Origin of the sequence: Oscillibacter sp. PC13 (assembly GCF_900115635.1) — a bacterium.
GTDB lineage: Bacteria > Bacillota > Clostridia > Oscillospirales > Oscillospiraceae > Oscillibacter.
In genome coordinates this window covers 56,356-114,026 of sequence record NZ_FOXE01000008.1, presented here as the reverse complement: position 1 = coordinate 114,026, position 57,671 = coordinate 56,356, and the positions used below count along the sequence as shown (strand labels likewise).

Below are 57,671 nucleotides of genomic sequence, written 5' to 3'. Positions count from 1 at the left end.
CCGTCCGTCAGGGTGAGGTGGTAGAGGTTCGGGCGGAGGGCGGCGCGGTCTCCCAGGTGGTTTTGACCACCGGCGCGGTATTCGATGTACGGGCCGTCATCATCGCCACCGGCACGTATCTGGCCGGCCGCACCATCATCGGTGAGTGTGTGGAGGACTCCGGCCCCGACGGGATGCACCCGGCGCGGCGGCTGACGGAGTCCCTGCTCCGCCTGGGACTGCCTCTGCGGCGCTTTAAAACCGGCACGCCGCCCCGGGTAAACGCCCGCAGTGTGGACTTCGGCGCCATGGAGCTGCAGCCTGGAGATGAACTGCCTGTTCCCTTCTCTTACTCCACCCAGTCTCCGCCGGAAAACCGGGCCGTCTGCTGGCTCACGTGGACTACGGAGGAAACCCGGCGGATTGTGCAGGAGAATCTGGACCGCTCTCCCATTTACTCCGGAGTTATCGAGGGCATCGGCCCCCGGTACTGCCCTTCTTTTGAAACCAAAATCGTCCGCTTTCCGGACAAGCTCCGCCATCAGCTGTTTGTAGAGCCCATGGGGCTGAATACAGAAGAGTTGTACATTCAGGGTTTCTCCTCCTCCATGCCGGAGGAGGTGCAGGTACGGATGCTCCACAGTGTCCCGGGGCTCACCCATGCGGAGATGACCCGCCCCGCCTATGCCATCGAGTATGATTGTATCGATCCCCTGGCCCTGAAGCCCACTCTGGAGACAAAGGCAGTTTCCGGGTTATACGGTGCCGGTCAGTTCAACGGCTCCTCCGGGTACGAGGAGGCAGCGGTGCAGGGCTTTGTTGCGGGCGTGAACGCCGTTCGCAAACTGCGGGGGCAGGATGATTTCGTTCTCTCCCGCAGCGAGAGCTATATCGGCACTCTGGTTGACGATCTGGTGACCAAGGGCACCAACGAGCCTTACCGCATTATGACATCCCGCAGTGAATACCGCCTCTTGCTGCGACAGGACAACGCCGATGCGCGGCTGACCCGGAAGGGCCACGAAATTGGTCTGGTATCTGCGGAGCGGCTGCGGGCAGTGGAGGACAAATACGAGGCTGTCCGGCGGGAGATCTACCGTCTGACCCATACGGGCGCTTCTCCCTCTCCCGCCCTCTCCGCCTTTCTGGCGGAAAAAGAGACAGCGGATGTCACTGACGGTTGTCCCCTGATTTCCCTGCTGCGGCGGCCTCAGCTCCATTATGGGGAGCTGGCTCCCTTTGACCCCACCCGTCCAAGCCTGCCGGAAGATGTGGCAGAGCAGGTGGAGATCTCCGTCAAGTACGAGGGATATATCCAGCGGCAGCAGAAGCAGGTGGCGGATTTTCAGAAGATGGAATCCCATAAACTCCCACCCGATCTGGACTACAGCGGCATCCAGGGCCTGCGGCTGGAAGCCCGGGAGAAGCTGGATGCTGTGCGCCCTCTGGATCTGGGACAGGCCTCCCGCATCTCCGGCGTCAGCCCGGCAGACATTGCGGCTTTGATGATCCATCTGGAAAAATAGCCGTTTTTTGTCCGGGAACGCGTCCTCCGATAGATTTCAGCGGCAGGACGTTCCGCAGCTTTTTGATTTGTTGGATTTTCGGGACAGGCGGCCGCAGCCTCTGTCCCCGGTATTTGAGAGAGAAAAACTGTCTATACTGCAAAGGAAGGAAGCTTTCCATGATTATTGATCTGACACACACCATTACGCCGGAAACTTTCGTCTATCCCGGCACTCCCGCCCCCTCCTTCTCCGTCACGCGCTCCATCACCCGGGACGGCGCCCGGGAAACACTGTTGCAGGTTGGATCTCACACAGGAACCCACATGGATGCTCCCCGGCATATTCTGCCGGATGGCTTTGGCTTGGATCAGCTGCCCGCCTCCCAATTCTGCGGACGGGCCGCTGTGATTAACGTTTCCCACTTGGCTCCCGGCAGTGTCATCACCGCTGATTTTCTGCGGGAGCAAAACGGCTATCTTCGCTCCGCCGACTTCGCGCTTTTCTATACAGGCTGGGAGAAAAAGTGGGATACGCCTGCCTTTTTGGATGACCCCTTTCCCATTTTGGATGCGGAAGCCGCCCAGTATCTGGTGTGCTGTGGACTCAAAGGCGTGGGGACTGACGCCATCAGCGTGGACGCGCTGTCCGATGCAGGGTTTACCGCTCATCACGTTCTGCTGAACGGCGGCCTCGTCATCGTGGAAAACCTGTGCCTGAAAAAGCTGGTAGGTCGGCGGGACATCATGTTCTTCGCCCTTCCGCTGAAATTTGAAGATGCCGACGGCGCGCCGGTTCGTGCCATTGCGGAGTTTCGTGATTTTCCGGAGCCGGAGGAAAAGGAGATGCTGGAGAAATGAGGAAATTTCTCGCCATCCTGGTGTGCAAAATGGGCCGGGCAGTTGGAAAGCTGGTGGGCAAGGGCAGTTCCATGCCCGGAAAATTTGCCCTGAAGATCTGTCCGGATATTTTGCGGCAGGTGGAGCTTCCCCAGCATGTCATTGCCGTCACCGGCAGCAACGGAAAGACCTCCACTGTGGAAATGATAGCTGCGATTCTCCGGGCGGGCGGCAAAACAGTGGTTTACAACGAGGAGGGCGCCAACCAGATTGAAGGCGTCACCACGATGGTGCTAACACACGCCACCTTTGGCGGCCGGGTCAACGCAGATGTGCTGCTGATTGAGTCTGATGAGCGGTATGCCGCGCACAGTTTCCAGTTTTTCCACCCCACGGAGTTTGTCATTACCAATCTGTATCGGGACCAGATGACCCGGAACGGTCATCCAGAGTGGGTATACGATGCCATTCTCCCCGCTATCGCTCCGGAGACAGAGCTTATCCTCAACGCGGACGATCCCCTGTCCAGCTGCTTTGCAGACGGCCATGAGCGGGTACAGTGGTTCGGTTTGGACCGCTGCAGCACGGATACGGATGCTCCCACCGGCGTGTATCATGACGGTGCTTATTGCCCTGTTTGCCATGCCCCCATGGAGTATGACTATGTCCACTATAATCACATCGGCGCCTACCGGTGCACCAAGTGCAGCCACTGCAAACCAAAAACGGACTATACTGCCACCAGCCTGGATCTGGAGCGGGGCTCTCTGACCATCGATGGCACCGTCACCATTCAGCTGGCTTTCCGCAGCATTTACAATGTCTATAACATTCTGGCTGCCTATGCGGCCTGCCGCCGGGTAGGTATCGCTCAGGACACCATTGCCGGTGTTATCAACAACTATATTCTGAAAAATGGGCGGATGCAGAAGTTTATCCTGGGAAATCACCATGGCGTGCTGCTGACCTCCAAGCACGAAAACAGCATTGCCTACGACACCAACTTGCGTTATATTGCCTCCACCAGATCCGATTGCGTGGTGTTGGTCATTGTGGACGCCGTGAGCCGCAAGTACTTCACCAGTGAGACCAGCTGGCTGTGGGACATTGATTTTGACCAATTGAATGTCCCACACGTCAAAAAGATTTTGTTGGCCGGACAGTACTGCAATGACTTGGCAGAGCGGTTTTCCTTTACCGGCATTCCGGAGGAAAAACTGGAAGTGCAGCCAAGCATTCCGAAGACTGCCGCCCGTTTGCAGGACGGTGCAGAGCAAGCCCTGGCCGGCAGGGAGGATCTGTATGTGGTCACCTGTTTTTCAGATCGGGACAAGCTGCTGACCCTGCCGGGTGTGAAAAAGGAGGCGTAAGGCGATGGAATTTCGATTCATCCATTTCTATCCCGATCTGATGAGCCTGTACGGCAGTTACGCCAATCTCTCCGTTTTGAAGCGGTATTTGGAGGAACTCGGAAACACTGTGGTAGTGGAATCCGTGCTTCCCGGCCAGGAGATTGATTTGGCTGGAGCGGACTTCCTTTTTATGGGGGCCGGCACGGAGCGTGCGCAGAAAGCAGCGCTGGCAGATTTTATGCGCTGCAGCGATGCGGTGAAGGCCGCGGCGGAACGCGGCACCGCGATGCTGTTCGCCGGAACCGCTATGGAGCTGCTGGGAAAAACCATCACCGACGCAGGCGGGACCATCTATGATGGGATGGGATTAGCAGACTTTGTGGCGGTACAGGGTCCGCACCGTATGGTTGGGGATGTTTATGGGGTTACCGATCTTTACTCCGGTGCGGTTGTTGGCTTTATGAACAAGTGTGCTCATATCACCGGTGTCAAAACGCCGTTGTTGACCTCTCTGGCCATGGGATTTGGCAACGAGGCAGAAGGCGGCCCTGAGGGATTCCACTGGAACCATGTATTTGCCTCTGAATTGACAGGTCCCCTTTTGGTGAAAAATCCCCGTCTTCTGGATACAGTGGCCGATGCAATTCTTCGTCAGCGGAATGCTTCGTTGCCAGAGGAGCGCCCTGCGAACCGCTGGGCGGACGGCAGTTATGCCATCACCGCGGAGCAGCTGCGGTTGCGCTGCGAAGCACAGAAAACAACAAAATAAAACGAAGCGGGGACTGCGGTTCCCGCTTTTTTATGGCTTTATTGGGCATCTGACGCAGCCCAAAGACACGGTCTGTTCCAGCCATATGCCGTAAAAGGAAGTTTTTATGGAAACAATTTTATATCCGGCGGCGTGTTCCTGGCGGCACCGCTCTTCGCAACGCCTTTTCCTCCCATTTGGCCGGTGTTGCAGATAGCAGCCGGCTTTCGGTGAGCAAAAATGCTGGGCCTGCAGAACAAATGTCTGCGGGCCCAGTGTCTGTTATTCCGTATCACTTAAAACCTCGTTGTGCTTATCCACCACGCGAATATCCAGATCCCGGTAACTCTCCGTCCCCGGATCCTCTGTCAGGCACAAAATGCGGGAGGAACGGTACTCTGTATCCAGCTGTTTCCCATCTACTGTAACCTCACAATAAGGGCTGAAGTTTTCTCCGGTTACCATCCAGTTCTTTCCCCATGGATAAAGGCCTCTCACTGTGATGGGAACCATCCCCATCTGCATGTCCGTGGGTTCATACGGCGAGGTGTCCCCATAAAGATACCGGCGTCCGTACAGCACATCATACTGCAGCAGTTTCAAGTCCAGGCGATAGGTGGGTTCTTCCCTGCAAACCTGATGAAAGCGGTTGAGAAATCCCGTGGTGATTCCGAGCTCCCCCAGCACTGACGCTGACAGCTGATAGGATGCCAGATCCTCATCCTGCTTTTCCAGCCCAAAGTTGTTCCAAACCACGTAACGGGTTCGATACAGGCTGCCGCTCTTCATGTCATGCGTTTCTAAATTCAGCGCAGGCAGATGGTCGCCGTAGAGCACCAAAACGGTTTTTTCACTCCGTTCCTCCAGAGCCGATGTCAGTTCGCCCACAAAGGTATCCATCTCCCGGATCTGATTGACATAGTACTCAAAGGCATACTGATATTCCTGATCCGGGCAGGCCTCTACCGTAATCGCAGGATCCACCAGAACCTGGGTTTTTGGATATTTCCCGTGTCCCTGAACAGAGACGGTAAACACCAGATCCGGCTGGTTTGGTGTCGCGTCCAGCGCCTTGACAATTTCTCCGGTCAGGATACGGTCCTTTGCCCAGTTTTTAGGGGTCATTTCTGCCTTTGGCATATATTCCAATGAAGTAAAATCATCAAACCCCAAATTTGCATATACCTGGTTGCGGCTGTAAAACGTGGCCCGGTGGTTGTGAATCGCATGGGTGGCGTATCCATTTTCCTTTAAGTCATAGGCCACAGATTCCGCCGTTCGGTCCAGCATCCGTGTCTCATAGGGATACTCTCCAGGGCCAAAAAACCGGGTGCTCATACCAGTGAGCATCTCAAACTCCGTGTTGGCAGTGCCCGCTCCTACCACCGGAACCGTCAGGTAGCCGGAGGCATACTGTTCTGTCAATGCCGTCCAGTTTGGCACTGCGTTTTCCGACAGTTCCAGCCCTTTGATCTCATTGGGATCCACGAAAGACTCCAGCTGCACATAAATGATATTTACATCCGTCTGGGCAGGCGCCGCCTCCGCCAGCATATTTTCCTCCACCCGCGCCTCCACTGCCCGGACGGAAGAAGCCTGATATCCGATGGGGCGGGGAATTCCCTTGTTCAGCCAGGTTTCAAGAAAACAATAAGAAAAGCCGTAATCCTCATAGGCAAATGCCAGGTTGGAAAAAACCGTGCTCAGCTGCCTGGTTTGAAAGGCCGCCGACCAACTGGCGGCCAGCGCGCCGCCGCTGATGATCAAGGCCAGCAGACCGGACAAAATCCGCCGGCGCCCACCGGCAGGACTTTTGGGCCCACGCCAAAACAGCAGAATCAGCCCCACAAGCAGGCCAATCAGCCCTGTTGCCAGCAGGGCGATATACCCTTTGGAAAGGTAGTTGGGCAGGGTATCCAGACCGCTGTTCAGGACAGTCAAATCCGCGATGGTAAACGGTGTCATGCGGTTCAGCAGGATAAACCCATTGGCCGCGCCCGCGGCCAGCCAAACCGCCGATGCCAGCACACACCAAAACACCTGACGCCGGAGAAACATGGCCGGAACCAGCGTTGCCAGGACAAGCATCACATTGACCAACAGGGCCAGCGGCGCCTCGGTCACAAATTTCAAGAAGGTGCCCAGGCCTTCTGTAAATGTCTTGTGGTTAAAAAGTTCAATGACCAACGTATCCAGCAAGGCCAGCAAAACCATATACAGGAACGCTCTGCGTTCCTGCGGATGCTTGGCATCCGGGGCCGCAGAGGTCTTTCTCTTCCGTTTCATAATAGCCTCCTCTTTGATAGACTGAAAGATTATAGTCCTTTGGCCCCGGAGTTTCTACCTCTTTTTATAAAATTTTTGATTGTTTTTTACACAGGTATTGGAATGGCCCGTCACACGGTTGCTTGGCAGCCTGTCTTGAGCAGCATATTGAGGCAGGCCGCTTACCCAGCTCTGTTTTTTCCTGTTATCCGCGCAAAAAGGCCACGGGAAGCTCCCGTGGCCTTTTTATCCGGTTGAACAGGGGATCAGCCCTCGTACATGCTCTTCAGCTTGAGCAGATGCTCATACCGTGCCTTTGCAGCCTCCTCGGATTTCTCAAACAGCACAGTGGCGCGTTCCGGGAACTCACGGGTAAGGCGGCTGTAGCGGGCTTCGTTCATCAGGAACTCCTGATAGCCGCCGGCCGGCTCCTTGGAATCCAGGGTGAACTTGGCGCCCTCGGCAGTGGGATTAAAGCGGAACAGGTTCCAATAGCCGCAGTCCACAGCACGCTTCATTTCCTTCTGGGCATTCATCATGCCGCCCTTGATGGAATGCATCTCGCAGGGAGAATAGCCGATGATCAGGGAGGGACCGTGATAGGCCTCGGCCTCCTTAATGGCTTTCAGTGTCTGCGCAGGATTGGCACCCATGGCCACCTGTGCCACATAGATATAGCCGTAACTCATGGCAATCTCCGCCAGGGACTTCTTCTTGATCTCCTTGCCGGCCGCGGCGAACTGTGCCACCTGGCCGATGTTGGAGGCCTTGGAAGCCTGTCCGCCGGTATTGGAATAGACCTCGGTATCGAAGACGAAGATGTTCACATCATTGCCGGAGGCCAGCACATGATCCACACCGCCGAAGCCGATGTCATAGGCCCAGCCGTCGCCGCCGAAAATCCACATGGACTTCTTGCACAGATATTCCTTATCCGCCAGGATAGCCTTGCTGTACGGGCAGTCGGGATCGGCCTCCAGTTCGGCAATCAGCTTGTCGGTGGCGGGCTTATTGGCAGTGTAGTCCTCCATGGTGGCGAGGTATTCCTCGCAAGCAGCCTTCTTGGCGGGAATGGTCGTCACTCCGGCCAGTTCCTTGATCTGCTCAGCCAAGCGGCTGCGGGTGGCCTGCTGGCCCAGGAACATGCCCAAGCCGTGCTCTGCGTTGTCCTCAAACAGGGAGTTGGACCAGGCAGGGCCATGGCCGGCCTTGTTCGTGCAGTAAGGAGAGGTGGCAGCCGGACCGCCCCAGATGGAAGAGCAGCCGGTGGCGTTGGAGATATACATATGATCGCCGAAGAGCTGGGTAATCAGGCGGGCATAGCTGGTCTCGGCGCAGCCTGCGCAGGAGCCGGAGAATTCCAGCATGGGCTGCTTGAACTGGCTGCCCTTGACGGTATCGTCCTGCATGTCCTTCTTCTCAGCGACCTTCTCCACGCAGTAGCCCCAGACCTCCTGCTGAGCGGCCTCCTGCTCCTGGGGAACCATTGCCAGGGCATCCACCGGGCACTGGCCCACGCAGACGCCGCAGCCCATGCAGTCCAGAGGAGACACGGCCATGGTATACTTGTACACGCCCTTGCCCTTGCCGGCCTTCACATCCACAATCTTAGCGGCGGCGGGGGCATTCTTGGCCTCCTCCTCCGTCAGCGCGTAGGGACGGATGGTGGCATGGGGGCAGACATAGGCGCAGTTGTTGCACTGGATGCACTTGGTGGAATCCCAGGTGGGGACGCTCACCGCCACGCCGCGCTTTTCGTAAGCGGCGGCGCCCAGCTCAAACTGGCCGTCCACGTGCTTGACGAATGCGGACACAGGCAGGCTGTCGCCGTCCATCTTGCCAACGGGATCCAGGATGGTGCTCACCTGCTCCACCAGAGCGGCAGGGCCCTCGTGCTTGACGCCGGTGTTCTCATCCTTCGCATCCGCCCAGTCAGCCGGCACATCGAACTTCTTGTAAGCAGTCGCGCCGGCGTCAATAGCCTTGTGGTTCATATCCACCACATCCTGGCCCTTCTTCAGGTAGGAGTGGGTGGCAGCGTCCTTCATGTACTGGACAGCCTCTGCGCCAGGCATCACCTTAGCCAGAGAGAAGAACGCGGACTGCAGGATCGTATTGGTCCGCTTGCCCATGCCGATCTTGGCAGCCAGATCGATAGCATCAATGGTATAAACCTGGATGTTATTCTTTGCGATATAGCGCTTGGACGCGGCATCCAGATGGTGACTCAGATCCTCATCACTCCACTGGCAGTTGATCAGGAAAGTGCCGCCGGGCTTTACGTCGCGGACAATGGGGAATCCCTTGGTGATGTAAGCGGGCACATGGCAGGCCACAAAGTCGGCCTTATTGATGTAATAAGAAGACTTGATGGGCTTATCACCAAAGCGCAGATGGCTGATGGTCACGCCGCCGGTCTTCTTGGAGTCGTACTGGAAGTACGCCTGCACATATTTATCGGTGTGGTCGCCGATGATCTTGATGGAGTTCTTGTTGGCGCCCACGGTGCCGTCGCCGCCCAGGCCCCAGAACTTGCAGGCGATCGTGCCGGCGGGAGCCACGCTGGGAGCGGGCCTCTCCTCCAGGGAGAGGTGCGTGACATCGTCCACGATGCCGATGGTGAACTGACGCTTCATCTGATCCTTGGCCAGCTCCTCATACACGGCAAAGACGCTCCGGGGCGGCGTATCCTTGCTGCCCAGGCCGTAACGGCCGCCGATCACCTGGATATCGGTCTTGCCGGCATTGGCCAGCGCGGTGACAACATCCATGTACAGGGGCTCACCCTGGGAGCCGGGCTCCTTGGTACGGTCCAGAACGGCGATCTTCCTGGCAGTGGCGGGAATGGCTGCAATCAGCTTGTCAGCCCGGAAGGGGCGGTACAGGCGAACCTTCACCATACCGACCTTCTCGCCCTGGGCGGTCATGTAGTCGATAACTTCCTCGGCCACGTCGCAGATGGAGCCCATGGCGATGATGACGCGGTCTGCGTCGGGCGCGCCATAATAGTTGAACAGCTGATAGTCGGTGCCCAGCTTCTCGTTGACCTTGCCCATGTACTTCTCCACCACATCGGGCAGAGCATCATAATAGGGGTTACAGGCCTCACGATGCTGGAAGAAAATATCGCCGTTCTCGTGGGAACCGCGCATGTTGGGGCGCTCGGGATTCAGGGCGTGCTTGCGGAACGCGGTAACAGCGTCCATATCGCACATTTCCTTCAGATCCTCGTAATCCCATACAGCCACCTTCTGGATCTCGTGAGAGGTCCGGAAGCCATCAAAGAAGTTAATAAAGGGGACACGGCCCTCAATTGCGGCCAGATGGGCCACAGGAGCCAAATCCATGACCTCCTGGGGATCATTCTCGCACAGCATGGCAAAGCCGGTCTGGCGGCAGGCCATGACATCAGAATGATCGCCAAAGATATTCAGCGCGTGGGTGGAAACCGTACGTGCAGAGACATGGAATACGCAGGGCAACAACTCGCCGGCGATCTTATACATATTGGGAATCATCAGCAGCAGGCCCTGAGACGCGGTATAGGTAGTGGTCAGCGCACCGGCCGCCAAAGAGCCGTGAACCGTTCCGGAAGCGCCAGCCTCAGACTGCATTTCGCATACCTTGACCGTCGTACCGAAAATGTTCTTCTGGCCGGCCGCAGACCACTGGTCGACCAGGTCCGCCATGGGAGAGGACGGGGTAATCGGATAGATACCCGCCACTTCGGTAAATGCATAGCTGACATAGGCAGCAGCATTATTACCGTCCATGGACTTGAACTTTCTTGCCATAAACTTACCTCCTACAATTTGCTGCCCTGGGCAGCAATCTTAAGCCAAACACGAAATCCAGATAAAACTCCCCCGGAATTTTCATGCGATAGTATTATATCACTTGTCCTTTTCTCTGTAAACCAGGACTTTGTTATTTTTTACACAATTTTTTCCTTTTCTGCGTAAAGTCCAAAATATTTTCCTTTTTTTAGGCACTTTTCGAATTCAGTGTTCCCTATTTCGTCAATTTGTGGTAAACTTCAAGAAGCATTCCTCCAGATTTTCATTGATTTTCCAGCCGGTTTTTATGCCGGTGCAGACGGGGTGGTATGAATGGTCGTGACGGTGCGCTCCATGGGGCTGAACGGCATCACAGGGTATGAGGTCAGCGCGGAGTGTTTTCTCTCCGGCGGGCTGCCCGCCTTTGATGTGGTGGGTCTGCCGGACACCGCGGTGCGGGAGGCCCGGGAGCGGGTGCGGGCTGCGGTGAAGAACTGCGGCGCCAAATTCCCGGTCAGCCGCATCACGGTCAATCTGGCTCCCGCCGGTCAAAAAAAGGCCGGAACAATCTATGACCTGCCCATTTTTGTGGGAATTCTGGCCGCCGGCGGCGATCTGCCTCCTCTGCCGGAGGACGCGGCCTTTTTGGGAGAGTTGTCCCTTACCGGATCCCTGCGCGGCGTTGCGGGTGTTTTGCCGATGGCCCTGGCCGCCCGGGAGGCGGGCGTGCGCCAGCTGTTTGTTCCGGCGGAGAATGCCGCCGAGGCCACGCTGGCATCCGGGCTGACGGTATACGGCGTGCCGGACGTCCGTTCCCTGGCGGCTCATCTGCGGGGGGAGAGCCTCCTCTCTCCGGCCCCCGCCTGGGCACCGGAGCCTGACCGCACCCCCCTGCCGGATTTCCGGGACGTGATGGGACAGGAAAACGTGAAACGGGCGCTGGAAATTGCCGCGGCGGGTGGGCACAATCTTTTGATGATTGGCAGTCCGGGCGCCGGCAAGTCCATGCTTGCCAAGCGGCTGCCCTCTATTCTGCCGGATATGAGCCGGGACGAGGCGTTGGAGGTCTCCGGCATTTGGTCCGTAGCAGGCCTGACGGATCCTTCGCAGCCGCTGCTGACCAGGCGGCCCTTCCGCGCGCCCCATCACACCGCCTCCGCCGCGGCGCTGGCAGGGGGCGGCCCGGCCCTCCGTCCCGGAGAAATCTCCCTGGCCCATCACGGGATTTTGTTTCTGGACGAACTGCCGGAATTCCGGCGGGATGTACTGGAGGCCATGCGGCAGCCCCTGGAGGAGGGCGAGGTCACCGTAGCCCGGTCAGGCGGCACGCTGCACCTGCCCGCCCGGTTTCAGCTGATCTGCGCCATGAACCCCTGCCGCTGCGGCTGGCGGGGGCATCCGTCCGGCAAGTGCACCTGCTCCGACCGGGAGGTGGAAAAATACGTGCAGAAGATCTCCGGCCCCCTGCTGGACCGGATTGACCTGCATGTTCACGTCCCCTCCGTGGAGTATGAGGCCATGCGGCGGAGAGAAACACCGGAATCCTCAGCGGAGGTCAAGCAGCGGGTGGACGCCGCCCGGGCCATTCAGACCGCCCGTTTGGGCGGGAGCGGCGCCGTCTGCAACGCCCGGCTGTCCCCGGCCCAGCTGGCGGCGCATTGCCGCCTGGACAGCCGGGGCGAGGCGCTGATGAAGGCCGCCTTCTCCCGCATGGGGCTGAGCGCCCGTTCCCACGACCGGATTCTCCGGGTAGCCCGGACCATCGCGGATCTGGACGGTGCGGCCGACATTGGCCCGGATCATCTGGCCGAGGCGATTTCGTTCCGAAACACGGATATTTTAAGGGGATAGGTTTGGCCCCCGCCGCGGCATGCGCGGCGGGGGCCGTTTTAATATTTATATAGGTATCGGGTGGGCTGAATTTTTCTACTGCACGGCATGCAGCAAGCCGTGCAGGAACCTCCCCACACTATATAATAGTGTGGGGCTTGGCCAGCCCCCTGAATTTTCCCCCAAAAACAACGAAAAAGGAGACATTTCATTTGCTGCAAACGACCAATTATCAGCTCTGTCAGTGGGAACCCTCCGACCGGATTCTCCGGACAGACTTCAACCGTGACAACAAAAAAATTGACACCGCCCTGGCGGCGGCCGCCGGACAGTCCATTCTGCGGCCGATTCGGGAAATCGTAACCACAGAAAGTGCCACCAGTATTCGAATACAGTTAGACGACATCGACTGGAGTCAGTGGCAGTCTATCGTGGTGGATGCGGAACTGCTCTCCAACAACAAGGGAACCGTCAAAATTGAGTTTGATAATAGCACCGAGGTTGGATCCGCATACAGTAATGGAGAAAGCGTACAGGAATCGTCCCGATATGGTCCCAGCCGACTGATCTTATTTTGCAACCAGAATGTCCAATGCTCGGTCAATGCACTGTCACTTTGCTATCAAACGGCAGAATTTCTTCCGCTTTCCCACCGCTTCAGCTACATCTCCTATTTGGACTATTCCGGCGCCATCACCAATCTGACTTTCGCCGTCGGATGCCGGTTCCGAATCTGGGGGGTGAAGTGAGTTGCTGTTGATTTGCTGGCCGGACGGGCGGCAGGAGTTGGTGGAGAATCCCATTCCTGCAGAGCTCCCCACAGATCCGGAAGAATAAATAAATGCAAAAGCCCCGCACCGTATGGTGCGGGGCTTTTGTTATCTCAACGGAAAACCGTTTTTGATAGATTACTCTCCAGCAACGGGCGTGTAGGTGAAGGAGACCTCATAGGAGGTAGTTCCTTCCACATAGGTCACGTTCTTGCTGGCAATAATGGGAGCGTAGCCATCGAAGTCCGGAGCCTCCACAGCGTACTTGCCATCCACAAAGTCCTCAGCGGTCAGATCGGCGATGACCGTGTCATCCAGGGTATCGGTAACACCGTTGCCCAAGTTGACAATAGCCTTGACAGTGATGGTGATGGTCTCGGGCTCATCGCCACCCTCATCGGGGATGACGGGATTGCCGTCAGCGTCCACCTCAACAGCGTCGGAGATGTAGATGTACAGCTCAGTGACAACGTCACTGTCATCATCGTCCAGGTTGAAGAAGACATTGCCGTCCACCTTGTAGCCCTTGACCATGCCGGCCAGAGCGCGGGCGGAGATGCCCAGATAGGTCTCGTAATCAGCGGCAGGGTCCTTCAGCAGCTCGGTCACGCCCTTGCCGATGACCAGATAGGTCTTGGTGTCAGCGGAGATGATCATCTCCGCATCGCCTTCCTCATCAACGATGGTAACCGTACCGTCGCTGTAGGAGATGGTGCCTCCGACCATTGCAATATCGTCAATCCAAGCGATCTGGGTATCCTTATCGCCAAACTTCTTGGCGCCGGTGATGTAACCCTTGCTGTTCTCCTTGACGTTGTAGTACAGGTCGCCGCGCACGTTGCCGTCAACAATCTCGTCCACCACGTACTTGGTGGTCTCCTCGCCGTCGATGATGACCTTGTACTGATAATAGGTATCATCAGCAATCACGGTCTTGTTGGGGGTGGGCTTCAGCAGCATCAGGTAATCGGCAACAGCCTGGTCGTCCACGCTGGAAGTTGTAGCGTCGGACAGGTCAACGGCCACGTACTTGGCATAGCCGGAGGTGTTCTCAACCCACTCGACTCTGACAGCACCGCTGGCGTAGATGTCGGGAATCTCCTTGACGCCGGTGTAAACGGTGGGATCGCCGTCCTCGTCGATGACGACCATGACAGTGGAGTCATTGGCCTTGGGGCCATTATTGAACAGGAAGCGGACTCTGTCGCTCATAACAATCTGAACCTCGCCGTCCAGATCAACGAAGCCGCCGCCGGTGATCAGCTTGGTGTTGGTCAGATTGTACTTACCAGCAGAGGTCTTGCTGAAGGTGTACCAGCCGTTCAGCTCATCGAGAACCTCGATGCAGTCGCCGTTCTTGACGGTGGCAGTTTCGGTGACCTTACCGTCATTGTCACGCTCGGTGACAAAGGAGACCTTCGCCACGCTGATCTCGTCAGCAGTGCCGTCGGCAAAGTAAGCCTGGGCGATAGCACTCTTATTCAGACCGCTGGCGCCAGCAGCGTCCTGAATCCAGACATAGTTGGAGGTGGAGACAGCATTATCAACATACAGGATGTAGCCATAAGCGTCCAGAACCACGATGGCATCCTCGCCGATGGCGTACTCCACGTCCTTGCCGTGATCGCCGGTGCCAACCATCTTGTCATACTTGTAGGTAGTGCCGTCCATGATGACATAGTCGGTCACGGTGTACTCGGAAACCTCGCCGGTAACAACCTCAGCCTTCACAGCGGACTCGATGGCGTCGCTCATGTAGGAGTAGGTGACCAGGATGTAGTCGTCTTCCTTGAACTCTTCCACGTTCACATCATCGTTGTCGATGGTGGTGCCCATGGGAGCAACCCACTCACCGGTCGCAACAGACTCAATGGACAGAGTGCCCTTGGTGCTGTTGTAGTCAGCAGTGGCCTTGGCCAGATAGGTATTGATGATCACGATGGTGACGTTGTTGTCGTCATCCATGTAAACCTCGGTCAGGACACCGTTGCCAGTGACACCAGGAGCCTTGGTGCTCTTGCCCTCAGCGGCGCCGGAGCTGTTCTTCACAAACAGGTCGGCAACAGCGGGAGTCTTGACCTCGTCGCCGTCCACATAGACAGTCAGGTCATAGTCTTTGTCCTCGATGCCCTTCACAGTGCTGGAGCCAACCAGGCTGTACAGGTCGCCCTTCTTGGCCTTGGCGGTGTAGGTGGCGATCAGGTCGCTGTCGTCGGCGTAGGTGCCGATGATGGTGGACTTGAACTTCCACTCAGCGGCGGGACGGCCGAAGTTATCGGTGTAGTTCTTGGTGCGGGTCAGCTTGGGGAAGTACTTCTCAGCGAACTGCAGGTTGTCCTTGTTCAGGGTGTCGTCATAGCCGGCAGCCTCTTCGGAAGCAATCTTCTGAGCCTTGGTGTTGCCAATGACAACCTCAGCGCCGTTGACGTTGACGGAAGTCTTGGAATCATACTCCACCATGTCAGCCTTCAGGGTGTTGAAGGTGTACAGGCAGGCCTCTTCACGGTTGACGGTCTTGGTGCCGACGAAATCGTCGTTGCCGCTGGTGAGCTTGTTGCCCAGAGCGGTCTTGGCGACCTGCACGGACCAGTTGCCGCCCACAAAGCCCTCGATCTGGGCATCATAGCCCAGGCCGCCCAGCAGCATCTTCAGGAATGCATAGCCAGTCAGGGGAGCGGCGGGACGGAAGGTGCCGTCTGCATAGCCGGAGATGATGCCCTGCTGTGCGCAGTAAGCAATGTAACCGGCAAACTCATGAGTGGCGGGCACGTCCTTGAAAGGAGCGGTGTCTGCGCTCAGAGCGCTGGCGGTGGTGGGCCCGAGGATCAGGTTGCAAATGATCTTTGCAGCTGCGCCACGGGTCAGGTTGTTCTGGGGATTGAAGCTGCCGTCGGTATAGCCGTCGACAACGCCAATCTCGGACACCACGGCGACAGCTTCTTCATAGGTGATCTTGCTGTTGTCCGTGAAGTCCTTGGCGCCGGCGCTGATGGTGACCAGAGACATGGTCATAACCAGAGCCAGAACCAGAGAAAGGAACTTCTTCATGGTAGGATTTCCTCCTTTAAAATTTTTGCGAATCGTCCGCCGCAGGACACGCCGCCCTCTTCCGGGTTTCGTGTCGGGGCTAGCCGAACTCGAAAAAAGCCCTGTTCCACAGAAGCTTTCGCGAGCCTACACCAAGCCTGGAATGGCCTGTGCGCCTCCGCCGTCCGTCCGCATGCCTTAATTTAGCGTGGAATTTTTTGTTTGTCTATGGATTTGGGGGAAGTGTCATGCAATTGAGAAACGGCGTGCTTTTATCCGGTTTTTGTGTCCTTCGGGTGTAACAAATTGGTAATGGGGCTTTCTGTCCTCACGCTTCTTTCAGCATGTATTTCTGACGATCCTGAGTAATCGTTCCCTCGTCAATCATGCGCTTTAAAATGGGGCGGCACTGGCGGGGATCGATCCGCAGCAGCCGGGCAATGTCCTGGCGATAGGCAAACCCCTCCTTCGTCAGATACTCCAAAATCACCTGGGTCTGCCGCTCCGGCGGCACCACTGCGTCGTGGAGATAATATCGGGCGCCTATCTGCGTCAGCTTGCCCCGGCGCACCATCTGCTTGAGCCGGTTATATGCCGTGGTTTTGGACACGCCCAGCAGCGCCGCCGCCTCGTTCCGGGTGATGCACTGGTGCTCCCGGACGTAGGCCACCACCTGATTCTCCCCGCCGATGCGGATGTCACAATCCAGCCGCAAATCCCGCAGCGTCACATTGTCCATGCCGCCGTGAATCAACGCCGTCCGCACCAGTTTGGAAAGCCGCGTGCGGTCAAACGGATTGCCGCTGCGGGGTGCCGTTACTACATAGGCTGCGGAAGACGGCAGCTCCTGCCGCAGCTGTCGCAGAATTCCCAGCACACCGCTGGTCAGCATGACCTTTCGATCCCGCAGATGCAGGGCCTCCGCCTTGAAGTCCACCTGCTCCCACTGCAGGGCAATGATTTCCTCCAGCTGCAGTCCCAGCTGCCACGTCAGCCACAGCGCTACGCCCGCCGGCGAGGTTTTTTCCGCCTGCAGCAGCTTCCAAAGTGCAAACTCATCAATCTGCGCCGGCGCTTTCCGCCGGATGCGGGTGGAGACCTTCTTTTCTTTCAGGTGCTCGGCAAAGTGCACCCGCAGCGCAGCTGCCTCCACACCAGTGATGCGGGAGACATACTGCCAATCGTGCGCCTCCAGCTGGCGGAGGATGAAATCGTGGCGCAAATCAATCAGCCGGATATCCGTCTGTCCCTCCCGATCCAGCGCCGTCCGGGCCAGCCGGGATATGGATTGGGGCGTCAGGGGCTTTTGATCTCTGTCCGACAAAACCACCACCTCCGAACGGCGGTTCCGGGCATCCCGTAGCGCCTCCAGCCAAACACTCAGCTCCTCCGCAATGGGAACAGCCCGATCCGGCAGCACAAGCCGGTGATCCAAAAAGTCAATCTGCGCCCAGGTCAGATGCTGAATTTCGTCCCGCAGCAGTCCCGCCTGCCACGCCAGACGCAAAATGACTCCGGCCGCATTGTCTGAATTCTTCGCCAATATTTGGTTCATGGCCTCCTCTTCGGGCCGGTTTACAACGTATTCCTGCATGTCCTCTCCCAAGTTTTGTTACAACTGTGTATCAAATAAATGTCTGTTATTTTTTTGCTTTTCTCCCAACTTTTTAAAAAGTTCATACAAACTACGCAGACTTTCTCCTCTTTTCTTTGCTACACTTGTGTAACAAATGTTTACTTAATTTTCAGCAACCGCTGAATCCATTGCAGCGCAACGGTTTGAAGGATATTTATGCCTATAAAATACGTTAAAAGATAACAAAAATCAATATCTATCAGCATATTTTCATTTATTTGTTCAACGCTAGACTGTGGGAAAGGAGTGTGCGATACATGACGAAACAGGAATTGATTGCCATTGGTCAGAGGCTGCGGCAGCAACGGAATCGTCTGAATCTGACCCGGGAGCAGTTTGCGGAACTGGCGGACATCGGTGCCGGCTATTATGGGCAGATCGAAGTGGGGACTTCTCAGATGTCCATTGATACTTTGATTAAAGTGTCTAAGACTTCCAGGCTTTCCATGGAGTATATTCTGTTTGGAGAGGAAGATGGAACATCTGATTTGTGCGCCATTGATGCCATGCTGGCTCATTGTTCTCCCCGGGAACTGCGCCTGGCGGAAAAGGTCCTGCAGTTGTTTTTACTGCGCGGTGATCTGTCAGACTAACGCCAAAACCGCCCCGCTGAAAAGCGGGGCGGTTCATTTTGGCATCCATTTAAAAATCAGGCTTTTTCTTCTGGAACAATTGCAGTATAATATTAAAATTGATATTTAATTCGGAGGAAACTTCCATATGATGAATCAGAATGAGATTTTTCTGCTGAAGCTGGGCGAGGTCGTGCTGAAGGGCCTGAACCGGCGATCCTTTGAGGATAAACTGCTGGCCAACGTCCGCCGTCGGATACGCCACTGCGGCAGCTTCCAGGTCACGCTCCGCCAGAGTACCATCTATGTGGAGCCCGCCCAGGATGACTGCGACATGGAGGCCGCTTACACTGCCTGCCGGCAGGTGTTCGGCGTAGCGGCCGTAGCCAGGGCGGTTCCCTGTGAGAAGACCGTGGAGGCGATTGTGGCAACAGCCAAGGCCTATCTGGGAGAAGCCCTGGCAGCCGCACGCAGCTTCAAGGTAGAGAGCAAGCGGGCAGACAAGACGTTTTTCATGAACTCCATTCAGTTGTCTCAGGCGGTAGGCGGAGATCTGGCCGAGCTCTTTCCAAATGTCACAGTGGATGTCCACAAACCGGATCTGACGGTATTTGTGGAGATCCGCGAGAAATACGCCTATGTCCATGCCCCTGCGGTTTCCGGCGCCGGCGGCCTCCCGGTGGGTATGGGCGGCCATGCGGTGAGCCTGCTCTCCGGCGGCATCGACAGCCCGGTCTCTTCCTGGATGATGGCGCGCCGGGGCGTGGAGCTGGAGATGGTTCACTTCGTCTCTCCGCCCTACACCTCCCAGCAGGCTCAAGATAAGGTGCTGGAGCTGGCCCGGCTGCTGACGGCCTACTGCGGCCGGATGCTGGTCCACATTGTGCCCTTCACCGAGATTCAGGAGGAAATCCGCAAGAACTGCCCGGAGGAATATTTCACCCTCATTATGCGGCGGTTTATGATGCGCCTTGCGGAAGCAGTTGCGAAAAAAGCAGGCGCCAAGGCCCTGATCACCGGAGAATCTCTTGGGCAGGTGGCCAGCCAGACCATGCTGGCTCTGGGCGTCACTGAAGATGTGACCACCCTGCCGGTGCTGCGCCCCCTGATCGGCATGGATAAGGTGGAGATCATCCGCATTGCCCGGGAAATCGGCACCTTTGACACTTCTATCCTCCCCTATGAGGACTGCTGCACCGTGTTCACTCCGCGCCATCCCGCCACCCGGCCCAACCTGGAAGACGTGCGGGCCGCAGAGTCCAAGCTGGACGTGGAGGGTCTTGTCGCAAAGGCTATGGCCGGCGAGCAGTGGGTGCGGGTTAAATATTGAGAGGATTGCCGGCAATCCCGCAGAGCGCTGCCCCTTTATTCCATCCCATGAAAGAAGGAACCCTCATGTCACATACCGCAGAACTCATTGCCGTGGGCACCGAGCTGCTTCTCGGCAACATCGCCAACACCAACGCGCAAATGCTCTCCCAAAGCCTGTCCACCCTAGGCATCAACGTTTTTTGGCACACAGTTGTGGGAGACAACCCTGAACGGCTGAAAGCGGCTTTGGACATTGCCCGGTGCCGGGCGGATATCATTCTCACCACCGGCGGTCTGGGCCCCACTTACGACGATCTCACCAAACAGACCATCTGCGAGGCCTTTGGCCGGAAACTGGTGCTGCATCCGGATATTTTGGAGGACATCCGCACCTTTTATGAATCAGCCCTCCATGTGCCGATGCCGGAGAACAACACCCAGCAGGCGGAGCTGCCGGAGGGCTGCGTGGTGTTTGACAACCCCGTCGGAACCGCTCCCGGCTGTGCTTTTGAAGCCAGCGGCATCCATGTGCTGATGCTGCCGGGTCCGCCCCATGAGTGCGAGACCATGCTCCGCCGCTGTGCGGTGCCGTACCTGCGCGGGCTCTCCAAAGAGGTCATCGTCTCCCATGACATCATGACCTTCGGCATGGGAGAGTCCTCTGTGGACCAGCTGCTCCACGAGCGGATGAGCCATATGCGCAATCCCACGCTGGCCACCTATGCCAAGCCCTGCGAGGTGCGGCTGAGGGCCACTGCCAAGGCGGACAGTGAGGCGGGGGCAGAAGCCATGCTGGCACCCGTTGTCCAGGAAGTCCGGGATGCCTTGGGAGACGTGGTCTACGGCATCGACGTGAGGGGACTGGAGGATGTCTGTTTTCAGCTTCTGCAGAAGCGGGGCTGGACCTTTGCCACGGCGGAGAGCTGCACCGGCGGCTTGGTAGCACAGCGGATGACCGCTCTGCCGGGTGCTTCGGCAGTGTACCGGGGCGGTGTGGTGAGTTACTGGACAGATGTGAAGGCTGATGTACTGGGTGTTCCCCAGGAAACTCTGGATACTTACGGCGCAGTGTCTGAAGAAACTGCCCGCGCCATGGCGGATGGGGCCCGGCGCATCACCGGAGCGGATGTGGCCGTCTCCGTCACCGGCGTGGCTGGACCCGACCCGGATGAGCGGAACAATCCGGTTGGCATTGTGTATGTCGGCCTGTCGACGCCGGACGGCACGTTCTGCCGCCGCTGTGATTTTGGTCCCCGGCGACGGGACCGCATCCAGGGTCTGGCCTCCAACCATGCCTTTGACATCATGCGGCGGTATCTCACCGGCCTGCCCATCTGACGGGTACTGGGCGGCATCTGCAGTCCCAGATATTTCCATGAAAAAGAGGCTGCATAAGCAGCCTCTTTTTCATTTGGTATTCGCCATTTCTCAGGCTCCATCCTGGAGCCGCTGTCGATCGCGGTTGTTGTGCCAAAAGCTCAGCGCCGCCATACCGCAGACGATAAGATACCCCAAAAGGCTGAGGGCATCCGGAACATCACCGAACAGGAAAAAGCCCAGAATGGTGCTGAAAATCACCTGGGAATAGTCGTAGATGGAGATCTCCCGAGCGGGCGCACAGCAGTAAGCCGCTGTGACGCTGAACTGTCCCCCCGCCGCACAGAGCCCCGCTCCCAGCAGCCAGGCAATCTGTGCCAGCGACATTGGGGCGTGTACAATCAGCACGTAAGGCAGCGCCACCAAGCAGGAAAACGAAGAGAAAAAGAACACAATATAGGTGCCATGCTCTCCCCGCTTGCCCAGCAACCGGACAAAGCTGTACGCCATTCCGGCGCCAAACCCGCCCAGCAGCCCAATCAGGGACGGAAATAGATCCAGATTGCTGAAAGTCGGCTTGATAATCAGCAGGGCCCCGCCGAATGCGCCCAGCAGGGACACGATTTGCACGGGTGTCAGCTTTTCCTTCAGGAGGAAGTAGGAGACAATCACAGCAAAAAACGGAGACATTTTATTGAGCATGGAGGCATCTGACAGCAGCAAATGGTCCACTGCGTAAAAGTTGCACAGGATACCAATGGTTCCGAAAACCGATCTGGCCAACAGATACTTCAGGTTTTCCCGTTTGGCCGGCCGGAATCCCCCGCCCTCCCGCACAAGAAGGAGCAGCGCCACCAGCATTGCCACCAGATTGCGGAAAAAGCTCTTCTGCACCGCTGGTACGTCTCCTGCCAGACGCACACAGGCGGACATGCAGCAAAAGCAGAAGGCCGATATGACAATGAACAGAATTCCCCTGTATTTGGCTTTGACTTTCGTATCACGCACCGGCTTTCCGACAGAATATCATCAGTTTACCGCAAATTTCCTGAAAAAGGAAGAGCGTTTTTTCCGGCGTCCCCCCTCCGCTGAGCCGGCCGCTAACGCAGCTTCTCAGCCCAGCGCCACATCCAGCACCATCATGATAAGGAAGCCCAGCACAAAGCCGCAGGTGCCAGCCCGGCTGTGAGCCTGTGGAATCAGCTCTTCCACCACCACATACAGCATGGCACCGGCAGCAAAGCTCAAAAGCCAGGGCATCAGCGGGCGGACACCGGCTGCCGCCAGCACCACCAGCACGCCGAAAACCGGCTCCACAATGCCGGAAAGTGCTCCGCCAAGGAAGGATTTTTTGCGGGACCAGCCGTTCTGACGCAGCGGCAGGGCGATGGCCGCCCCCTCCGGAAAGTTCTGAATGCCAATGCCCAGGGCCAGCGCTGCCGCTCCTGCTGCACCGTCCCCGGCCGCCGCCAGGGCAAATGCCAGCCCAACCGCCATCCCCTCCGGCACATTATGTAACGTGATAGCGGTCACCAGCAAGGTGGTCTGCTTCCACCCGGCGGTCATCTCCTCCCGTTTCCTGCGCAGACGGGGCAGCAGCGCGTCCAGCGCCGCCAGGAAAACCACCCCCAGCAGCATTCCACCCGCCGCCGGCAGCCAGCCGGGAAGCGCGCTCTCCGCCGACGCCTGGTCAATTGCCGGGATCAGCAGGCTCCAGACCGAGGCCGCCGTCATTACCCCCGCCGCAAACCCCAGCATGGCCCGCTGGAACCGGGGCTGCGGCTCTCCAGCAAAGAAAAACACCATGGCGGCGCCCAGCGTGGTCATCAGGAATGTAAATCCCGTCCCTGCCGCCGCCCATTGAATTGCCTGTAACATCACGATCTCCGCCTTTTCTTCTTGGTTCGGGCGGAACGCCGCCCGTATTCCATCTTAAGCAGGCGGACGCCAATTGTGACAGGGCTTGCTTTTTTGGGAAAAGTGTGTTATGTTGTCAAACAGAAACATACAAATGAGATGGACTCATATAAGTTCGCTGATTCATGGTGCGAACGTCTCTACGGGGCCGCCGAAAGGCTCTGCTATGGGTGTCTGGACGGGTGGAGTTTTTCACCTTGGACAGGCGCTCTTTTTCTTTTGTCAAAATACTTGATTATGAGGTGTTTGTATGGCTGCTGTGATTTTAAAGGGAACCATCGTATCTGCCCCGGCATTGGGCCAGCTGGAGATAACGGAACACGGCTTTTTAGTGGCGGAGGACGGCGTAATTCGTGGTGTTTTCCCGGTGCTGCCAGAGCAGTACGCGGGTGCTCCCTTGGAGGACTTTGGGGACGCGCTGATTCTGCAGTCCTTTGCGGACCTCCATCTTCACGCACCCCAGTACCCCATGCTGGGCACCGGCATGGATCTGCCTTTGCTGGACTGGCTGAACGCTTATGCTTTCCCAACAGAGGCCCGGTTTGCAAACCCGGACTACGCCCGGGAGATCTACCGGCACCTTGCCCGGGAGCTGGTGGAAAACGGCACCACGCGGGTGTGCATGTTCTCCTCCCTCCACACCGACGCCACCCTCATTTTGATGGAGGAACTGGAAAAGGCCGGGATCACCGGCTACGTGGGCAAGGTGAACATGGATCGCAACAGTGCCCCCGGTGTTTTGGAGGAAACCACGGAGGAGTCCATGCGGGAAACGCTCCGGTGGTTGGATGCATGCCAGGACTTCCGCTGCGTAAAGCCGGTGTTGACACCCAGGTTCACCCCCTCCTGCTCCAACGAACTGATGGCCTTTCTCGGCCGGCTTGCAGCGGAGCGGGCGCTTCCGGTGCAGTCCCATCTGTCGGAAAACCAGGCAGAGATGGCCTGGGTGCGGCAGCTGCACCCGGACTGCCGGCAGTACTGGGAGACCTATGCCAAATACGGCCTGTGGAACAGCCGCACCGTCATGGCCCACTGCGTCTGGTCCGATGAGCGGGAGCGGACCGCCATGCGGGACGCGGGCGTCACAGCGGTCCACTGCGCGAATTCCAACCAAAATATCTGCTCCGGCGTGGCGCCGGTGCGGGTGATGCTGCAGGAGGGCGTGCATGTGGCCCTTGGCAGCGATATCGCCGGCGGCGACCAGCTCCACATGTTCGACGTGGTGGCGGCCACCGTCCGTGCCTCCAAGGCCCGCCGGATTCTGGACGGCTGGGAGACGGATTTTTTGACCGTGCCGGAAGGCTGGTTCCTGGGTACCTCCGCCGGGGCCGCCTTCTTCGGGGAGCAGCCGGGCTTTGCCCCGGGGAACCGCCTTCATGCCCTGGTGCTGGAGGACGGCACACTCCCCCAGCCCCACCCCCTGACGGCGGCGGAGCGGCTGGAGCGAAGCGTATATCTGCGGCAGCCGGGCGCCATCCAGGCGGTCTGGAGCGAAGGGCGCAAGGTATTTTCAGCAAACTAAACGAGCGGGGCCCAAAGGGCCCCGCTCGTTTTCTCTCTACTGCATCTCCTGCTCCAGCCCCGCAAACTCCGGGCCGGAGAAGAACTCCTCCAGGGAAATTCCCAAACCGTCGCAGAGCAGTTTGATGGTGACAATCGACACATCTCTGCGCCGGGCATCCATCATGCTGTACACTGTTGATGGCGTCACGCCGGAACGCACTGCGAGTTCGTTATATTTCATCCCGCGCTGACGGCAAATTGCCGCAAACCGGTTCACCACAGCGTCTTTTACCCCCATGCGCTCACCTCATGAATATGGTATTCACTTTTGCGCACCAGAGTATACGCACTTGCGTATATTTAAAGAATGTGGTATTCTGGGCTGGGGTGATTTTATGCAGAGCGAACAGAAATTTTACCGCTGTCTCGTCTCCGACGCCAGCAGCCGGGCGCTGCTGAAAATCCGTGACATTTTGTCTGACGAAACGCTTTCGGACGAGAGCTGCTTTGCCCGGATTGAGGCCATTGTCTCCCTGCTGGAAGAGCTGGGAATTTCCTGCGGTGGGCGGCACGACTTCGGCTGACCGCAAAAAAGGCGCGCCGTCCGGCGCGCCTCTTTTCCATTTACTCCATCAGCACAAAGGTCTGCGCAATGGCGGACAGCCGGGCGCCAAAGCCCTCGGCCGCCTCCGCCGGATAGTTCCAGAACACCACATAGGTCTCTCCATCCCTCTCCGCTGCCATAAAGGACAGCACTTCGTTATCCTCCGCGTCGGCGCCGGTCAGCGGATCTCCCAGTTCGCCGCCCAGCAGATCTTCGAATACATAGTCCTCCTTGTCCTGCACGAACCGCTGCTTCGCCTGGTCCAGCGTCTGTTCAGCATAGCACCGGACGCCCAGTTCCACATCGTCGTTTACCGTGCTGTCCCAGGAATCCTCCCAGACCGCACCGTCGTCCCGGCCGTCGCTCTCAAAGGTCCATCCCTCGTCGGGGATATAGATGGAATACCCCTGGCGGACAGCCAGCGTGGCCGGAACCTCCTCGTCCGTTCCCTCCACCGAAATGGCGAGCGTGGTCGTTTCCTCCCGGCCCAGCTCCGACGCGGTAGGATTCCGGTCGGCAGAGACGGATCCGGTCTCCTGGCTGGTCTCCTTTCCGCTGTCTCCGGTTCCACTCGTTCCATCCGTACCGCAGCCGACGAGGAGCAGCGATACCAGCAAGGTACAAGCAATCAACTGTTTTTTCATCCGTGGTTCCTCCTTCATATGAACAATACATCATACCCCTCAGATTGTTTTTTAGACGAACCTCTCTGGAAAAAGTTTCATGCCAGTGTAAAATTTTTAGATTCTAATGAAAATGTTTTGAACGGCCGCCGGGCTGCAGCGTGAAAAAACAGCCGCTGCGGCGGCTGTTTTGGATGCCATTATCTTCCGATATGTTCGCCCTTCTTATCGAGCACACGGTTTCGGAAGAAGATGAGGATGCCAAGGGAAACCATCAGGGTATTGAGGGCATAGAAGAACCAGACATAGGCCGGGGTATTCTGCCCGCCCAGCATCTTGATGTACTTACCAATGAGGCCGAAGACATATCCAATCCAGATAAAGAAATAGAAGAGGACACTGGTTCCCTTAGCCGTTCTGGCCCTCCAGGCCTTTTGGATGTTGAGGGGCCAGGAAATGCCGAAGCAGACAACCATTAACACTTCAAAAAAATCCGCCATTGTTTCTCCTTTACCAACCGGCAGCAAGTGAGATTAGTCCCTTCCAAGGGCCTGGAGCATGGGAAGGTTAAACTGCCGTTCGCGTTCCATTGTGGTAGTGCGCATATGCCCGGGATAAACCGCGTAGTCGCCGGGCAGTTCCCCCAGGCGCCTGAGGGAGAGAAGCTCCCGCCTCCGGTCCCCGCCGGGCAAATCCGTTCTGCCGCAGCTGTTTCTGAAGAGGGTATCGCCGGTAAACAGGCAGTCTCCGCACAGCAAAGACACACTCCCCGGGGTATGCCCCGGCGTCTCAAGCACCAAAAACCGCAGGGAGCCCACAGCAATTTCCTCCCCATCCCGGTAGGTACGAAGCTGCTCCGCCTGGGAAACCCCTGTCTTTTCAGCAATCGGCAAATCCTTTTCATGCACATAAAGCGCCGCTCCAGTGGCGCTTGCCAGGTCTGCCGCCCGGCCGCTGTGGTCCCGGTGTCCGTGGGTCAGGAAAATGCAGCGGCAGCGCAGGCCGTCCGTCTCCAGCTCCTCCTGAATGCGTTCCAACTCATCCCCCGGGTCAATGACTGCGCAGTCAGTCTCCCCATCCCCAGCAGCAATGTAGCAATTCGCCTGGAAGGATCCCACCGTCAGGTTTTTCAAAAACATCTCCGCGCTCCCTTTTTATGTGTTTCCCGCAGCTTCCCCTATGCCGGCAGGATGCGCTCCATCACCCACAGCCACCAGGAGACCGTGACAACTGCCCCCACGGTGGAGAGGATGACAAGTCCTGCACTGTCTAATTGCGCCCGGTGGTCCGGGTCGTACTTGATGCAGAAGGTGGTGAGCAGCGGCCCGCAGGGCAGTGCCGTGTACAGGACAATGATGCGGCCGATGAGCCCCCCGACTCCAAGCAGGCGCAGAAGCAGCAGCGCCATGGTGGGGAGCAGGAGCAGCTTGTACAGGGCCATCAGCACACTACCCGGAGAGCAGATGCTGTTCCACTCGTATCCCGCCACAATGATGCCAATCAGCATCATGCCAAGCGGCTTGCAGCACCCTCCCACGCTGCCTATTGCGTTCATGCAGACCTCCGGCAGCCGTACCCCCGCATACGCACATGCCAGCCCGGCAAAGCAGGCCAGCACGGAGGGGGCCATGGCCGCGTGCCAAAGCCGCCGGCCCATATCCCGCCTTCCTCCGGGAGGCTGTGGGGAGAGCAGGACATCCGGCAGACAGTAATAGCCCAATCGGATGGGGATGTAAAACAGCATCAGGTACAGCAGCCCCGTTTCCCCCCAATATGCCTCCGCAAGGGGGATGCCGAACAGCAGCGCATTGGAAAACATGGTGCCAAACCGGAGAATCCGCCCGCGGCTGCTCCTCTTTAAAAGGCGGAACACAGCCGTCCCAATCAGGAAGAGGAGCCCCAGCGTGACGACGGCCGCCAGAATCGTCTTTCCACCCTCACGGAGCATCCCCGGCAGGTTCTCCTGCAGGCAGATTGCCCGGAAGACATAGCAGGGAACGATGACGTCGATTAAAAAACGTGACAGCGCCTCCCCGAAGTCCTCCCCCACCACATGCGTCTTACAGGCGGCAAACCCAAGCAGGCTCATCAGCAGCAGCTCTCCCGCCACCAGAAACAGCGCCATCCCCCGCCCTCCTTGCACAACAATCCCGACTTACTTCTTCTCGCTGTAGTTGTAGAAGCCCCTGCCCGTCTTCCGGCCCAGCAGGCCCGCCTCCACCATGTCCTTCAGGATTTTGGGCGGCTTCATCGCCGGATCTCCTGTCCGCTCGTAAATGGAGCTGGTGGCATAATAGGTCACGTCCAGCCCCACCATGTCCTGCAGCTCCAGCGGACCCATCGGATGTCCCAGGCCCAGCTTTGCCGCCGTGTCAATGTCCTCCGCTGTGGCCACGCCATTTTCCAGCATGCGCATGGCGTTCAGACGGAAGGGATACTGCAGGTAGTTCACCACAAACCCCGGGGAATCCGGCGCCATGATGGTTGTCTTTCCAAGAGACTCCACAATCTCCTTCGCCCTGGACACAATCTCCGGCTGCACCATCCTTGTCCGCACGATTTCCACCAGCTTCATCGCCGGAACCGGGTTGAAAAAGTGGATGCCCACCAGGCGGGAGGGCTCTTCCATCCCCGCTGCGATTTCCGCCAGGGACAAACTGGAGGTGTTCGTTGCCAGAATCGCCTCCGGCTTCGCCATCTTCTCCAGCCGGGAGAAGAGGCTGCGCTTCATCTCCAGGTCTTCCTTAATGCACTCAATCATCACGTCCGCGTCCGCGCACGCCGCCTCTTCCTCAATCAGGATCCGCTTCAGCAGCTCCTCCACGGCCTCCTGCGTCATTTTCCCCTTTGCCACCCGCTTGGCAAGGGACGCCTCCAGCTTCTCCTTATGCGTTTGCGCGGACGCCGGAGAGCTGGCGTACAGATACACGGTGTGCCCCTTCGCGGCAAAGACCTGGGCAATTCCGCTGCCCATGGTGCCCGCGCCAAAAACTGCTACTTTCATGTCCTTTTTCCCCCAGTTCAACGCAAGTTTTCAAATGCCATGGCCATGCCCAGGCCACCCGCAATACAGATGGTTGCAAGACCGTATTTCGTCCCCCGCTTGTTCATCTCGTGAATCAGCGTGGTGCAGATCCGCGCGCCGGAGCAGCCCAGGGGGTGGCCCAGAGCAATGGCCCCGCCATTCACATTCACCCGCTCCATGTCCAGCCCCAGTTCCCGCACGCTGGCAACAGACTGGGCTGCAAACGCCTCGTTGATCTCCACCAGGCCGAAATCGTCCAGCGCAAGATGCTCTGCCGCACTCAGCCGCTCCATGAGCTTCCTCGTTGCGAAAACCGGCGCAATGCCCATGTACCGCGGATCCACGCCCGCCGCGGCCCCCGCAATCAGGCGCGCCATCGGCTTCAGCCCAAGCTCCGCCGCTTTCTCCGCACTCATCAGCAGCATCCCGCACGCTCCGTCGTTCCGTCCCGACGCGTTGCCCGCCGTCGTCACGCCGCCTGCAAAAATCGGCTTCAGCTTCGCCAGCTTTTCCAGGCTGGTGTTCCGCTTCGGGTACTCGTCCACGTCAAAGCGGATGGGATCGCTCTTCCGCTGCGGGATCATCACCGGCACAAGCTCATCCTGGAAACGCCCGCTGTCAATAGCCGCCACAGCCTTCTGCTGGCTTGCCAGGGCGAATTCGTCGCACGCCTCCCGCGTTACCCCATACTTCTCCGCCACATTGTCCGCCGTATTGATCATATTGAAGGTGCCGTAGACATTCGCCGGCTGGCTCCGCGGCTGGCTCTCAATATTCGGGTCGATGAACACCGTGTTGCCGTTCCCCGTGCCGAACCGCGTGTTCCGCACATAGAATGGCGCCGTGCTCATGCTCTCCACGCCGCCCACCAGCACCACATCGGAATAGCCGCACTGAATCTGCTGCGCTGCGTTCAGCAGCGCCTGCATGCTCGACGCACACTGACGGTGAATGGAATAGGCGGGAACCTCCACCGGAATCTCCGCCATCAGCGCAGACAGCCGCGCGATGTTCGGCGCGTCCGTTGTCTGCTTCGCATGGCCGGCAATGACCTCGTCTATGATTCCCTTCTCTATCCCCGCTTTCCCTATCGCGCCCTCCAGCGCCACCCGCAGAAGCTCCTCCGGCCGGGTGTTCTTCAAGGCTCCGCCGATGGAGCCAATCGGCGTCCGGACCGCCGACACTACTACCACTTCTCGCATATGTTTCCCCTTATCTGTCCATCACGGTGTTTTCCACGTGTGCCCGCCCCGCGCTTCCCGTTCCGCCGGGGCGGGGCACACCGTTCTTTCTGCTTGATGTTTCTCTGCGTCCGTCTGTCCCGTGGTCCTTATTTCTTCAATATGGTGACCGCGCAGTTGCCGCTGGCACCCAGCACCTGGCCCAGCGCCACCTTCGCGCCCTCTACCTGTCTCGGACCGCAGTTCCCACGCAGCTGCTGCACCAGCTCGTACAGCTGCCCAAGGTGGGACGCGCCTACCGGCTCGCCCTTGCTGATCAGGCCGCCGCTCATGTTCACCGGCTTGCTTCCCGTAATCTCCGTCACGCCCTCGTCAATCAGGCGCCCCGCCTCTCCGAACGGGCACAGGCCCAGCTGCTCATAAATCTCCAGCTCACAGAAGGCGTCTGTGTCCTGCACCTCGAAGCAGTCCACATCCTCCGGGCCGATCCCCGCCTTCTCATACGCCTTCTTTGACGTCACCTCCGTCGGGCCGGGGTTGTTCGCCTTTGCGCTCAGAGAGTCTATCGGGCAGCGGAAGTCCGCCGAATAGGCCGCCAGCGTGTGCACGCACGCCGCTATCGTAATCGGCGTGTTGCTGCTGTACTTGTGCGCCACTTCCTTCGCGCAGATGATCAGGCACGCCGCCCCTTCGTTCGGCGCGCAGATCTCCATCAGGTGGATCGGATCGCACACCATTTTCGACCCCATAATCTCCTCCATCGTGAAGGCCTTCCGGTACATCGAGTTGGGGTTGTGCACACTGTTCTTGTGGTTCTTGTACGCCACCTTCGCAATCTGCTCTTCCGTCGTCCCGTATTCATGCATGTGACGCCGCGCACGCATCGCCCAATAGCTCGGGTTTGTCGACATCCCCATGTACGCCTGCCACTCAGAGTAAATCATCAGCGGGTTCATAAACCCACGCGGCATCTTCTCCACGCCCAGCACCATTGCCACGTCAATATCCCCGGACTGAATCGCCAGCATCGCCTGGCGCAGCGTCGATCCGCCGCTGGCGCACGCCGACTCCATATCCATAATCGGAATCCCCGTCGCCCCGAACGGCTTCAGAATCCGCGGGCCTGTTGTGGAGGGCAGGTACTGCTCCGATACCACCGCTGCCTGCACATCCCGCCAACTGATTCCCGCGTCGTTCAGCGCTGCACGCGCCGCATACTGCCCTATCTCGATGTACGTCTCATCAAACCGGCCAAACGGATGGATGCCCGCGCCGATAATTGCCACTTCTCTCATTTCTTTCCTTCCTCCCTTCACTTCGCCTTGAATTTCCACGCTACGACTTCTTCCCCTGCCTCGTTTTCATACAGCACGTACGGCTCCAGCTCCAGCTTCATCCCGATTTTGATCTCCTCCAGCGGACAGTCCAGAATCGACACCACACGCACTCCCTCCGGCACCTCCACCAGGCCCTCCCCAAACGGGATGAACGGATTCTTCGGCCCCTTATACGGCTCCGGCGGGCAGTGGTTGATGATCGTATAGCTCCAAAGCGTCCCTTCCCGGCTCAACGGGATCTGCTCTACTTCCTCAGATGCGCAGTTCGCGCAGCTGTGATACGTCCCAAACATCACCTCGCCGCAGTCGTGGCACCGCGTCCCTACCAGACGCACTTCCTCAAACTGCTCCAGCGGTCCTGTCAGCAGGCCTTCGCCCACTGCTACCCTTTTTTTACTCTCCATGCCTTGCTTCCTCCTTTTTCCTGCTCTCTTGCTTTATTTCCCTTTAAATTCCGGTTCCCGTTTTTCCAGGAAGGCCTCTATCCCCTCCAGGTGATCCTCCGTGCTGAATGCTATCGTCTGGTACAGGCACTCCAGAAGCAGCGCGCTGTTCATGTCCGTCCCCGCGCCATCCTTGCACGACGCCTTTGCCAAACGCACGATGATCGGACTCTTCGCCTTGATTTTCTCCGCCATCGCCTCCGCTTCTTCCATCAGGCGCTCATGCGGCACCACCTTGTTCACAAGTCCGATTCTCTCCGCCTCCCGCGCATCCACAATCGCGCCCGTCAGCACCATCTCAAGACCCTTCCCCAGGCCCACCAGCCGGCACAGCCGCTGCGTGCCTCCTGCACCAGGTATCAGCCCCAGGTTGATCTCCGTCTGGCCCAGCTTGGCCCGCTCGCTCGCGATCCGGATGTCACACGCCAGCGTCAGCTCACAGCCCCCGCCCAGCGCATATCCGTTCACCGCCGCTATCGTCGGTTTGCGGATTGCCGCTATCTCATTCAATATCAGCGGCGTCTCCCGGTCCAGCGTCTCTATCATCGTCCGCTTCTTTAAGTACTTTGCATCCGATCCTGCCACGAAGGCCTTGTCGCCCTTCCCGCTTACGATGATCACTCGTACCTCGTCATCCTTGTCGTGCGAAACAAACGCGTCCCGCACCTCTCGCCAGATCTCCTGGTTCAGCGCGTTCCGCACCTCCGGACGGTTGATCCAGATATACCCGATCCCGTCCTTCTTCTCCACCAATATGTTCGCCATTTCTTTTCTCCTGCCATTCTAATCGGTGATTGTTTGTTTTTATGGTTTCGCTCTTTTCAAAACGCAGTTGAAATTGTTGCAGTCGTTGATAACAAACCGCTCCATTTCCAGGCCGCAGAGCGCAGAAAGCTCATAAAGTTCCTTCTCCGTGTAAAAATAAGTGTGCTTCAGGTTCAAATCCATCCAATCGATGCGGCTTTTGTTCGCTTTGTAATATGTCTCCCTATCGCCGGAGAACGGAGGAATCTCCCTCCAGGATCGATAGAGGTTTTCATTTTCCCAGTTGGGCGTGGAGAGGTAGATTCTCCCATTCGGCCCCAGCATGGAGGCAATTTTTTTCAGCGTCACATCAGGTGCCGCGCCGAAATGCTCAAATACCTCCGTCATGATAATACAATCATACTGTTCGTCTATCCGGTATTCGGGATCTTCAATCATGCCGAATTTTTGCGTGATCGGATACCGCTTTGTGGCCGGATCAATAAAGGACGGCCTTGTACTGTCTTCCACCGCCAGGCTCAGCCAATGGATATTGCTTTGCGGCCTCATAAGCTTGATGATCAAAGAGACAAAGCCAAATCCAGGCCCGATATCCAGAACCTTTGGTCCCTGCCCGAAGGCCTTCAAATCATCCCGGAGCCAATACAGCTCCTGGCTCCACCACTCCAGTCCCGGGAGCAGCCGCAGGGTGATCCCCATCGGGGCATTTTTATGAATTTGCGCACTGTATTCGTTGTTAATCAGGCAGTTCAGTGCCGCCATCACAACGGTGCGGATTTCCTCGTCTTTAAAATCAATAATCGTATCCGCGTGAAAAAAGAAACTGTAATCCTTAACGCCGCAGTGGGCAAATTGATCTGCAATTGGCTCAAAATGCTCCTGGTCAGGAGCGGCAATCAGGTGATAGGTATCCGTTTCAAAAAGGTCAAAAGGCGAGACAACCTGCTTTCCAAAAAACAGCTTTCCCACCATTTGAGGGTCGTTGTCGCAATAGGCAGAGATCTCTATTCCATGCCGCCCCAGGAGCTCCGTGCACCAAAGGCTGTGTTCTCCGGTTCCCAGGACCGCAATCTTTTTCTTCTTTAACTGTTCCAGGGACGCGCTTCCGTACAGAAACGCAACAAATGCCGTTTTCTTCTGCCAGTGTGGATTTCCGCTGAAATCATGATGCACACCATAGAACAGGTCCCCCACATAATCCAAATATTTCACAGCGTCACCCAATTCCATCCGTCGGTTTTGTTTTAAACATCATCGACCGTTCCCACTGTGCAACGATTGTGCCGTCTTGTTTCACCACATGATCCTCAAAGGTGATCACACCCCGCCCCGGCTTACTCGTCAGCCGCTTACTGAGAATGGTGATCTCCAGGTGAATGGTATCGTTGATGAAAAGAGGCGCAGGGAATCTCACTTTATCGAAGCCCAGGAAGGCAACCATACTCTCCCCACAGAAGGTGTCCCCGTTATACCAGATCATGCTTGCCCGCAGCCCGGCCGCGATGACCATGCTCATCTGCGCATTGACCACCCGCTGTCCAAACACGGTCGTCTTTGCATATTCGGCATCGCAGTGCAGCGGGACATAGCTGCCAGAAAGCCCGCACAAAGCAATCAAATCCGCCTCTGTAATGGTTCTGCCAAAAGACACCCGCGTGTCTCCCACGATCGCGTCATCCCACCACGCAACTGTATTCTTGTTCAAGGTTTTCCTCCTTTTCAATTCTTCAAAAGGCATCTTCACACGCACGCATCTGACGGCTTTTTATCAAGCAGGCTGGGACGCATGGTTACGATTGGACACCCGGCTGTCTTTTCGTGTCAGATAATCCCCTTTTCATACATCTCTTTGATCTCCGCTTCGGAATACCCCAGTTTGCCGTAGTATTCCTCGTTGTAGTCGCCGATGGCAGGCGGCGCGAGGCGCACCGTACCGGGCGTGTCGCTGAGCTTTACCACAATGCCTGGCATGGGAATATTCTCTCCCGTATGGCAACGTGCCCAGACGACATCTTCCCGGTATTGAACCTGCTCATTGGCCAGCACCTGTTCAATATCGTTGATTGGCGCACACGGAACGTCGTTCTTTTCCAGAGCCGCAAGGACCTCTTCTGTCGTGAGACTCTTCGTCCATTCCTCCACCAGGTGATCCACCTCCGCGGAATTTTCAAGCCGGGCCGCTTCTGTGCTGAACTTTGGATTTTCCATCCACTCAGGGTGGCCGGCGGCGTGGGTCAGGCCCTCATACTGCTTTTGTGTGGCTGCCGTGATGAACAGGTATCCGTTACTGGTTTGGAAGGATCCGATGGGGCAGTGGTATGCATTCCGGCTGCCGTTGCGCGGCGGTTTCTTGTTGAACAGCAGATAGTCCGGAATGGAGGTTCTCAGCCAGGAGACGATGGAATCCAGCAGCGCGATGTCCACATGCTGCCCCTTGCCGGTGTGCTCGCGGTTGAACAGCGCCAACATGGTGCCGAACGCGGCGTACAGCCCGGCGCTGTAATCTCCCACCCAGGTTCCGGCGAGAACAGGGCGCCCCTCGCCCGTCATGCTCATCAGTCCGCCCATTGCCTGGGCAACAGAGTCAAACGCCGGGCGCTTTGCCGCAGGCCCGCTCTGCCCAAAGCCGGAAATGGACGTCATGATAATCCGCGGATTCAATTCCCGCAGCTGCTCATAGCCGAAGCCCAGACGCTCCATAACGCCGGGGCGGAAATTCTCCACCACAACGTCCGCATCACGCAGCAGCCTGCACAGGATTTCCTTACCCGTGGGATCCTTCAGATTCAGCGTTAAAGAACGCTTGTTTCGGTTGGCCACAATAAAGTATGTACTCAGATCGTCAACTGCCGGCTCCATCTCGCGCTGCTCATCTCCGTTGGGCCGTTCCACCTTAATCACTTCGGCGCCCATATCGCCAAGCAGCATGGAGCAGTAAGGTCCCGCGACAAACCGGGATAAATCAACGACCTTATATCCTTCCAATACCTGTGACAACGTCACTCACTCCTTTTGGTAAAATCACTCTGCACAAGCCGGGTAAGTCTTGTGCTCAAACACCTTGTAATCATGGCCCGGCAGAATAAACGCATTCAGCTCATCCAGACGCTTCAAGGACGCCTCAAAGTCCAGCAAATTCACATGGGCCGTGGAATATAGGTGCCGCAGGGCGCCCTTCCCCTCCCAGTTTTCATACTGCATGACGGTATCGCCCGCCACCAGATAGGGACCATCCACCGTATTGACCAGCACACTCTGTCCGCCGGGTGTGTGGCCCGGCGTAAACAGCAGGTCAATGCCGTCGGCCAGTTTCATGTCGCCCTTTACCAGCCGGAGCTGCTTGATGACCGGCATCCATCCGGGCATCATCCCGCCCTTGGGCGATTCATACACGTTGATGTGCATATCCAGCGGATTTATCGCATAGTTGAGTTCCGCCTCCTGCACATAAAAGGGCGTCGTCGCCGGAAATTTTTCACCGTTATAGCAGTGGTCCCAGTGAAGATGGGTCCAGATGACCGCGTCAATGTCCTCCGGCTTCACGCCCTTTTCCGCCAGCGCGTTGATCACATTTGCCTCTATCGGAAAATCGATTTCAAGCCCCGGATGCAGTTTTGCAAGGGCTTCCTGTTCTCCCGGGCCGGTATCCACCAGGATGTTTTTTCCATTTCCCTGAATGAGATAGCCCATCGCAGGGCTGTCTACCTTTTTCCCATAGTCCGTCATCATCTGCAAAACGGATTTTTCATAGGAAGGGAAGCGTCCATAATACAGCGGAACAATGGAGTACGTTGCGCCTGTCATATTTGTGCTCATCAATAAATCCTCCCATATCAAGCAATTTCCGTAAAATGCCCCGGAGGGCTCCCAAGATTCCGTCGTTTCTACAGGAGCCCTCCAATCGGCACATACGTTTACATATGTATCATTACATCAGGACGCAGGCCAGCGGATAGCAGAGCACGCATGCGATCACATACAGAACCACCACTGCCGGCAGGCCATAGGAAATCCCGTGTTTTACTTCCAGATAGCCGGAGGTAAAGCACATGGGGGAGCAAACGGACGCAGAGGGGAACATAAATGCAACATTGGCAACCAAAACCATGACCACGCCCCAGGCAGCAATATTGAAGCTGCCGCCGCTGGCATTCAGCGCCATCAGAACCGGCATAAATGCAGCCCAAATCAGGTTCAGCACAACGATGTTGGACAGGAACTGCGTCATCACGATTGTCAGCAGCAGCGTAATCCAAACAACGGCGCCGCCGGGAATGCTCTCCGCAAAGGGAGCAAAAATATTGCCCAGCCAGGTGCTGACGCCGGTGGCCTCGTTGGTCAGTGTGTTGGCAAACGCCTGGATACCGACGATGAAAATCAGGGTCGGCAGAGGGATCCGGAAAAGATCCTTCTTTACATTGAGGATAGGCTTGTCATCAATGTGAATGACAGCCAGAAGCGCAACGCCCAGGGTCGGGGGGGCGACAAAGCCCATCTGGGAGAAAATGCCGGCAAATTCAGGCGCAAACGCCTTGAAGATATCGGGGGCCAGCCAGCAGAAAACGATTGCAATAAAAATCACAACCGCAACCTTTCCCTTGGCATCCAGGGGCTTAAGGCTTTTTCTCATCTCGTCGGGATCATAGGCATCGAACTTGGTAAAATCAGGGCGAACCATAAACTTCAGAATCAGCATGACGATGACCAGCGCCAGCAGGGAGAAGGGTACGCCAACCGCCATATACTGACCTGCGGTGATCGGAAGCCCGACCTGCTCCAGGAAGCCCATCATCAAAACTGCACCGGGATGGGAAATGGGAGTCGCACCGTAGGGAATAATGACCAGAACCAGAATGGAGTAAACCAAGGCCTGACCAAATCTGGAGCCCTTTTCATAGCCCAGCATTTGGCAAATGCGGTCGGCCATAACCAGGTAGATCAGCGTCACGGGCACGCAGTCCAAAAAGAATTCCAAAAATACGCAGGAGAACAGGAACATGCCCAGGAAAACCCAGGGGCGGCCCTTACACATCTTACGGGAAATAAACCAAGTGGCAACTTTTTCAATCACACCGGTGTCCTCCAGCGCCACGTTGACCAGCATGGTGGTAAGGACATATGCAAAACACATATTGCCGAACGACACCGCCAGCATCTGTGTTTGGCTCATAACGCCGAAGGCAATCAGCGCACCGGGTACCAGCAGCGAGGGCCAATCCACCCCCACAAAAATCCAAAGCCAAATGGTGCCTGCAAACAACGCAACTGTAATGACACCCTTGTCAGTCAGTCCGTTGCCCGGATGGAGGAGTAGGTTCACCACAATGAAAATGATGAGTGCAATCGCAATGTGCAGATATCGCTTGGATGTCTCAGATTTCGCCATTGTATAGTCCCTCCTATTTGTTTTTGTCTCTCTATATTTTCTTAAAAAGGCTCCCGCTTTTTTCTCAGCGAATAAACTTCCCCCCTTTTATTCAAAGCGGCCGAACCTCCGCTTTTTGATGTATTTTGGGTTTTGAGGAGTGCGGGTTCATTAGGCTTTGGCATTTCCCTTTCTTTTTCCCCTTCCCCCCTCTTGTGTATTTTTAATATAATTCCAATGTTCAAAAACGTCCAATATATGTATTATGACCCTAGTAATAGGTTTTCCCTATCGCATATTTGATTTTTTATTTAATTTGTATATAATGCAGTTGTTCCTGACTGCATATGGTCCATTCCAGCACGCGGTTTCCTGTTTCCATTTTTCCTGTTTGCGACAATTATGATATGGGGGAAGTCTTATGAACCTGAATGTGCTCCGATACGTCATCGCCGTAGCAGAAGAGCAGAACTTTACTGCTGCCGCAAAGCGGCTTTATGTTTCCCAGCCCTCTTTGAGTCAGAGTATCCATACGCTGGAAAAACAGCTTGGCACTGAGCTGTTTGATCGAAAAGCATCCCCTGTGGCACTCACTTCCGCCGGGGAACTCTATTTGAAGTGGGCCAAGCAGGTGGTCCGCACACAGCATCAGATAGAACGGCAAATCTCTGATATGGTGGGCGGAACCCGTACATTTCTCTCCATCGGCGCATCGGCTGAGCGTGTCCGATACCTGCTTCCTCCCGTCATGAAGCGGTTTTACGAACTCCGTCCCAACTGCATGCTGAAAATATGGGACGTCCCCAGCGCACAACTGATCGGTCTGCTGGAAAAAGAAGCTGTGGACGTGATTCTGGGCCGGCCGGAGGCAGATACAATCCGTTATACCAGCCACCCTATCGGTGAAGAGCAGACCCTGCTGGCCGTTCCAGCGGATCATCCTTTAAACATTCCGCCCAGCGCAGATCCATTTCCCAAAATTGATCTTCGCAGGTTTAAGGACGCGCACTTTATCGCACTTGGATCGGAGCAATCCCTTGGCCGGGCTCTGCTGCAATACTGTGATACCTGCGGGTTTGTCCCGAACATCCGCCTGGAGTGCCGGCTCCTGCACAACCTGCACAATATGGTGGCTGCCGGCGTGGGCGTTGGATTGGTGTCAAAACCCTTTGTCCGGCAGTTTCGCGATGACTTTCATGTGCGGTATTACGCACTTTCGAATTTTTCCGCCGCACAGCCCATTGCTGCCATTTACCGAAAGGACCGCTATCTCTCCCGTGACGCCGAGGTTCTGATTTCCCTTCTCCACACATAGAGGCCCCCCTTTCCTCCCGGAGCTGTTCATCAGCTTTGCAGCAAAAAAGGTACGACAGTTTGCCGTACCCTCTTTCATCAAAAATTTATAAAAAGGGCCGTCTCTCAACAGATTTGTTTTGAGACAGCCCTTTTTCTTTCACGTTTTCCGGATGTGTCCTTTCGAATTCCATCCCATGTTCTGCGGATAGAATCAAACGGGCCTCCATGGTTTTTTCAGAACAGCTGCACCAACCCCATGGTCACAACCGTCGTAATGGCCCCTGCAATGATCAATCCCAGCAAAATGGCCGGGATCGCGTGGCGCATCCGGATATCCAGCAGGGCGGCAACCAATGCGCCGGTCCAGGCACCGGTGCCCGGCAGGGGAATCCCTACCAGAATGACCAATCCCGCCAAGCGGTACTTGCGTACCAAACGCCCCTTCAAATGCGCCCGGCGCTCCAGCCATTCGATTTTGGGACCAAAGAAGGACGTGCCCCGCAGCCAATCAAATAGCCGACGAATCAGCAGCATAATCAGCGGAACCGGCAGCAAATTCCCCAGGATAGCTACGCCGCAGGCCACCGCCGGAGGCAAGCCGGCAGCCACGCCCAGAGGGATCGCCCCCCGCAGCTCCAGCACCGGCACCATGGCCACGCCGAAGGTCATCAGAAGTTTCTCAAATATGGTTCCAGAAATACCCATGGACTTCCTCCGGAAAACAGGTTTGCGGAGCGGGGGCAAAGCCCCCGTTCCGCGTGAAGTTTATATGTCCAGTTTACTCCAGGTTCAGGTGTCTCTTCAAGAAGAACGTTGTCACAACATAGAAAATCGCGCCATAGAGCACAACGCCGAAAATCAAGACAATCATCAGCAGGTGTGTAGCCGCCATACCGCTGAGCTGCCAGTCCGTGAGCTGCAGCAGCCAGCGATGGAAGGGGCTTTCATCCAGAAAGACAATCAGAAGGGAGCCCATCAGCTGGACGGCGAATTGAAATACAAAGAAAAACACCACACTCATAAGCCCCTTGTGATTGGGGAAGCTGTGCCCCACCGCCATGGCGGCGTAGAACTGCAGACACATGGCGCAGCACGTCACAAAACACAGCAGCAGGAATTCCAGCACAAGCGCCGTGCCGTTGAGGGCATAGTAGGCGGTCAGTTGCCGGAATACCTCTCCCAGTCCGTGAAAGAACGCCTTCATAAAGCCGACCTCATAGACCATGATGGTCCCTGCCGCACATACCGCCAGAAGCGTCGCCGCAAACCACACGGCGGAGACAATCAGCTTGCTCCACACCTGCTGGTGAACAGAGGCAGGCAGCGTGAACATCACATACCCCTCGTCTCCCAACAGGTTTTTATAAAACCGCTGAACCATCAGCACCAGACTCATCAGACACACGCCCATGATGGCAAACACAAATGCTACCACCAGCAAACCGCCCAGCATATTCAGAAAGCTGCTGTTTGTCTCCAGCAGGCCCCGGGTAGAAAGATTTGCGCCAATAGCGGTTACCAGCAGCACCAGATACAGCGGCCCCATCACCCGGCCGGTTGCACGGAATTCGTGCTTCATCAGTTTGATCAGCATTTGAACACCTCCCGGAAGAGCGCGTCCACGCTCATGCCCTTCTCCTCCCGGATTTCATCCACCGAGGATTGAAGCACCAGCTGGCCCTGATTGATGAAAATCACATCGTCCAGTACCTTTTCCACGTCGGCAATCAAGTGGGTGGAAATCATGACGGATGCCTCCGGATTATAGTTTCCAATAATCGTGGAAAGAATGTAATCCCGCGTGGCCGGGTCTACACCACCGATGGGCTCATCCAGCAGATACAGCTTGGCAGCACGGCTCATCACCATAATCAACTGCACCTTCTCCCGGGTACCCTTGCTCATCTGCTTGATGCGCTGCTTGGGCTGAATGTTCAGATGCCGAAGCATCTCCTCCGCCGCCTCCCGGCGAAAATCCGCATAGAAGTCCCCGTAAAAATCCAGCAGCTGCCGGGTGGACATCCAGGTGGGAATGGCGGTGCGTTCCGGCAGATAACTGACCTGAGCATGACTTTCCCTCCCAGGTGCCGCGCCGCATACCACAATCTCTCCCTCGCTGGGAGTCAGCAGGCCGTTTGCCAGCTTCAGCAGTGTTGTTTTTCCGCTGCCGTTGGGGCCAAGCAGCCCCACGATACGACCGGGCTCCACCGTAAAACTCACATGGTTCAGTGCCGGCGCGCTGCCGTAGTGCTTGGTCAGATTATTACATTCCAGAACCGACATCAATCAATTCCTCCTCATTTACTTCTGCTGCAGGTTCCTGCTCCAGCAGACTCACAATTTCCTCTCTCTGATACCCCAGATGGGTCATGGCCGCCAGGAACGCCTTGATGTGTCCCTCTGCCAAGCCTCGTTTGGCCGAATCAATCATCGCTTTGTCCTCCGTCACAAATCTGCCCGCCGTCCGCTGGCTGTATACCAGGCCGTCCCGCTCCAGTTCCGTCAGCGCCCGCTGCATGGTGTTGGGATTCACGCCTGCCTCTGTAGCCAGGTCACGCACCGACGGAAGCCGTTCCCCCGGTGGGAACATGCCGGATACAATCCCCACTTTAATTTGCAGAATCAGCTGGGCATAAATCGGAGCGTCGCTGGAAAACTCCCATTTCACGTAAACACCTCCCGTGTTCTGTACTTTTGTACTAAGCAATTAATACAATAACACATTCCATACATTTGTCAAGTTCTTTTTCACAAAAATTTTGCGCCCCAGCGGCAACCCGCTGGGGCGCAAGGGGTTTCCAATTCACTTTTTTCGCCGGACCGCCTGTTTTCCCAGGAAAACCAAGGCCAAACCCACTGTGAGAACCACAGCTGCAAACAGCAGCAAACCTCCGTACTGAGACCAAAACAGCTCATCGCCGCCAGCGGCCGCATTCTCCGGCGCCACCCGCATCATCAGCAGCAAAAGCCCCGCCCGGAGAAATTCCAGGATCCCCCAAAGCACCGGAAACATTCCCGCATGGTACCAGCAAAGCTGTCCCGCCCGGCGGCGGCACAGCAAAACAGTTCCAAGTCCCGCCACAGAAATATTACCATAGAAGGCAGGATACACCAGAAACATCCAGCCCCGCAACCACCAGGAATCCTGGAACACCAGCAGCCGCCACATCCGTGCCATGCAGTACGCTCCCCAGGCGCAGGGAATCCAGCCCAAAAGCCAGCCCCGCTCCCGGAACCACTCGCCGAACTCCCGCCGCCGCGGGCGCTCCTCCGGCTGCTCCGGTTCGTCTTTCAATAAGTAGTCTGTGGTAACGTGAAAGGAATTGCTGATGCGGACCACTTTCTCCGTCTCGGGCATGGTCTCGTCCCGCTCCCACTTGCTCACTGCCTGGCGGCTCACATCCAGCAGCTCCGCCAAGGCGTCCTGAGAAAGTCCCTCCCGGGTCCGGAGCTTTTGCAGTTTTTCACCAAAGGTCATAAGCGGTTTCCTCCTGTGTCGGTTTGTGCACTCAGCATAGCAAACTTACGCGCCCTGCGCCAGCAACCCGGCACGGAACTTTCGCAACTTCAGGTTGCGCTTCCCCTTTTTGCCGCCAAATGGCCTCTGCGCCGTCTCAAAAGGTGCTCAGCCGGGGTACCGCTCCTCCAAATGGACAACCACTGCCGCCAGCGCGCCGTCCCGGGCATGGGGGACGATGGTGGCTCCACTCTCCCGCACGGCAGGCACGCAATTGGCCGGGGCAAACCCCTCCGCGGCGATGCGCAGCATGGGGATGTCATTGGCCTCGTCCCCGGCGCAGTACACATGCTCCATGGAAATGCCAAGTCTGTCCGCCAAGCGGCGGATCATGCCGCCCTTGTTGGCGCCTTTCGCCGTCATCTCCAGCAGTGTCTGACCGGAAAAAATCAGCTCATAGTCTTCGCTCCAGCCCTGATTTGTCAAATAGTCCCGCACCGCCTCCAGTGTGGGATGGTCTGCCTCAAACAGCAGCTTGCCGAGGGGCAGCGGCACATCCAGCAGCGTCGGTGCCTCCGTCACGGACACCTTTGTCAGGTGCTCGTGCTGGCGGGTAATTTCGTTTGGCTGTACTGCGTGGATGACATTGTCAATGTGATAAGCCTCCACCGCCACCGCCGGAAAACAGTTCAGCACGGCCTGTCCCCGCTGTCGTGCGGCCTCGTCCAGCATGGCAACCTCCAGGTATTCCTGCTTTTCAAAATCATACAGGGCCGCTCCATTGCAGACAACTGCAGGCACATTCATGGGGATGTTGCCCGCATACCTGAGGAAGGCCGCCAGTGCCCGGCCGGTGGCAACGGTGAACCGGCCGCCCTCTGCCATAAAGTACTCCAGTGCCGCACGGTTTTCCGGCGGCAGTTCCGGCACGGCCGCGCCGGAGCGCAGGGCTTCCTCCGTGTAAATTAACGTATTGTCAAAATCGCTGGCCAGCAGCACACCTCTGAATCTTCCCATCCTGTCTCTCCTTTGATCTGTCAAATTCAAGGCCGAAAAGCGCCCGCCGCCCGCGGTGCGGACGGCGGGACGCCGATCGTTCTTATTCGCTTTTAGGTGTGGTATTTTCACCGCCTCCGCCGCCCTTATTCCGACGGCGGCCGCCACGGTGGTGAGACCGGCGGCGCCTGGCTTCTCCGCTCTCTCCGCTCTCGGCAGGTTTTCCCTCCGGACGCGGCACCTGCGGCTTTTTCTGCCCCTGTGCCTTGGATGGGCGCAGCTTTCCCTCCTGCTGGCCGGACTTTTCCTCGCCGGATTTGGCGGTCTTTTTCTGCTGAGACGGTTTTCCCTGGCCCTTGGGCTGCTGCGCTTCGGTCGCAGCCTTGGAGCCGCTCCGGCGGCGGCCGCCCCTGTGCCGGCGGCGGGATTTCCCCTCACTGCCGTCAGGCGCCCCAATCTTCTCCCGCACCGGGGCCTCTTCCAGCGCTGTGTCCACCATATAGAACGGTGTGGTGAGCATCGGTGCGTCGAATTCCTCTTCCTCCTGCTTTTCCACAACATAGCGCTCCGGCCGATCGGGGGGGATCTCAATTCCCTCCCGGCTGCCCTTCCCGTTGCGCAGGATACAAATCTCGCAGTTGTGATAGCACTTCAGCGGCTCTGAGGGAGCGGCCGCATCCAGACTGACCTTTACCGTCTCCCGCAGCAAATCCACGCTCTTGACATTGCCGGGCCCATCCGGCGTCTGCACAAAGGATTCCGCCTTTGGCATTCGTTTGGCCGCGTCCTCATAGGCGTTCTGCTCATACTTCAAACAGCACATCAGCCGACCGCAGGTACCGGAGATTTTCGTAGGATTCAGACTCAGGTTCTGTGTCTTGGCCATCTTGATGGAAACCGGCATGAAGCCGTCCAGGAACTGAGAACAGCAAAAGGGCCGGCCGCAGATGCCAAGGCCGCCAATCATCTTCGCCTCGTCCCGAACCCCGATCTGCCGCAGTTCAATGCGGGCCCGGAATACGCTTGCCAAGTCCCGTACCAGCTCCCGGAAGTCCACCCGTCCGTCAGCCGTGAAGAAAAAGATAATCTTGCTGCCGTCAAAGCTGGCCGATACGTTGACCAGCTTCATCTCCAGGCCGTGGGCCGCAATCCGCTTCTCGCAGACGTCAAAGGCCTCACTCTCTTTTTTCTTGTTAAGCTCCACGGTGCGGCGGTCATTTTCCGTAGCCAGCCGCAAAACGGGGCTCAGGGGTTTGACGATAGCGGAATCCTCCACCTCGTGGTTCGCCTCTGTGCAGGTGGCAAACTCCGGGCCCTGGGCCGTTTCCACAATCACCTGATCCCCCATCTTCACCTGCATATCGCCTGGATCAAAAAAATAATTCTTGCATCCGCCCCGAAAGCGGACGCTGATCACTTCTGTCAAAGGATACCCTCCAATTCCACCGCCAGAGCCCCCAGCACATGGCCGGGTCCCACGTTATACGCACACTCTGCGCGGTACTTCTGTAACAGTTCTATTGTGCGCATGATTTGGGTTTTTGTCAAGTTTTTCGCAAGAAATGGCGCAATTTCCCGCTCTTCTGATAAAGGTTGTTGTCCATACAGCAGCAGCAGCGCCGATGCGAATGCATTTCTGCTTTGATCCAGCATGGCAGCCAGTTCTTCCCGCGTCATACGTTTTTTTTCCAGCCGAACCGCCAGTTCGGCTGCCGCACCGGACCGGTGGCTGCCCACTGCGCGGCACAGGGCTTCTGCCATCTCCGGATTCTCTCCGGCCTTTGCAGCGGCGGGCCGCAGTTTCAGCTCCACGCAGCGGGAACGGAGCGTCTGCAGCACCGACGCACCATTTTCCGCGCAGAATAAAAATGCCGCATAGGGTGGTCCCTCTTCCACAATCTTCAGCAGGACATTTTGATCCTGTTCTGTCAGCAGCGCGCAGTCCGGAAAAAGGTAAACTTTCCGCTGGCCCTCATTTGGCCGGATATAAGCATCTGCCCGGATCTGGCGCACCACATCCACAGCGATATTCTTGTGATCCGGATCCCGAACAGTGATCACATCGGGATGAACGCCACCCCGCACTTTTCGGCACCCCTCGCACACGCCGCAGGGCCGCGTCTCCGCCGTGCACTCCATCGCAGCGGCAGCATAACGGGCGGCTTCCTCCCTGTCACCGCTGCCGGTGAACAGCAGCGCATGAGACAGGGTACCCCTGGTAGCGGCCTCCCGAATGCGCACGCGCACGAAATCCTGTGCCGTCAGGTCAAAGGCGGACATGGCAAATCTCCTCTCATTCTGCTCCATTTATCTTGAAGCTTATCCTACCATAAAACGCCCGGAAAGGGAAGTCGTGCCTCCTTAAACGCTCTTGTAAATTTTGACGTTGCCTCAAATGCCTCAAGCGTAAATTTTTTCTTATTTGCGCAACAATTTATTATGCAATTTTCACAATATACTTGTAAAAATTTCCCACATACGGTTTGTTTTCTTATGCCGTTCATGCATTGTTTTTCAAAAACTTTCCCATTATAATAGAAAGGTAAATTTGGCTAATCGTTTACCCACGGACGCTTGATCACTCATCTGTCCCCGGGGCAGCAAAAATGGAGGAACAAACATGAGCAAAAAGTATGTGTATCTCTTCAGCGAAGGCAATGCCGGCATGCGGGAGCTGCTGGGCGGCAAGGGCGCCAACCTGGCAGAAATGACCAACATCGGCCTGCCTGTGCCCCAGGGCTTTACCATTACCACCGAGGCCTGCACCCAATATTATGAGGACGGCCGGCAAATCAATCCAGAGATCCAGGCGGAGATCATGGAATATATCACGAAAATGGAAACCATCACCGGAAAAAAGTTCGGTGATCTGGAGAACCCGCTTCTGGTCTCCGTCCGTTCTGGCGCAAGGGCCTCCATGCCCGGTATGATGGACACCATTTTGAACCTGGGTCTCAACGAAGACGTGGTGGACGTCCTGTCCAAAAAGTCCGGTAACCCCCGCTGGGCGTGGGACTGCTACCGTCGTTTTATCCAGATGTACTCCGATGTGGTCATGGAGGTTGGCAAGAAGTACTTTGAGCAGCTCATTGACCAAATGAAGGAGACCCGCGGCGTAACCCAGGATGTGGAGCTGACCGCGGAGGATCTGAAGGAGCTGGCCGGCCAGTTCAAGGCTGAGTACAAGGCCAAAATCGGCCAGGACTTCCCCACAGATCCCAAAGAGCAGCTGATGGGCGCCATCCAGGCAGTCTTTCGCTCCTGGGACAATCCCCGCGCCAATGTGTACCGCCGGGACAATGACATCCCCTATTCCTGGGGCACCGCCGTCAACGTCCAGTCCATGGCCTTCGGCAATATGGGCGACGACTGCGGCACCGGTGTGGCCTTCACCCGGAACCCCGCCACCGGCGAGAAGAAGCTCTTCGGTGAGTTTTTGACCAACGCCCAGGGCGAAGACGTGGTGGCCGGCGTCCGGACTCCCATGCCCATCAGCCAGATGGCAGAAAAGTTTCCGGAGGCTTTCGCCCAGTTCCAGGAGGTCTGTAAGCTGCTGGAAAACCACTATCATGACATGCAGGACATGGAGTTCACTGTGGAAAACGGCAAGCTCTATATGCTGCAGACCCGCAACGGCAAGCGCACCCCTGCCGCCGCCCTGAAAATTGCCTGCGATTTGGTGGACGAGGGACAGATTGACGAGAAGCAGGCCGTGGCCATGATCGAGCCCCGCTCCCTGGACACCCTGCTCCATCCCCAGTTTGACGCCAAGGTTTTGAAGGAGACTCCCGTCATCGGCTCCGCACTGGCCGCCTCTCCCGGCGCCGCCAGCGGCCGCATCGTCTTTACTGCTGAGGACGCCAAGGAGTGGGCACAGCGGGGCGAAAAGGTCGTTCTGGTCCGGCTGGAAACCTCTCCCGAGGACATCGAGGGCATGAAGGCCGCCCAAGGCATTTTGACAGTCCGCGGCGGCATGACCTCCCACGCCGCGGTGGTGGCACGGGGCATGGGCAAGTGCTGCGTGTCCGGCTGCTCCGCCATTAAAATGGATGAGGAAGCCAAGCAGTTTGTGCTGGACGGCAAGACCTTCCGCGAGGGCGACTGGCTGAGTTTGGACGGCTCCACCGGCAAGATTTACGACGGCGCCATTCCCACAGTGGACGCCTCCATCGGCGGCGAATTCGGCCGTGTCATGGGCTGGGCCGACAAGTACCGCCGTTTGAAGGTCCGTACCAACGCCGACACCCCCCACGACGCCTCCCAGGCCCGCACCTTCGGCGCAGAGGGCATCGGTTTGTGCCGGACCGAGCATATGTTCTTTGACGCGGACCGCATCCCCGCCATCCGGGAGATGATCTGCTCCGATACCATGGAGCAGCGGGAGAAGGCCCTCAGCAAGCTGGAGCCCATGCAGCAGGGTGACTTCGAGGGCATTTATGAAGCCATGGAGGGCTGTCCGGTCACTATCCGCTTCCTGGATCCTCCCCTGCATGAGTTCGTACCCACCGAAGAAGCAGACATCGCGCTGCTGGCAAAGGATATGGGCAAGAGTGTCGCCGACATCAAGTCCATCATTGCCGGTCTCCACGAGTTCAACCCCATGATGGGCCACCGGGGCTGCCGTCTGGCAGTCACCTATCCGGAGATTGCCGCCATGCAGACCCGGGCTGTCATCAAAGCGGCACTGCATGTCCAGGCCAAGCATCCCGAGTGGACTATGGTTCCCGAGATCATGATTCCCCTGGTGGGCGAGGTCAAAGAGCTGGCCTATGTGAAGAAGGTCGTTGTGGAAACCGCCGATGCCATCATCCGGGAAGCCGGTTCCTCCATGAAGTACCTGGTGGGCACCATGATCGAAATTCCCCGGGCCGCCTTGACCGCCGATGAAATCGCCAAGGAAGCGGACTTCTTCTCCTTCGGCACCAACGATCTGACTCAGATGACCTTTGGCTTCTCCCGCGACGACGCCGGAAAGTTCCTGGACGCCTATTACGATAAGAAGATCTATGAAAACGACCCCTTTGCCAAGCTGGATCAAAAGGGTGTCGGCAGACTGGTAGACATGGCCTGCAAGCTGGGCCGGGCCGCAAATCCCGCTCTGCATCTCGGCATCTGCGGGGAGCACGGCGGGGATCCCTCCTCTGTGGAGTTCTGCCACCGCACGGGGCTGGACTATGTGTCCTGTTCTCCCTTCCGGGTGCCCATTGCCCGTCTGGCCGCTGCGCAGGCCGCCATCAAGGCGAGCAATTAAGCGCTTGTCGGAAGTCCTTATAGCCCGTATCATGAACAAGCCCCCGGCTCTTGTGAGCCGGGGGCTTGTTCTGCTATGCATTCGTTCAGCTACGGAGGGTGCCGCGTACCGCCAATCGGATAAAAGCCCACACGCACTGCGTGTGGGCTTTTGTTGGTATGGAGGGTGCAAACTCTGTGATATGCTTCTGCATAAGCGGCTGAACGGCGTTTTCTGCTGTTGCTCAGCTTTTAGATATAAGCAATTGCTTCGACCTCAATGCTGGCATCTTTCGGCAGACGGGCCACCTGGACGGCACTGCGGGCGGGGCAAGCGGTGTGGAAGAACGTTTTGTACACTTCGTTCACAACGGCAAAGTCATTCATGTCCGTCAGGAACACAGTGACCTTCACTGCCTTTTCCATGGAGCTGCCGGCGGCCTCCAGTACACCAGCCACATTTTTAAGGGACTGGGCAGCCTGGGCCTCAATGCCCTCGGGCATCACGCCGGTAGCAGGATCAATGGGCAGTTGGCCGGAGGTAAAAGCAAGACTGGCGGCGGCGATGCCCTGAGAATAGGGACCAATGGCGGCAGGAGCGTTCTGCGTGGACAAGACGAGCTTAGACATAGGGACCTCCAAATTTTTGATTAATGATACAGAATATTGGGTAGGAACAGGGAGATGCCGGGCACCAGCACGATAATGGCCAGTGCGATAATGCTGATAAGGAAGAAGGGAAGAACCCCCTTATAAATCTCTCCCATCTTGGCGTTGGCAATGGGCTGGGCCACAAACAGATTCAGGCCGAAAGGCGGGGAGAACATACCGATGCATACGGTGGTGATCATGATGACGCCCAGATGGATCAGGTCAATGTTCAGCGCAGTCACGGTGGACATGACGATGGGTAAGATGATCATGAAGGCAGAGACACCGTCAATAAACATACCGGCAATCAGCATGTACACACACAGCAGAGCCAGGAAACCCAAGGCGTTGATATTCAGCGTGGCCATCCAAGCCGAAAACAGCTGAGGCAGACCGCCCACAGTCAGCAGCCAAGCAAACGCAGAGGCCGCGGCCATCAGAATCATGGTCTGTGCAGTGGTCTTGATGGAGGCCACAAGTGTCTCGCGGAAGAGCTTCATGTCCATCTCTTTATAGATGAACACGCTGACCAGCAGCGCATACACGCAGGAGAGGCCGGAGGCCTCCGTCGGAGTGCAGATGCCGGAGTAAATGCCGCCAATAATAATGATGGGCACACCCAGGGCCCACAGTGCGTTAAGGGTGGCCCGTCCCTTGTCCTTCCAGCTGGCCCGCGCTTCCTTAGGAATGCGGTGGCGTTTTGCATAAAGGTAGATGTACACCAGGAAGATAGCGCCATACACCAAGCCAGCGGTCAGGCCGGCCATAAACAGCTCGCCAACGGAGGCATTGGTCATGGTGCAGTACATGATGGCAGTGATGCTGGGGGGAATTAACAGGGCCACGGATCCGCTGGAGGCAATCAGGCCCAGCGAGAAGCCCTTGGGATACTTTTTCTCCCGCAGGCCGGGATACAGCAGGCCGCCGATAGCAACCACAGTGGAGGGGGAGGAGCCGGAAACGGCTCCGAAAAACATACTGGCCACCTCAGCGGTGAAGGCAAGGCCGCCAGTAGTATCGCCTACCATCGCGGCCGCCCAGTTGACGATGCGCCGCCCGATACCGCCATTTTTCATAATATTGGCGGCCAAAATGAAGAAGGGAACGGACAGCAGGGAGAACTTGTCGATGCCGCCGAACATCTTCATGGCCACAACGGTGATCTCATTGTTGGTAAACAGCATAATGGCTGCCACGGTGGGCAGGCAGAGAGCCACAAAAATAGGCGCACCCAAAAACAGCAGCAGGAACATGCCCACGATCAGAAAAATATTCATTTCCATAACGGTTGTGACCCTCCTTTCAGTTCAGATCCAGCAGGTTGATATCAGCAGCGTTCTCGACCTTGTCCGCCAGCTCCTTGTGATCGACACGGATGTAGAACATAAGACGCAGCGCGTACTGTAGGGTGGAGAGAATGGCGCCGATGGGCAGGGACAGATATACAATCCACAGGGGAACCTGCATCACGGCACTGCGCTGCATATTTTTCAGCGCCATCAGCACATAGTTTGTGCAGGCAACACTGTAAAGAGCGCAGAAAATGCAGGCAGCCATCATGCACAAGATCTTCAGGACTTTTCTGGCCTTGGTACGGGAGAGCTGATAGAAGATATCTACGCCCACATGGCTGTCATCCTCCGCGCAGAGGGACATCCCCAGGAAGGTGATCCAGATGCTGCAGTAGCGCATATACTCCTCCGCCCAGTCCAAGGCGGGGAGAGCGGAAACACGGCGGAAGATCACGTTCAGCGTCAAAACCACCAGAGCAGTGGAGAAGAGGACGCCCGCGATGATGAGCTCAGCATTGCGGATTCCTTTCAGAATTTTTTTGAACATAATACACCACTTTCTGAAAAAGGGGCGGAGCAATTATTTCGCTGCTCCGCCCTAAGGGTTTACTGGTTGGCAGGATCGGCCAGGAACTCCTGGACACGATTCAGCAAATCGGTGCCGATTTCCTCGCCGAACTTTTCGTAGACAGGAGCGCAGGCATCCTTGAAGGCCTGACGCTCTTCGGGAGTCAGCTCGTAGATGGTGATATCGCTGGCTGCGATGGTGGCATAATACTCCTCGTTGTACTCCTGGAGACGGTCATAGCAGAACTGCTGGTTCTCATTGACAACTTCCTGAATCAAAGCCTTGGTGTTGTCATCCAGGTCGTTCCACCACTGGCCGCTGCAGGCCATGATGTATTCCAGATAGGAGTGGGCGGAGACGATCATGTACTTCTGGACCTCGAACAGCTTCATGCTGGCGATAGACAGGAAGGGGTTCTCCTGGCCATCGACTGTCTTGTTCTGCAGCGCGTTGTACAGTTCCATGATGTCAATGGCTGTGGTGGTAGCGCCCCAGCATTTATACATCTCCATGATGATGGGAGCTTCCTGGGTGCGGATACGCAGGCCCTGGAAATCCTCGGGCTTGTGGATCTCATAGTTATTGGTGAAGTTTTTGGATCCAGAGGAATAGAACGCCAGACCGTGGATGCCGATGTCATCCAGACCGGACATCATCTCAGTAGCCAGATCGCTCTGGAACAGCTTCATGGTGGACTCCTGCGTGGGGAACAGGAAGGGCATATCCATGATGTTCAGCGTGGGATAAAATCCGCCGTACTTGGAGGTGGGCAGCAGAACCATCTCCACCGTGTTCATCTGCATGGATTCAATCATCTCGGAGGCGCTGCCCAGCTGCTGCGTGGGGTACAGTTCCACGGTAATGGCTCCGCCGGAACGCTCCTCCAGAGCGGCCTTGATATTCTCACAGGCCTCATGATGGGGGGTGGTCAGGGGTGCGTCATGGGCCAGGCGAATGGTCATGGTGGGATAGGTGGCCTCGGTGGAAGGGGTATCGGTGGATTCGTTGGGAGCGGAATCCGGAGTCTCGGTTTCCGTGGGCTTGCTGCCGCAAGCGGTCATGGTCACGATCATCGCGATTGCCATGAGCAGAGCAAGAGTCTTCTTCATGTTGTTTCTCCTTTTCTGTATGTTTATCCCTCTAACGGCTGACGCCGCTCGACTAGGCTGGATGGATTTAGATAGAGAGTCCGTACGCGCTTTGCAGGGCATCGCGCAGGGCGTCCATCTCGGGTTGGATAGTAGGCACCGGAGGCAATTTTTCCTTCGTGGAAGCTGGATCTTTCAAACCGGTGGATGTCAGCACAGCCACAACCTTCTGGTCGGGGGCAATCTTGCCCTCTTTTGCCAACTTTGCCAGAGCCACCAGACTGGTGCAGGAACTGGCCTCGGCATAGATACCCTCGGAGGAGGCCAGCATCAGCTGCATTTCCATGGTCTCCTTGTCATTGGAAGAGCGGGCGTAGCCGTTGGAAGCCCGGACGGCCTCCAGGCCCTGCCAGGTGCACAGCCCGTTTGCGATGGAGAAGGAGACAGACCATTCAGAGGGAACGGAAACCGGATCCTTGCTGCCGGCGGCCAGGGTCTTTTCAATGGAGCCGAATACTTCAGCCGCCACAAACTGGGGCACCTTTTCGATACAGCCCATTTCCTTCAAATCGCAGGCCCCCTTGAAGGTGCCATACAGGCCATCGGAGTAGCAGGCCGGAACGGAGATCATATCGGGCGCTGTGTTGCCCAACTGCTCGTAGATCTCAAAGGCGATGGATTTGTAGCCGTCGATGCCGTAGCAGTTGCTGCCGATTGCCGGCGCCTGGAAGCCGCTGATGGGCATCCAGCCAAGCTGGTCTACACATTTCCCCATAATGGTCCAGCGATCCACAGCGGTTGGGGTCACGATGACGCAGGCACCGTAGGCCTGCATAAGCGTCTTCATAGTCTCGGGTACCTGAGGAACGGTAAAAATGACGCAGGGCATACCAGCTGCGGCGGCATAAGCCGCGGCGGCCGCACCGTGGTTGCCGGTAGAGGCAATGGTGACTGCCTGGGCGCCCTCGTAACGGGCCTTCGTCAGGATCAGGGAGCACAGACGATCCTTATAGGACATGGTGGGGTTGCGGGACTCGTCTTTGACATAGAGGTTCCGGATTCCCAGCTTTTCGCCCAGACGATCCAGCTTCAGCAAGGGCGTGTTGCCCTCCCCAATGCTCACGGGCACGGCATCGTCTGCCAGGGGATAGAAGTCCCGGAAGCGGAAAATGCCGGGCTGGCCGTTCTGGCCGGGGAACTTGGCGCCTGCCAAATCATAACGGGCGGTGTAGTTTGCACCCACGCCCTCGGCCTTGCAAACCGGGCATCCGGTGTAAAACGGGTCTCCGCCCAGGGGATGACCGCAGCGGATGCAGGTCATTTCTTTAAAATAGCTCATTTTAAACCTCCAGGACGATCAGGGCGTCGCCGCTCTTATCCAAATAGCGGCAGCCATCCTTTGTAACGACGACTGTGTTTTCCATCTGCACGCCGCCCCATCCCAGTTCGTAGTAAGGCGTCTCCACATTGAGGACCATGCCCTCCACCAAGGGAGTCGTGTCGCCGGGAGCCACGGAGGGATAATCATAACACTCCACGCCGATGCCGTGACCGCAGTGGTGGCGCTCATAGTGGGGGATGCCGTTTTGGCGGGTGGACTGCATGGCGGTTTCAAACACCTGCTCTGCCGTGATGCCGGGCTTGATGGCAGCAATGGCATCGTGGGTGCCCCGGCGGACAGCCTCGAAATAGCGGGCAGTCTTTTCATCAGGCCGGCCAACGACGGCGGTGCGGGCCAGGTCGGAGTTATAGCCGTTCCACACGCAGCCGTAGTCGAAGCGGATGATATCGCCCGGCTGGATGGCCAGATCTGTGTTTTTCGTGTCGGAGTATGCAGCGCGGTGGGAAGCCGTGGCCACAAAGAAAAGCGGTTTGGCGTCATGCCGGGCCAGCTCCATCTGATAGGTATGCTGGAGATCCAGCTCGGTCATACCGGGCTTGAAGTCCTTCAGCGCCGCGGCCAAAGCCGCCTCAGCAATCTCGGTTGCGCGCTCCACGCCAGCGATCTCCTCCTGGTGCTTGACCAGACGTGCCTTCATGAAAACAGAGGAACCGGGGAAAATCTCCGCAGCGGGGCAAGCCTTCACCACGGCGTTCCAGTTGGTAATGCAGCAGCGATTTTCATCAAACGCCACACGCTTGGCACCGGAGGCCCGAATGGCTGCGGCCAAAGCGGCTGGAAGGGTACCGAAATTGCGGGTGGCCTGAGTTTTTGCCAGCAGCTCTGTGAGAGGATGGCCCTCCACACCAGCAAACTTGAAAGAACCGTAGCAGTACACGTCGGCATCCATGCCGGTCTCCTCCACAATGCTGGGCAGCTCCGCGATGGATCCCACGATGCTCACCGCACCGTCGGCAGGGCGGAAGAGCGCGTAGCTCTCCGTCCGCTGGAGGACATCCGTGTTGATGCTGAAATATCCGGAGATGTATTTGACGTTGGCTGGTAAAGAAGCCACCACCAGATCTGCGCCGGCCTCCTGCGCAGCCTGTGTCAGCCGCTGAACGCGGAATTCCTTGAGGGTCATTTCTCTTACACCTCGTTTTACTTGCTGTATTTACTGATGATCTCTTCAGAGAAGAACTGCATATGATCCCGGGTCTCGTCCAGGTTGTTGTCAGCGAAAATCAAGGCGGAGAAGGTAGTGACACCCGCCTCGATATAGCGCTCCACCTGGGCGCGGACCTCATCCACAGATCCGATCAGGTTACGCTCCAGATAGTTGGTGGCATCCTTTCCCTTCATAGTAGACTTCCCCAGAGAGCAGCTGTGGCGGTAAATCTGAGATTTCTCGTAGCGGGCAACAGCCTCTTCGTGCGTCTTGGCAATGGACACGGAAATCTGGGGAGCCACATCGATGTCCGCAATGCTGCGGCCCACAGCGGCGCATTCCTCCGTAATGGCATCCACGCCAGCCTTGACCTCAGAGGGGGTCAGCAGAGCAGGCAACCAGCCTGTGCCCCACTGGGCCACGCGGTGATAACCCTTGGTAGAGTTGCCGCCGAAGTAGAACGCGAAAGGTGCCTGAATGGGATGGGGGAAGCACTGGGCATTTTGGATGTCAAAGTACTTTCCGGTATAGGTGATGTTGTCCTCGGTGAACAGCTTGTGCATGATGGCGATAGACTCGTCCAGCATCTCGCCGCGGATCATGCCCTGGGCGTGGCCGCCGAATTCAGCTTCAAATTCCTCGCGGTAAGCGCCCAAGCCCACGCCCAGCAGCAGGCGGCCTCCGGAGAGCTGATCGAGGGTAGCAATCTCCTTGGCCATGACCAGGGGATTGCGGAAGGGAACAACCAGCAGCGCGGTGGCCACCTTCAGCGTGGTGGTCCGCTCAGCGATAGCAGCCAGTGTCAGCAGCGGGGCGTAATAGCGGGGCGGCTGCTGGAACTCCTCGCGGACGTAATTTTGAGTGGTGATGTGGTCATTGCCCCAAACGGAGTGGAAGCCGAGCTTCTCTGCATAAACAGACAGTTCCACCACGTCTCTTGCGGAAGAGTAGGGGATGGGGTACATAAGCCCCTCCGTACCGGTTGCAATGCCGAGACCAAAGTTTGCCTTCATTTTGGATATCCTCCTTCATATGTCGAACATGGTTATGGAATGGGCAGAGAGGGACCGATCAGCGGGGGCTGCTCCTGGCGGAGGCTCTGAACCTCCCGCAGGTAGCGGTAGATCGTTTGCTCGGATACATCCAGCCGTTTGGCCACCATGCCCACCGCCCCCTTCAAGACGAAAAGGCCCCGGGCGTGGAGCCGCTCCACAATCCGTTTCTTTTCGTCGATTGTCAATCGTTGAGAGGGAACGGGGTAATCCGCCATAATCCGTTCAATGGCGTTGTTCATGGTGTCCTCCACCGAGGCGGAGAAGGTCTCCTGAACCATCGGCAGTACCGGCGAAACAGGTGCCTTTTCCGGTTCCGGAGCAGTAGAGAAGCGCGTGAACTGTTTGATAAGGTTTCCGGCATTGATCCAGTCCGTGATGTCTTGGTTCAGGCAGAACAGACCGATGGTGGTGCCGCTTTCATCCCGGATAAAAAAGGTAGACGATTTTAAGATCCGGTTTCGGTCCGGGGTAGATCCCGGGTAGTTCACCGCAAAGGGCTTGTCCTGATATTGGGGGTCGTGCACCACTTCCAGGCCAAAGTCTGTGATGTGGCCGCCCACCTGGCGATTGGTAATATGTCCGTTGGCGATGGCGACGATAGAGTGTTCAATATTCGTAAGGTCGTGCAGAATGACCTCACAGCTTTCACCGAAAGCCTGACCGAAATACTCCACCAAGGGAACATACGGCAACAGAAGAGGATTGATTTCCAAGCCTTCCACCTTCTTTATTGAAAATAGATCGTTGAGAGATATAAGAAAAAGGGGCAAGCCGCGGTAAACCGCCACGCGTGTGCACCCCTTTGTAACAGCTTCTCTCGATGTGTTAATCTTTTTTTAACACAGTGACAAAAAAATGTCAACACAAAAAATGAATAAATTATGAAACCGGATAGTTTCACAGAAGAATGAAGCATAATTTGGATAGTTTGATCGATGCTTGTCGCTTGACAAAATCGTTCGGCATGGTATCCTGAGAATAATTTTACCTGCGAAAGGAGCGGCATATGGAAAAACTGGATATTTTTCCAGTACACGGCGCGGAAGAATGGACAGCCGGAATGGACTTGGCAGCATGGATCACGGCACGGTTTTCCCTGGAGGAGGGCGATGTGGTGGTGGTCTCCTCCAAAGCAGTATCCAAGGCGGAGGGGCATATGCTTCAGCAGGAAGAGCTTGTCCCGTCCGCCTTTGCAAAAGAGTTGGCGGATCGGACAGGGCATGATCCGGTATACTGCGAGGCAGTGTTGCGGGAGAGTCGGGACATTGTGCGCATGGCCCCGGGCGTAATAATCTGCCGCACGCGTCATGGGTTTGTAGTGGCCAATGCAGGAGTGGATGCCTCCAACTGCCGGGAGGGCGAGTACGCCATTTTGCCGCCGAACCCCGACAGCTCTGCCGCTCGCATCCGGGATGCTTTGGCGGAACGAACCGGTAAACAGGTGGCGGTAATCTTGTCGGACACCTTCGGCCGTGCCTGGCGGGTGGGGCAGACGGACCTGGCCGTGGGGGTCGCCGGTATGACTCCCCTTCGGAACTACCGCGGATGCGCGGACCGATATGGGCGGGAGCTGTACTGGACCTGTCTGGCGGACGCAGATGAGTTGGCCTCTGCAGCAGAGCTGGTGCGGGGCAAAGCTGACGGCGTCCCCGTTGTGGTGATCCGCGGATACTGTCCCCAGGGAAGCGGCTCTGCAGCAGACCTGGTGATGCCCCCGGAGCGCGATCTGTTCCGGTAAAACAACCCCCGCTGCTGTTGAAACAGCAGCGGGGGTTGTTTTTTTAGAAAGAGAGTTTACTC

General features: G+C 57.1%; 52 protein-coding genes and 1 riboswitch (2 of these 53 only partly in view). Of the genes, 14 read left to right on the top strand and 38 right to left on the bottom strand.

The genetic code is table 11. From position 1 onward, the window contains the following. The 4 genes from mnmG to BMZ81_RS06575 all read left to right on the top strand — a co-directional run. Positions 1–1,505 carry the 3' portion of a tRNA uridine-5-carboxymethylaminomethyl(34) synthesis enzyme MnmG gene (gene mnmG / locus BMZ81_RS06590; protein WP_091130059.1) on the top strand. Its footprint begins 361 nt before the window's first position, so only the last 1,505 of its 1,866 coding nucleotides appear in the window; its start codon lies beyond the left edge, outside the window; its stop codon occupies positions 1,503–1,505. A 158-nt stretch (positions 1,506–1,663) separates the two neighbouring features. Next, positions 1,664–2,344, top strand: a complete 681-nt coding sequence (locus BMZ81_RS06585) for a cyclase family protein (protein ID WP_091130057.1) — start codon at positions 1,664–1,666, stop codon at positions 2,342–2,344. Next, positions 2,341–3,693, top strand: a complete 1,353-nt coding sequence (locus BMZ81_RS06580) for a Mur ligase family protein (protein ID WP_091130055.1) — start codon at positions 2,341–2,343, stop codon at positions 3,691–3,693. The genes BMZ81_RS06585 and BMZ81_RS06580 overlap by 4 nt, the downstream gene beginning before the upstream one ends. A 4-nt stretch (positions 3,694–3,697) precedes the next feature. Then, a complete protein-coding gene (locus tag BMZ81_RS06575) occupies positions 3,698–4,444 on the top strand; it encodes a type 1 glutamine amidotransferase (protein WP_091130052.1) in 747 nt (248 codons plus the stop codon). A 261-nt stretch (positions 4,445–4,705) separates the two neighbouring features. Here the strand turns inward: BMZ81_RS06575 and BMZ81_RS06570 are convergent, their stop codons facing one another. Next, entirely contained in the window at positions 4,706–6,709 is a 2,004-nt protein-coding gene (locus tag BMZ81_RS06570) for an LTA synthase family protein (protein ID WP_091130049.1), read from the bottom strand. A 245-nt stretch (positions 6,710–6,954) separates the two neighbouring features. Further along, positions 6,955–10,482: a pyruvate:ferredoxin (flavodoxin) oxidoreductase gene (nifJ, locus tag BMZ81_RS06565; RefSeq protein WP_091130046.1), complete on the bottom strand. Its 3,528-nt coding sequence runs from the start codon at positions 10,480–10,482 to the stop codon at positions 6,955–6,957. Between the two features lie 315 nt (positions 10,483–10,797). Here nifJ and BMZ81_RS06560 point away from each other — a divergent pair, with 315 nt between their 5' ends. Further along, the gene (locus tag BMZ81_RS06560) at positions 10,798–12,315 is read left to right on the top strand and encodes a YifB family Mg chelatase-like AAA ATPase (protein ID WP_091130045.1); all 1,518 of its coding nucleotides are present in this window, start codon (positions 10,798–10,800) and stop codon (positions 12,313–12,315) included. Positions 12,316–12,506: 191 nt separating this feature from the next. Next, positions 12,507–13,043 (top strand): hypothetical protein, encoded by a 537-nt coding sequence (locus tag BMZ81_RS06555; RefSeq protein WP_091130042.1) that lies wholly within the window; start codon positions 12,507–12,509, stop codon positions 13,041–13,043. 159 nt (positions 13,044–13,202) lie between these two features. On the opposite strand, the gene BMZ81_RS06550 is transcribed toward BMZ81_RS06555, so the two are convergent. Both BMZ81_RS06550 and BMZ81_RS06545 read right to left on the bottom strand, forming a co-directional pair. After that, a complete protein-coding gene (locus BMZ81_RS06550) occupies positions 13,203–16,112 on the bottom strand; it encodes an S-layer homology domain-containing protein (protein ID WP_091130041.1) in 2,910 nt (969 codons plus the stop codon). A 307-nt stretch (positions 16,113–16,419) separates the two neighbouring features. Continuing rightward, positions 16,420–17,685 carry a tyrosine-type recombinase/integrase gene (locus BMZ81_RS06545; RefSeq protein WP_091130038.1) on the bottom strand — a complete coding sequence of 422 codons (1,266 nt, stop codon included), beginning with the start codon at positions 17,683–17,685 and terminating at the stop codon, positions 16,420–16,422. Positions 17,686–17,984: 299 nt separating this feature from the next. Here BMZ81_RS06545 and BMZ81_RS06540 point away from each other — a divergent pair, with 299 nt between their 5' ends. The 3 genes from BMZ81_RS06540 to BMZ81_RS06530 all read left to right on the top strand — a co-directional run bounded on the left by BMZ81_RS06540 (position 17,985) and on the right by BMZ81_RS06530 (position 20,948). Then, positions 17,985–18,320 (top strand): helix-turn-helix domain-containing protein, encoded by a 336-nt coding sequence (locus BMZ81_RS06540; protein ID WP_091130035.1) that lies wholly within the window; start codon positions 17,985–17,987, stop codon positions 18,318–18,320. A 130-nt stretch (positions 18,321–18,450) separates the two neighbouring features. Continuing rightward, positions 18,451–19,629, top strand: coding sequence for a tRNA uracil 4-sulfurtransferase ThiI (gene thiI, locus BMZ81_RS06535; protein WP_091130138.1), 1,179 nt, complete (start codon positions 18,451–18,453; stop codon positions 19,627–19,629). Positions 19,630–19,694: 65 nt separating this feature from the next. Then, positions 19,695–20,948 (top strand): competence/damage-inducible protein A, encoded by a 1,254-nt coding sequence (locus BMZ81_RS06530; protein WP_091130033.1) that lies wholly within the window; start codon positions 19,695–19,697, stop codon positions 20,946–20,948. A gap of 90 nt (positions 20,949–21,038) precedes the next feature. Here the strand turns inward: BMZ81_RS06530 and BMZ81_RS06525 are convergent, their stop codons facing one another. Together BMZ81_RS06525 and BMZ81_RS06520 are read right to left on the bottom strand one after the other, a co-directional pair. Next, positions 21,039–21,935, bottom strand: coding sequence for a DMT family transporter (locus BMZ81_RS06525; protein WP_278308874.1), 897 nt, complete (start codon positions 21,933–21,935; stop codon positions 21,039–21,041). A gap of 105 nt (positions 21,936–22,040) precedes the next feature. Beyond that, a complete protein-coding gene (locus BMZ81_RS06520) occupies positions 22,041–22,805 on the bottom strand; it encodes a ZIP family metal transporter (protein WP_091130031.1) in 765 nt (254 codons plus the stop codon). Between the two features lie 124 nt (positions 22,806–22,929). Further along, positions 22,930–23,031, top strand: a riboswitch (purine riboswitch). A 63-nt stretch (positions 23,032–23,094) separates the two neighbouring features. Between BMZ81_RS06520 and BMZ81_RS06515 the strand changes: the two genes are divergently transcribed. Next, entirely contained in the window at positions 23,095–24,366 is a 1,272-nt protein-coding gene (locus BMZ81_RS06515; protein ID WP_091130028.1) for an amidohydrolase family protein, read from the top strand. A gap of 36 nt (positions 24,367–24,402) precedes the next feature. Here the strand turns inward: BMZ81_RS06515 and BMZ81_RS06510 are convergent, their stop codons facing one another. After that, a complete protein-coding gene (locus BMZ81_RS06510; RefSeq protein WP_091130025.1) occupies positions 24,403–24,645 on the bottom strand; it encodes a helix-turn-helix domain-containing protein in 243 nt (80 codons plus the stop codon). A gap of 97 nt (positions 24,646–24,742) precedes the next feature. On the opposite strand from BMZ81_RS06510, the gene BMZ81_RS06505 reads away from it, so the two are divergent. Beyond that, on the top strand, positions 24,743–24,931 hold the full coding sequence (locus tag BMZ81_RS06505; RefSeq protein WP_091130024.1) for a hypothetical protein: 189 nt from the start codon (positions 24,743–24,745) through the stop codon (positions 24,929–24,931). A gap of 40 nt (positions 24,932–24,971) precedes the next feature. Here the strand turns inward: BMZ81_RS06505 and BMZ81_RS06500 are convergent, their stop codons facing one another. The 14 genes from BMZ81_RS06500 to BMZ81_RS06435 all read right to left on the bottom strand — a co-directional run bounded on the left by BMZ81_RS06500 (position 24,972) and on the right by BMZ81_RS06435 (position 37,711). Further along, positions 24,972–25,595 (bottom strand): hypothetical protein, encoded by a 624-nt coding sequence (locus BMZ81_RS06500; RefSeq protein WP_091130021.1) that lies wholly within the window; start codon positions 25,593–25,595, stop codon positions 24,972–24,974. 179 nt (positions 25,596–25,774) lie between these two features. After that, a complete protein-coding gene (locus tag BMZ81_RS06495) occupies positions 25,775–26,074 on the bottom strand; it encodes a hypothetical protein (RefSeq protein WP_091130019.1) in 300 nt (99 codons plus the stop codon). Positions 26,075–26,107: 33 nt separating this feature from the next. Beyond that, entirely contained in the window at positions 26,108–26,713 is a 606-nt protein-coding gene (locus BMZ81_RS06490; protein WP_091130016.1) for an MBL fold metallo-hydrolase, read from the bottom strand. A 38-nt stretch (positions 26,714–26,751) separates the two neighbouring features. Beyond that, the gene (locus tag BMZ81_RS06485) at positions 26,752–27,699 is read right to left on the bottom strand and encodes an AEC family transporter (RefSeq protein WP_091130014.1); all 948 of its coding nucleotides are present in this window, start codon (positions 27,697–27,699) and stop codon (positions 26,752–26,754) included. Positions 27,700–27,729: 30 nt separating this feature from the next. Continuing rightward, complete coding sequence (locus BMZ81_RS06480) at positions 27,730–28,578, bottom strand: 3-hydroxyacyl-CoA dehydrogenase family protein (protein WP_091130012.1); 849 nt, start codon at positions 28,576–28,578, stop codon at positions 27,730–27,732. Between the two features lie 17 nt (positions 28,579–28,595). After that, a complete protein-coding gene (locus BMZ81_RS06475; RefSeq protein WP_091130009.1) occupies positions 28,596–29,801 on the bottom strand; it encodes a thiolase family protein in 1,206 nt (401 codons plus the stop codon). 128 nt (positions 29,802–29,929) lie between these two features. Further along, the gene (locus BMZ81_RS06470; RefSeq protein ID WP_091130008.1) at positions 29,930–31,075 is read right to left on the bottom strand and encodes a thiolase family protein; all 1,146 of its coding nucleotides are present in this window, start codon (positions 31,073–31,075) and stop codon (positions 29,930–29,932) included. A gap of 17 nt (positions 31,076–31,092) precedes the next feature. After that, the gene (locus tag BMZ81_RS06465) at positions 31,093–31,521 is read right to left on the bottom strand and encodes a Zn-ribbon domain-containing OB-fold protein (RefSeq protein ID WP_091130005.1); all 429 of its coding nucleotides are present in this window, start codon (positions 31,519–31,521) and stop codon (positions 31,093–31,095) included. Between the two features lie 33 nt (positions 31,522–31,554). After that, complete coding sequence (locus tag BMZ81_RS06460) at positions 31,555–32,325, bottom strand: enoyl-CoA hydratase/isomerase family protein (RefSeq protein ID WP_091130004.1); 771 nt, start codon at positions 32,323–32,325, stop codon at positions 31,555–31,557. A 39-nt stretch (positions 32,326–32,364) separates the two neighbouring features. Beyond that, a complete protein-coding gene (locus BMZ81_RS06455) occupies positions 32,365–33,537 on the bottom strand; it encodes a class I SAM-dependent methyltransferase (protein WP_177187228.1) in 1,173 nt (390 codons plus the stop codon). 4 nt (positions 33,538–33,541) lie between these two features. Next, entirely contained in the window at positions 33,542–34,030 is a 489-nt protein-coding gene (locus BMZ81_RS06450; protein WP_177187227.1) for a MaoC/PaaZ C-terminal domain-containing protein, read from the bottom strand. Between the two features lie 116 nt (positions 34,031–34,146). Further along, complete coding sequence (locus BMZ81_RS06445; RefSeq protein WP_177187226.1) at positions 34,147–35,322, bottom strand: CaiB/BaiF CoA transferase family protein; 1,176 nt, start codon at positions 35,320–35,322, stop codon at positions 34,147–34,149. 24 nt (positions 35,323–35,346) lie between these two features. After that, on the bottom strand, positions 35,347–36,141 hold the full coding sequence (locus BMZ81_RS06440) for an N-acyl homoserine lactonase family protein (RefSeq protein ID WP_091129995.1): 795 nt from the start codon (positions 36,139–36,141) through the stop codon (positions 35,347–35,349). Between the two features lie 112 nt (positions 36,142–36,253). After that, positions 36,254–37,711: an SLC13 family permease gene (locus tag BMZ81_RS06435; protein ID WP_091129994.1), complete on the bottom strand. Its 1,458-nt coding sequence runs from the start codon at positions 37,709–37,711 to the stop codon at positions 36,254–36,256. A 400-nt stretch (positions 37,712–38,111) separates the two neighbouring features. Between BMZ81_RS06435 and BMZ81_RS06430 the strand changes: the two genes are divergently transcribed. After that, positions 38,112–39,005 (top strand): LysR family transcriptional regulator, encoded by an 894-nt coding sequence (locus BMZ81_RS06430; RefSeq protein ID WP_091129992.1) that lies wholly within the window; start codon positions 38,112–38,114, stop codon positions 39,003–39,005. Positions 39,006–39,220: 215 nt separating this feature from the next. Here BMZ81_RS06430 and BMZ81_RS06425 read toward each other — a convergent pair whose 3' ends face one another. The 8 genes from BMZ81_RS06425 to BMZ81_RS06390 all read right to left on the bottom strand — a co-directional run bounded on the left by BMZ81_RS06425 (position 39,221) and on the right by BMZ81_RS06390 (position 45,719). Next, entirely contained in the window at positions 39,221–39,691 is a 471-nt protein-coding gene (locus BMZ81_RS06425; protein WP_091129990.1) for a COG2426 family protein, read from the bottom strand. 73 nt (positions 39,692–39,764) lie between these two features. Then, positions 39,765–40,580, bottom strand: coding sequence for a hypothetical protein (locus BMZ81_RS06420; protein ID WP_091129987.1), 816 nt, complete (start codon positions 40,578–40,580; stop codon positions 39,765–39,767). After that, positions 40,574–41,269: an ABC transporter ATP-binding protein gene (locus BMZ81_RS06415; protein ID WP_347498054.1), complete on the bottom strand. Its 696-nt coding sequence runs from the start codon at positions 41,267–41,269 to the stop codon at positions 40,574–40,576. The genes BMZ81_RS06420 and BMZ81_RS06415 overlap by 7 nt, the downstream gene beginning before the upstream one ends. Beyond that, positions 41,250–41,654, bottom strand: coding sequence for a GntR family transcriptional regulator (locus BMZ81_RS06410; protein WP_091129984.1), 405 nt, complete (start codon positions 41,652–41,654; stop codon positions 41,250–41,252). The genes BMZ81_RS06415 and BMZ81_RS06410 overlap by 20 nt, the downstream gene beginning before the upstream one ends. 135 nt (positions 41,655–41,789) lie before the next feature. Next, positions 41,790–42,464, bottom strand: coding sequence for a helix-turn-helix domain-containing protein (locus BMZ81_RS06405; RefSeq protein ID WP_091129981.1), 675 nt, complete (start codon positions 42,462–42,464; stop codon positions 41,790–41,792). 147 nt (positions 42,465–42,611) lie between these two features. Continuing rightward, positions 42,612–43,460, bottom strand: a complete 849-nt coding sequence (locus tag BMZ81_RS06400; RefSeq protein WP_091129979.1) for an HAD-IIB family hydrolase — start codon at positions 43,458–43,460, stop codon at positions 42,612–42,614. Positions 43,461–43,542: 82 nt separating this feature from the next. Further along, positions 43,543–44,856: a PSP1 domain-containing protein gene (locus tag BMZ81_RS06395; RefSeq protein WP_242942582.1), complete on the bottom strand. Its 1,314-nt coding sequence runs from the start codon at positions 44,854–44,856 to the stop codon at positions 43,543–43,545. A 5-nt stretch (positions 44,857–44,861) separates the two neighbouring features. Then, positions 44,862–45,719: a DNA polymerase III subunit delta' gene (locus BMZ81_RS06390; RefSeq protein ID WP_091129975.1), complete on the bottom strand. Its 858-nt coding sequence runs from the start codon at positions 45,717–45,719 to the stop codon at positions 44,862–44,864. A 340-nt stretch (positions 45,720–46,059) separates the two neighbouring features. Between BMZ81_RS06390 and ppdK the strand changes: the two genes are divergently transcribed. Continuing rightward, on the top strand, positions 46,060–48,690 hold the full coding sequence (ppdK, locus tag BMZ81_RS06385; RefSeq protein WP_091129972.1) for a pyruvate, phosphate dikinase: 2,631 nt from the start codon (positions 46,060–46,062) through the stop codon (positions 48,688–48,690). Positions 48,691–48,920: 230 nt separating this feature from the next. Here ppdK and BMZ81_RS06380 read toward each other — a convergent pair whose 3' ends face one another. The 8 genes from BMZ81_RS06380 to BMZ81_RS06345 form a co-directional block, all read right to left on the bottom strand. Further along, positions 48,921–49,298 (bottom strand): RidA family protein, encoded by a 378-nt coding sequence (locus BMZ81_RS06380; RefSeq protein WP_091129971.1) that lies wholly within the window; start codon positions 49,296–49,298, stop codon positions 48,921–48,923. Positions 49,299–49,318: 20 nt separating this feature from the next. Further along, positions 49,319–50,602 (bottom strand): TRAP transporter large permease, encoded by a 1,284-nt coding sequence (locus tag BMZ81_RS06375; RefSeq protein ID WP_091129968.1) that lies wholly within the window; start codon positions 50,600–50,602, stop codon positions 49,319–49,321. A gap of 19 nt (positions 50,603–50,621) precedes the next feature. Then, positions 50,622–51,158, bottom strand: a complete 537-nt coding sequence (locus tag BMZ81_RS06370; protein WP_091129967.1) for a TRAP transporter small permease — start codon at positions 51,156–51,158, stop codon at positions 50,622–50,624. A 59-nt stretch (positions 51,159–51,217) separates the two neighbouring features. Beyond that, the gene (locus BMZ81_RS06365) at positions 51,218–52,288 is read right to left on the bottom strand and encodes a TRAP transporter substrate-binding protein (RefSeq protein ID WP_177187225.1); all 1,071 of its coding nucleotides are present in this window, start codon (positions 52,286–52,288) and stop codon (positions 51,218–51,220) included. A gap of 67 nt (positions 52,289–52,355) precedes the next feature. Continuing rightward, positions 52,356–53,606: a threonine synthase gene (locus BMZ81_RS06360; protein WP_091129963.1), complete on the bottom strand. Its 1,251-nt coding sequence runs from the start codon at positions 53,604–53,606 to the stop codon at positions 52,356–52,358. Between the two features lies 1 nt (position 53,607). Beyond that, on the bottom strand, positions 53,608–54,792 hold the full coding sequence (locus BMZ81_RS06355) for a M24 family metallopeptidase (protein ID WP_091129961.1): 1,185 nt from the start codon (positions 54,790–54,792) through the stop codon (positions 53,608–53,610). 17 nt (positions 54,793–54,809) lie between these two features. Then, a complete protein-coding gene (locus tag BMZ81_RS06350; RefSeq protein WP_091129959.1) occupies positions 54,810–55,829 on the bottom strand; it encodes an LLM class flavin-dependent oxidoreductase in 1,020 nt (339 codons plus the stop codon). A gap of 32 nt (positions 55,830–55,861) precedes the next feature. Then, entirely contained in the window at positions 55,862–56,584 is a 723-nt protein-coding gene (locus BMZ81_RS06345; protein WP_143072746.1) for a helix-turn-helix transcriptional regulator, read from the bottom strand. Between the two features lie 293 nt (positions 56,585–56,877). Here BMZ81_RS06345 and cofE point away from each other — a divergent pair, with 293 nt between their 5' ends. Continuing rightward, positions 56,878–57,609: a coenzyme F420-0:L-glutamate ligase gene (cofE, locus tag BMZ81_RS06340; protein WP_207645612.1), complete on the top strand. Its 732-nt coding sequence runs from the start codon at positions 56,878–56,880 to the stop codon at positions 57,607–57,609. Between the two features lie 43 nt (positions 57,610–57,652). Here cofE and BMZ81_RS06335 read toward each other — a convergent pair whose 3' ends face one another. After that, positions 57,653–57,671 carry the 3' end of a nitroreductase family protein gene (locus BMZ81_RS06335; RefSeq protein ID WP_091129955.1) on the bottom strand. It continues 728 nt past the right edge of the window, so only the last 19 of its 747 coding nucleotides appear in the window; the start codon falls outside the window, past its right edge; its stop codon occupies positions 57,653–57,655.

Bases quoted from the DNA above. Each gene is read 5' to 3' on its own strand.
- BMZ81_RS06585 (WP_091130057.1), top strand. From the start codon at position 1,664: ATGATTATTGATCTGACACACACCATTACGCCGGAAACTTTCGTCTAT.
- BMZ81_RS06580 (WP_091130055.1), top strand. From the start codon at position 2,341: ATGAGGAAATTTCTCGCCATCCTGGTGTGCAAAATGGGCCGGGCAGTT.
- BMZ81_RS06575 (WP_091130052.1), top strand. From the start codon at position 3,698: ATGGAATTTCGATTCATCCATTTCTATCCCGATCTGATGAGCCTGTAC.
- BMZ81_RS06570 (WP_091130049.1), bottom strand. From the start codon at position 6,709: ATGAAACGGAAGAGAAAGACCTCTGCGGCCCCGGATGCCAAGCATCCG.
- nifJ (WP_091130046.1), bottom strand. From the start codon at position 10,482: ATGGCAAGAAAGTTCAAGTCCATGGACGGTAATAATGCTGCTGCCTAT.
- BMZ81_RS06560 (WP_091130045.1), top strand. From the start codon at position 10,798: ATGGTCGTGACGGTGCGCTCCATGGGGCTGAACGGCATCACAGGGTAT.
- BMZ81_RS06550 (WP_091130041.1), bottom strand. From the start codon at position 16,112: ATGAAGAAGTTCCTTTCTCTGGTTCTGGCTCTGGTTATGACCATGTCT.
- BMZ81_RS06545 (WP_091130038.1), bottom strand. From the start codon at position 17,685: ATGCAGGAATACGTTGTAAACCGGCCCGAAGAGGAGGCCATGAACCAA.
- BMZ81_RS06540 (WP_091130035.1), top strand. From the start codon at position 17,985: ATGACGAAACAGGAATTGATTGCCATTGGTCAGAGGCTGCGGCAGCAA.
- thiI (WP_091130138.1), top strand. From the start codon at position 18,451: ATGAATCAGAATGAGATTTTTCTGCTGAAGCTGGGCGAGGTCGTGCTG.
- BMZ81_RS06530 (WP_091130033.1), top strand. From the start codon at position 19,695: ATGTCACATACCGCAGAACTCATTGCCGTGGGCACCGAGCTGCTTCTC.
- BMZ81_RS06520 (WP_091130031.1), bottom strand. From the start codon at position 22,805: ATGTTACAGGCAATTCAATGGGCGGCGGCAGGGACGGGATTTACATTC.
- BMZ81_RS06515 (WP_091130028.1), top strand. From the start codon at position 23,095: ATGGCTGCTGTGATTTTAAAGGGAACCATCGTATCTGCCCCGGCATTG.
- BMZ81_RS06510 (WP_091130025.1), bottom strand. From the start codon at position 24,645: ATGGGGGTAAAAGACGCTGTGGTGAACCGGTTTGCGGCAATTTGCCGT.
- BMZ81_RS06505 (WP_091130024.1), top strand. From the start codon at position 24,743: ATGCAGAGCGAACAGAAATTTTACCGCTGTCTCGTCTCCGACGCCAGC.
- BMZ81_RS06500 (WP_091130021.1), bottom strand. From the start codon at position 25,595: ATGAAAAAACAGTTGATTGCTTGTACCTTGCTGGTATCGCTGCTCCTC.
- BMZ81_RS06495 (WP_091130019.1), bottom strand. From the start codon at position 26,074: ATGGCGGATTTTTTTGAAGTGTTAATGGTTGTCTGCTTCGGCATTTCC.
- BMZ81_RS06490 (WP_091130016.1), bottom strand. From the start codon at position 26,713: ATGTTTTTGAAAAACCTGACGGTGGGATCCTTCCAGGCGAATTGCTAC.
- BMZ81_RS06485 (WP_091130014.1), bottom strand. From the start codon at position 27,699: ATGGCGCTGTTTCTGGTGGCGGGAGAGCTGCTGCTGATGAGCCTGCTT.
- BMZ81_RS06480 (WP_091130012.1), bottom strand. From the start codon at position 28,578: ATGAAAGTAGCAGTTTTTGGCGCGGGCACCATGGGCAGCGGAATTGCC.
- BMZ81_RS06475 (WP_091130009.1), bottom strand. From the start codon at position 29,801: ATGCGAGAAGTGGTAGTAGTGTCGGCGGTCCGGACGCCGATTGGCTCC.
- BMZ81_RS06470 (WP_091130008.1), bottom strand. From the start codon at position 31,075: ATGAGAGAAGTGGCAATTATCGGCGCGGGCATCCATCCGTTTGGCCGG.
- BMZ81_RS06465 (WP_091130005.1), bottom strand. From the start codon at position 31,521: ATGGAGAGTAAAAAAAGGGTAGCAGTGGGCGAAGGCCTGCTGACAGGA.
- BMZ81_RS06460 (WP_091130004.1), bottom strand. From the start codon at position 32,325: ATGGCGAACATATTGGTGGAGAAGAAGGACGGGATCGGGTATATCTGG.
- BMZ81_RS06440 (WP_091129995.1), bottom strand. From the start codon at position 36,141: ATGAGCACAAATATGACAGGCGCAACGTACTCCATTGTTCCGCTGTAT.
- BMZ81_RS06435 (WP_091129994.1), bottom strand. From the start codon at position 37,711: ATGGCGAAATCTGAGACATCCAAGCGATATCTGCACATTGCGATTGCA.
- BMZ81_RS06430 (WP_091129992.1), top strand. From the start codon at position 38,112: ATGAACCTGAATGTGCTCCGATACGTCATCGCCGTAGCAGAAGAGCAG.
- BMZ81_RS06425 (WP_091129990.1), bottom strand. From the start codon at position 39,691: ATGGGTATTTCTGGAACCATATTTGAGAAACTTCTGATGACCTTCGGC.
- BMZ81_RS06420 (WP_091129987.1), bottom strand. From the start codon at position 40,580: ATGCTGATCAAACTGATGAAGCACGAATTCCGTGCAACCGGCCGGGTG.
- BMZ81_RS06415 (WP_347498054.1), bottom strand. From the start codon at position 41,269: ATGTCGGTTCTGGAATGTAATAATCTGACCAAGCACTACGGCAGCGCG.
- BMZ81_RS06405 (WP_091129981.1), bottom strand. From the start codon at position 42,464: ATGACCTTTGGTGAAAAACTGCAAAAGCTCCGGACCCGGGAGGGACTT.
- BMZ81_RS06400 (WP_091129979.1), bottom strand. From the start codon at position 43,460: ATGGGAAGATTCAGAGGTGTGCTGCTGGCCAGCGATTTTGACAATACG.
- BMZ81_RS06390 (WP_091129975.1), bottom strand. From the start codon at position 45,719: ATGTCCGCCTTTGACCTGACGGCACAGGATTTCGTGCGCGTGCGCATT.
- ppdK (WP_091129972.1), top strand. From the start codon at position 46,060: ATGAGCAAAAAGTATGTGTATCTCTTCAGCGAAGGCAATGCCGGCATG.
- BMZ81_RS06380 (WP_091129971.1), bottom strand. From the start codon at position 49,298: ATGTCTAAGCTCGTCTTGTCCACGCAGAACGCTCCTGCCGCCATTGGT.
- BMZ81_RS06375 (WP_091129968.1), bottom strand. From the start codon at position 50,602: ATGGAAATGAATATTTTTCTGATCGTGGGCATGTTCCTGCTGCTGTTT.
- BMZ81_RS06370 (WP_091129967.1), bottom strand. From the start codon at position 51,158: ATGTTCAAAAAAATTCTGAAAGGAATCCGCAATGCTGAGCTCATCATC.
- BMZ81_RS06365 (WP_177187225.1), bottom strand. From the start codon at position 52,288: ATGAAGAAGACTCTTGCTCTGCTCATGGCAATCGCGATGATCGTGACC.
- BMZ81_RS06360 (WP_091129963.1), bottom strand. From the start codon at position 53,606: ATGAGCTATTTTAAAGAAATGACCTGCATCCGCTGCGGTCATCCCCTG.
- BMZ81_RS06355 (WP_091129961.1), bottom strand. From the start codon at position 54,792: ATGACCCTCAAGGAATTCCGCGTTCAGCGGCTGACACAGGCTGCGCAG.
- BMZ81_RS06350 (WP_091129959.1), bottom strand. From the start codon at position 55,829: ATGAAGGCAAACTTTGGTCTCGGCATTGCAACCGGTACGGAGGGGCTT.
- cofE (WP_207645612.1), top strand. From the start codon at position 56,878: ATGGAAAAACTGGATATTTTTCCAGTACACGGCGCGGAAGAATGGACA.